At 71.5% G+C, this 56,234-nt stretch carries 51 protein-coding genes, 2 pseudogenes and 1 riboswitch (1 of these 54 running past the window's edge); of the genes and pseudogenes, 21 read left to right on the top strand and 32 right to left on the bottom strand.

Annotation, left to right across the window (positions count from 1 at the left end; genetic code table 11):
• Both VXC91_RS10250 and VXC91_RS10245 read left to right on the top strand, forming a co-directional pair.
• Window positions 1-632, top strand: partial view of an alkaline phosphatase PhoX gene (locus tag VXC91_RS10250; protein ID WP_329506773.1) — the 3' end only. The gene continues 814 nt to the left of window position 1, outside the view; the window shows 632 of its 1,446 coding nt (coding positions 815-1,446); its start codon lies beyond the left edge, outside the window; it ends in the stop codon at window positions 630-632.
• A gap of 513 nt (window positions 633-1,145) precedes the next feature.
• Window positions 1,146-2,729 (top strand): TROVE domain-containing protein, encoded by a 1,584-nt coding sequence (locus VXC91_RS10245; RefSeq protein WP_329506772.1) that lies wholly within the window; start codon window positions 1,146-1,148, stop codon window positions 2,727-2,729.
• 149 nt (window positions 2,730-2,878) lie between these two features.
• On the opposite strand, the gene VXC91_RS10240 is transcribed toward VXC91_RS10245, so the two are convergent.
• The gene (locus VXC91_RS10240) at window positions 2,879-4,327 is read right to left on the bottom strand and encodes an MFS transporter (protein ID WP_329506771.1); all 1,449 of its coding nucleotides are present in this window, start codon (window positions 4,325-4,327) and stop codon (window positions 2,879-2,881) included.
• A 161-nt stretch (window positions 4,328-4,488) separates the two neighbouring features.
• On the opposite strand from VXC91_RS10240, the gene VXC91_RS10235 reads away from it, so the two are divergent.
• A complete protein-coding gene (locus VXC91_RS10235) occupies window positions 4,489-5,055 on the top strand; it encodes a TetR/AcrR family transcriptional regulator (protein WP_329506770.1) in 567 nt (188 codons plus the stop codon).
• Between the two features lie 65 nt (window positions 5,056-5,120).
• Here VXC91_RS10235 and VXC91_RS10230 read toward each other — a convergent pair whose 3' ends face one another.
• From VXC91_RS10230 to VXC91_RS10200, 7 genes are all read right to left on the bottom strand, one after another.
• Window positions 5,121-6,368: a TerD family protein gene (locus VXC91_RS10230; RefSeq protein WP_329506790.1), complete on the bottom strand. Its 1,248-nt coding sequence runs from the start codon at window positions 6,366-6,368 to the stop codon at window positions 5,121-5,123.
• 92 nt (window positions 6,369-6,460) lie between these two features.
• Window positions 6,461-7,450: a zinc-dependent alcohol dehydrogenase family protein gene (locus VXC91_RS10225; protein ID WP_329506769.1), complete on the bottom strand. Its 990-nt coding sequence runs from the start codon at window positions 7,448-7,450 to the stop codon at window positions 6,461-6,463.
• Window positions 7,447-8,319, bottom strand: coding sequence for a carbohydrate ABC transporter permease (locus tag VXC91_RS10220; RefSeq protein WP_329506768.1), 873 nt, complete (start codon window positions 8,317-8,319; stop codon window positions 7,447-7,449). The genes VXC91_RS10225 and VXC91_RS10220 overlap by 4 nt, the downstream gene beginning before the upstream one ends.
• Window positions 8,316-9,260 carry a carbohydrate ABC transporter permease gene (locus VXC91_RS10215; RefSeq protein WP_329506767.1) on the bottom strand — a complete coding sequence of 315 codons (945 nt, stop codon included), beginning with the start codon at window positions 9,258-9,260 and terminating at the stop codon, window positions 8,316-8,318. Before VXC91_RS10215 ends, VXC91_RS10220 begins: the two co-directional genes overlap by 4 nt.
• Window positions 9,257-10,627 carry an ABC transporter substrate-binding protein gene (locus tag VXC91_RS10210; RefSeq protein WP_329506765.1) on the bottom strand — a complete coding sequence of 457 codons (1,371 nt, stop codon included), beginning with the start codon at window positions 10,625-10,627 and terminating at the stop codon, window positions 9,257-9,259. Before VXC91_RS10210 ends, VXC91_RS10215 begins: the two co-directional genes overlap by 4 nt.
• A gap of 156 nt (window positions 10,628-10,783) precedes the next feature.
• A complete protein-coding gene (locus VXC91_RS10205; protein WP_329506764.1) occupies window positions 10,784-11,554 on the bottom strand; it encodes a DeoR/GlpR family DNA-binding transcription regulator in 771 nt (256 codons plus the stop codon).
• 263 nt (window positions 11,555-11,817) lie between these two features.
• Window positions 11,818-12,627, bottom strand: coding sequence for an NAD-dependent epimerase/dehydratase family protein (locus VXC91_RS10200; protein WP_329506789.1), 810 nt, complete (start codon window positions 12,625-12,627; stop codon window positions 11,818-11,820).
• 310 nt (window positions 12,628-12,937) lie between these two features.
• Here VXC91_RS10200 and VXC91_RS10195 point away from each other — a divergent pair, with 310 nt between their 5' ends.
• Window positions 12,938-13,879: a 5-dehydro-4-deoxyglucarate dehydratase gene (locus tag VXC91_RS10195; protein WP_329506763.1), complete on the top strand. Its 942-nt coding sequence runs from the start codon at window positions 12,938-12,940 to the stop codon at window positions 13,877-13,879.
• Complete coding sequence (locus tag VXC91_RS10190) at window positions 13,876-15,039, top strand: hypothetical protein (RefSeq protein ID WP_329506762.1); 1,164 nt, start codon at window positions 13,876-13,878, stop codon at window positions 15,037-15,039. The genes VXC91_RS10195 and VXC91_RS10190 overlap by 4 nt, the downstream gene beginning before the upstream one ends.
• Here VXC91_RS10190 and VXC91_RS10185 read toward each other — a convergent pair.
• Window positions 14,976-16,208, bottom strand: a pseudogene (locus VXC91_RS10185) (MFS transporter). The gene VXC91_RS10190 and the pseudogene VXC91_RS10185 sit on opposite strands and share 64 nt — an antisense overlap.
• Window positions 16,209-16,410: 202 nt before the next feature.
• On the opposite strand from VXC91_RS10185, the gene VXC91_RS10180 reads away from it, so the two are divergent.
• The 6 genes from VXC91_RS10180 to VXC91_RS10155 all read left to right on the top strand — a co-directional run bounded on the left by VXC91_RS10180 (window position 16,411) and on the right by VXC91_RS10155 (window position 22,561).
• Window positions 16,411-16,830 carry a DUF6010 family protein gene (locus tag VXC91_RS10180; RefSeq protein ID WP_329506761.1) on the top strand — a complete coding sequence of 140 codons (420 nt, stop codon included), beginning with the start codon at window positions 16,411-16,413 and terminating at the stop codon, window positions 16,828-16,830.
• Between the two features lie 77 nt (window positions 16,831-16,907).
• Window positions 16,908-17,495 (top strand): TIGR03086 family metal-binding protein, encoded by a 588-nt coding sequence (locus VXC91_RS10175; protein WP_329506760.1) that lies wholly within the window; start codon window positions 16,908-16,910, stop codon window positions 17,493-17,495.
• 173 nt (window positions 17,496-17,668) lie between these two features.
• Window positions 17,669-18,325, top strand: coding sequence for a GntR family transcriptional regulator (locus VXC91_RS10170; RefSeq protein ID WP_329506759.1), 657 nt, complete (start codon window positions 17,669-17,671; stop codon window positions 18,323-18,325).
• A complete protein-coding gene (locus tag VXC91_RS10165; RefSeq protein WP_329506758.1) occupies window positions 18,322-19,233 on the top strand; it encodes a dihydrodipicolinate synthase family protein in 912 nt (303 codons plus the stop codon). Before VXC91_RS10170 ends, VXC91_RS10165 begins: the two co-directional genes overlap by 4 nt.
• Entirely contained in the window at window positions 19,221-20,951 is a 1,731-nt protein-coding gene (gene araD, locus VXC91_RS10160; RefSeq protein ID WP_329506757.1) for an L-arabinonate dehydratase, read from the top strand. The genes VXC91_RS10165 and araD overlap by 13 nt, the downstream gene beginning before the upstream one ends.
• Window positions 20,952-21,109: 158 nt before the next feature.
• Window positions 21,110-22,561, top strand: coding sequence for an NCS2 family permease (locus VXC91_RS10155; RefSeq protein ID WP_329506756.1), 1,452 nt, complete (start codon window positions 21,110-21,112; stop codon window positions 22,559-22,561).
• 237 nt (window positions 22,562-22,798) lie between these two features.
• On the opposite strand, the gene VXC91_RS10150 is transcribed toward VXC91_RS10155, so the two are convergent.
• Window positions 22,799-23,272, bottom strand: a complete 474-nt coding sequence (locus VXC91_RS10150; protein ID WP_329506755.1) for a GNAT family N-acetyltransferase — start codon at window positions 23,270-23,272, stop codon at window positions 22,799-22,801.
• Between the two features lies 1 nt (window position 23,273).
• Entirely contained in the window at window positions 23,274-24,047 is a 774-nt protein-coding gene (locus VXC91_RS10145; RefSeq protein WP_329506754.1) for an IclR family transcriptional regulator, read from the bottom strand.
• 133 nt (window positions 24,048-24,180) lie between these two features.
• On the opposite strand from VXC91_RS10145, the gene VXC91_RS10140 reads away from it, so the two are divergent.
• From VXC91_RS10140 to VXC91_RS10120, 5 genes are all read left to right on the top strand, one after another.
• Window positions 24,181-25,710, top strand: coding sequence for an aldehyde dehydrogenase (NADP(+)) (locus VXC91_RS10140; protein WP_329506753.1), 1,530 nt, complete (start codon window positions 24,181-24,183; stop codon window positions 25,708-25,710).
• Between the two features lie 114 nt (window positions 25,711-25,824).
• Window positions 25,825-26,433 carry a DUF1349 domain-containing protein gene (locus tag VXC91_RS10135; protein ID WP_329506752.1) on the top strand — a complete coding sequence of 203 codons (609 nt, stop codon included), beginning with the start codon at window positions 25,825-25,827 and terminating at the stop codon, window positions 26,431-26,433.
• Window positions 26,434-26,491: 58 nt separating this feature from the next.
• Window positions 26,492-26,995: a GNAT family N-acetyltransferase gene (locus VXC91_RS10130; protein WP_329506750.1), complete on the top strand. Its 504-nt coding sequence runs from the start codon at window positions 26,492-26,494 to the stop codon at window positions 26,993-26,995.
• Between the two features lie 74 nt (window positions 26,996-27,069).
• Window positions 27,070-27,786, top strand: a complete 717-nt coding sequence (locus VXC91_RS10125; protein WP_329506748.1) for a DsbA family oxidoreductase — start codon at window positions 27,070-27,072, stop codon at window positions 27,784-27,786.
• A 61-nt stretch (window positions 27,787-27,847) separates the two neighbouring features.
• Complete coding sequence (locus tag VXC91_RS10120) at window positions 27,848-28,933, top strand: aminotransferase class V-fold PLP-dependent enzyme (RefSeq protein WP_329506747.1); 1,086 nt, start codon at window positions 27,848-27,850, stop codon at window positions 28,931-28,933.
• 59 nt (window positions 28,934-28,992) lie between these two features.
• On the opposite strand, the gene thpD is transcribed toward VXC91_RS10120, so the two are convergent.
• The 6 genes and pseudogenes from thpD to VXC91_RS10090 all read right to left on the bottom strand — a co-directional run bounded on the left by thpD (window position 28,993) and on the right by VXC91_RS10090 (window position 32,939).
• Window positions 28,993-29,883, bottom strand: a complete 891-nt coding sequence (gene thpD, locus VXC91_RS10115; RefSeq protein ID WP_408057360.1) for an ectoine hydroxylase — start codon at window positions 29,881-29,883, stop codon at window positions 28,993-28,995.
• A 5-nt stretch (window positions 29,884-29,888) separates the two neighbouring features.
• Window positions 29,889-30,287 (bottom strand): ectoine synthase, encoded by a 399-nt coding sequence (locus VXC91_RS10110; protein ID WP_329506745.1) that lies wholly within the window; start codon window positions 30,285-30,287, stop codon window positions 29,889-29,891.
• 30 nt (window positions 30,288-30,317) lie between these two features.
• Entirely contained in the window at window positions 30,318-31,589 is a 1,272-nt protein-coding gene (ectB, locus tag VXC91_RS10105; protein ID WP_329506743.1) for a diaminobutyrate--2-oxoglutarate transaminase, read from the bottom strand.
• 48 nt (window positions 31,590-31,637) lie between these two features.
• Window positions 31,638-32,180, bottom strand: a complete 543-nt coding sequence (ectA, locus tag VXC91_RS10100) for a diaminobutyrate acetyltransferase (protein WP_329506741.1) — start codon at window positions 32,178-32,180, stop codon at window positions 31,638-31,640.
• A 328-nt stretch (window positions 32,181-32,508) separates the two neighbouring features.
• Window positions 32,509-32,736, bottom strand: a pseudogene (locus tag VXC91_RS10095) (hypothetical protein); the annotation flags it as partial.
• A gap of 8 nt (window positions 32,737-32,744) precedes the next feature.
• Window positions 32,745-32,939 (bottom strand): hypothetical protein, encoded by a 195-nt coding sequence (locus VXC91_RS10090; RefSeq protein ID WP_329506792.1) that lies wholly within the window; start codon window positions 32,937-32,939, stop codon window positions 32,745-32,747.
• A 100-nt stretch (window positions 32,940-33,039) separates the two neighbouring features.
• Between VXC91_RS10090 and VXC91_RS10080 the strand changes: the two genes are divergently transcribed.
• On the top strand, window positions 33,040-34,131 hold the full coding sequence (locus VXC91_RS10080; RefSeq protein ID WP_329506740.1) for an amidohydrolase family protein: 1,092 nt from the start codon (window positions 33,040-33,042) through the stop codon (window positions 34,129-34,131).
• A gap of 199 nt (window positions 34,132-34,330) precedes the next feature.
• The gene (locus VXC91_RS10075) at window positions 34,331-35,260 is read left to right on the top strand and encodes an SCO1860 family LAETG-anchored protein (protein WP_329506739.1); all 930 of its coding nucleotides are present in this window, start codon (window positions 34,331-34,333) and stop codon (window positions 35,258-35,260) included.
• 54 nt (window positions 35,261-35,314) lie between these two features.
• Here the strand turns inward: VXC91_RS10075 and cobC are convergent, their stop codons facing one another.
• The 6 genes from cobC to cobM are packed head-to-tail and all read right to left on the bottom strand — an operon-like array spanning window position 35,315 to window position 41,635.
• On the bottom strand, window positions 35,315-36,388 hold the full coding sequence (gene cobC / locus VXC91_RS10070; RefSeq protein WP_329506738.1) for an Rv2231c family pyridoxal phosphate-dependent protein CobC: 1,074 nt from the start codon (window positions 36,386-36,388) through the stop codon (window positions 35,315-35,317).
• Complete coding sequence (locus VXC91_RS10065) at window positions 36,378-37,310, bottom strand: sirohydrochlorin chelatase (RefSeq protein ID WP_329506736.1); 933 nt, start codon at window positions 37,308-37,310, stop codon at window positions 36,378-36,380. The genes cobC and VXC91_RS10065 overlap by 11 nt, the downstream gene beginning before the upstream one ends.
• A complete protein-coding gene (locus VXC91_RS10060) occupies window positions 37,307-37,891 on the bottom strand; it encodes a precorrin-8X methylmutase (RefSeq protein WP_329506735.1) in 585 nt (194 codons plus the stop codon). The genes VXC91_RS10065 and VXC91_RS10060 overlap by 4 nt, the downstream gene beginning before the upstream one ends.
• Complete coding sequence (cobJ, locus tag VXC91_RS10055; RefSeq protein WP_329506734.1) at window positions 37,888-39,582, bottom strand: precorrin-3B C(17)-methyltransferase; 1,695 nt, start codon at window positions 39,580-39,582, stop codon at window positions 37,888-37,890. Before cobJ ends, VXC91_RS10060 begins: the two co-directional genes overlap by 4 nt.
• Entirely contained in the window at window positions 39,579-40,820 is a 1,242-nt protein-coding gene (gene cbiE / locus VXC91_RS10050; RefSeq protein WP_329506733.1) for a precorrin-6y C5,15-methyltransferase (decarboxylating) subunit CbiE, read from the bottom strand. Before cbiE ends, cobJ begins: the two co-directional genes overlap by 4 nt.
• On the bottom strand, window positions 40,817-41,635 hold the full coding sequence (cobM, locus tag VXC91_RS10045) for a precorrin-4 C(11)-methyltransferase (RefSeq protein WP_329506731.1): 819 nt from the start codon (window positions 41,633-41,635) through the stop codon (window positions 40,817-40,819). The genes cbiE and cobM overlap by 4 nt, the downstream gene beginning before the upstream one ends.
• A 103-nt stretch (window positions 41,636-41,738) precedes the next feature.
• On the opposite strand from cobM, the gene VXC91_RS10040 reads away from it, so the two are divergent.
• Window positions 41,739-42,467 (top strand): ZIP family metal transporter, encoded by a 729-nt coding sequence (locus tag VXC91_RS10040; RefSeq protein WP_329506729.1) that lies wholly within the window; start codon window positions 41,739-41,741, stop codon window positions 42,465-42,467.
• A gap of 11 nt (window positions 42,468-42,478) precedes the next feature.
• Here the strand turns inward: VXC91_RS10040 and cobI are convergent, their stop codons facing one another.
• The 7 genes from cobI to VXC91_RS10005 are packed head-to-tail and all read right to left on the bottom strand — an operon-like array spanning window position 42,479 to window position 53,317.
• Entirely contained in the window at window positions 42,479-43,210 is a 732-nt protein-coding gene (cobI, locus tag VXC91_RS10035; RefSeq protein WP_329506727.1) for a precorrin-2 C(20)-methyltransferase, read from the bottom strand.
• The gene (locus VXC91_RS10030; protein ID WP_329506725.1) at window positions 43,207-44,559 is read right to left on the bottom strand and encodes a cobyrinate a,c-diamide synthase; all 1,353 of its coding nucleotides are present in this window, start codon (window positions 44,557-44,559) and stop codon (window positions 43,207-43,209) included. The genes cobI and VXC91_RS10030 overlap by 4 nt, the downstream gene beginning before the upstream one ends.
• A complete protein-coding gene (gene cobO / locus VXC91_RS10025; protein WP_329506723.1) occupies window positions 44,559-45,158 on the bottom strand; it encodes a cob(I)yrinic acid a,c-diamide adenosyltransferase in 600 nt (199 codons plus the stop codon). The genes VXC91_RS10030 and cobO overlap by 1 nt, the downstream gene beginning before the upstream one ends.
• The gene (locus tag VXC91_RS10020) at window positions 45,158-47,155 is read right to left on the bottom strand and encodes a putative cobaltochelatase (RefSeq protein ID WP_329506721.1); all 1,998 of its coding nucleotides are present in this window, start codon (window positions 47,153-47,155) and stop codon (window positions 45,158-45,160) included. Before VXC91_RS10020 ends, cobO begins: the two co-directional genes overlap by 1 nt.
• Window positions 47,152-50,859 (bottom strand): cobaltochelatase subunit CobN, encoded by a 3,708-nt coding sequence (gene cobN, locus VXC91_RS10015; protein WP_329506719.1) that lies wholly within the window; start codon window positions 50,857-50,859, stop codon window positions 47,152-47,154. The genes VXC91_RS10020 and cobN overlap by 4 nt, the downstream gene beginning before the upstream one ends.
• Entirely contained in the window at window positions 50,856-52,364 is a 1,509-nt protein-coding gene (locus VXC91_RS10010; protein WP_329506717.1) for a cobyric acid synthase, read from the bottom strand. The genes cobN and VXC91_RS10010 overlap by 4 nt, the downstream gene beginning before the upstream one ends.
• On the bottom strand, window positions 52,361-53,317 hold the full coding sequence (locus VXC91_RS10005) for a cobalamin biosynthesis protein (protein WP_329506715.1): 957 nt from the start codon (window positions 53,315-53,317) through the stop codon (window positions 52,361-52,363). Before VXC91_RS10005 ends, VXC91_RS10010 begins: the two co-directional genes overlap by 4 nt.
• Window positions 53,318-53,418: 101 nt before the next feature.
• Window positions 53,419-53,558: riboswitch (cobalamin riboswitch) on the bottom strand.
• 416 nt (window positions 53,559-53,974) lie between these two features.
• Between VXC91_RS10005 and VXC91_RS10000 the strand changes: the two genes are divergently transcribed.
• The gene (locus VXC91_RS10000) at window positions 53,975-54,211 is read left to right on the top strand and encodes a DUF397 domain-containing protein (RefSeq protein ID WP_329506713.1); all 237 of its coding nucleotides are present in this window, start codon (window positions 53,975-53,977) and stop codon (window positions 54,209-54,211) included.
• Window positions 54,112-54,420 carry a hypothetical protein gene (locus VXC91_RS09995; RefSeq protein ID WP_329506712.1) on the top strand — a complete coding sequence of 103 codons (309 nt, stop codon included), beginning with the start codon at window positions 54,112-54,114 and terminating at the stop codon, window positions 54,418-54,420. Before VXC91_RS10000 ends, VXC91_RS09995 begins: the two co-directional genes overlap by 100 nt.
• Before the next feature lie 122 nt (window positions 54,421-54,542).
• Here VXC91_RS09995 and VXC91_RS09990 read toward each other — a convergent pair whose 3' ends face one another.
• The gene (locus VXC91_RS09990) at window positions 54,543-54,758 is read right to left on the bottom strand and encodes a hypothetical protein (protein ID WP_059128708.1); all 216 of its coding nucleotides are present in this window, start codon (window positions 54,756-54,758) and stop codon (window positions 54,543-54,545) included.
• Window positions 54,759-54,770: 12 nt separating this feature from the next.
• Window positions 54,771-56,039: an inorganic phosphate transporter gene (locus VXC91_RS09985; RefSeq protein ID WP_329506709.1), complete on the bottom strand. Its 1,269-nt coding sequence runs from the start codon at window positions 56,037-56,039 to the stop codon at window positions 54,771-54,773.
• Window positions 56,040-56,234 lie beyond the last annotated feature (195 nt).

Below are 56,234 nucleotides of genomic sequence, written 5' to 3'. Positions count from 1 at the left end.
CGGGCAGCCTCCAGGCATTCAAGTGCTTCGACTCCGGCGGCCGGTACGTCGACGACCTCTCCCGCGCCACGAAGATCGGCACGGTGTACGGCGTCGACTGGGTCGACGTCCCGGACCGCGACGCGAAAACGGTCTCCGTCCGCAAGCAGTTCGCCGCCGGTGCGGTCACCCGGGCGCGCAAGCTGGAGGGCATGTGGTGGAGCGACGGCGGTGTGTACATCGTCTCCTCGTACGCCCGCGAGGAAAGCCCCGTCCAGCATGACGGCCAGGTCTGGTTCTACGACCCCCGGCGCCGGACCCTGACGCTGAAGGTCCTGCTCGGTGTGAACCCCGACCCGGCCGAGGACGGTGCCTTCGACGGCCCCGACAACATCACCGTCTCCCCGCACGGCGGCCTGGTCATCGCCGAGGACGGCGAGGGCGTCCAGCATCTGTTCGGTGCCACCGACAGCGGCCGTACCTACCCGATCGCCCGCAACGAACTGAACATCGGCACCGAAGAGGAGCCGGAGTACAGCGAGTTCACCGGCGTCACGTTCTCGCCCGACGGGAAGACCCTGTTCGCCAACATCCAGGACCCCGGCATCATGGTCGCCATCACCGGGCCCTGGAAGCGCCAGAAGCGCGGCTGAACTCCTGGCAATTCCCGCCGACTCCGTTGGCAATCAATTCGTTCGCCCGGCCCGCGGCCCATCTCCTAGAGTGATGCACGTCCAGGTGCGAAGGCAGGACCTACTTCCACTCATAATGGGGCGGCCGCGGGTTCGAGTCCCGCCACCGGTACCACGAGCCGGTGTAGCTCAGGGGTCAGAGCACCTTGTCGGTTCCGCCGGCCTCGATCTCTGGACACCACAACTTCATGCACCTCCCGGTGCGCGGGCTGCGGCTGCTTCTTCTGCAAAAGGAATCCACGCCGCCGCCGACTTGATCTCGGGAGGCGCAGCACAAGATGGGTGCCCGGTGCGCAGGCAACGGTTACTTCATGGGATCAGAAGGTTGCGGGTTCGAATCCCGTCGTCGGCTTCCGGCCGGTGTAGCGCAACGGACAGCGCATCTGACTGAAGTCCGTCGCCACTCCTGAACTCGGGCATTCGTCCTTTGCCGTGCCTCCCTCCGGAACGGAATGGAATTCGGGGGAATTCAGCATGGCGCGATTCAACATCAGGGCCGCCAGGGCGCAGCCGACTTCGAGGATCACCTCGACGGGGCGTGTGCTGCGCACCTACGAGGGTGGCCGCGGCCATGAGCGGGACCCGCGCTCGGAGCTCTTCCTGCTCGCCGTCTCGAACTTCGTCTCGCAGCGCACCTTCTACGAGACAGGCGCCGATCGTGACGACCGGTTCGCCGCGCTCGTGCGCGAGCTCGCCGTCACCGACCCGTCCTGGACTGCCGGCCTGCTCGGCTGGCTGCGCGGCGAGGGGAACCTGCGGACAGCCTCGATCGTGGGCGCCGTCGAGTACGTGAAGGCTCGGCTCGACGCCGGCGTGACCGACGGCCCGGCGAACCGGCAGGTCGTGTCCTCGGTGCTGCAGCGGCCCGACGAGCCCGGTGAGTTGCTCGCGTACTGGACCTCGGCGTACGGCCGAAGCGTGCCCAAGCCGGTCAAGCGTGGCCTCGCCGACGCCGTACGGCGTCTGTACCACGGCAAGGCGCTGCTGAAGTACGACACGGCCTCCAGGGGCTACCGCTTCGGCGACCTCCTCAACCTGGTGCACGCGGCACCCCACCCGGACAAGCCGTGGCAGGGCGACTTGTTCCAGTACGCCCTCGACCGCCGGCACAATCCGGACACCGCCGTGCCGCCCGCCTCGAATTCCGTGCTCATGGCGCACCGTGAGCTGATGGTGCTCCCGGTGGAGCAGAGGCGCGCGGTCGTCACGGCGCCCGGCGGCGGCGAGCGGCTCGCCGCGGCCGGCATGACCTGGGAGGCGCTGGCGGGCTGGCTGCAGGGTCCGATGGACAAGGCGGCCTGGGAGGCCGTGATTCCGTCCATGGGTGCCATGGCACTCGTGCGGAACCTGCGGAACTTCGACGAGGCCGGGGTGTCCGACGAGGTGGCCGCGCAGGTCGCGGCGCGGATCAGCGACCCGGATCAGGTGGCGCGATCGCGGCAGTTCCCGTTCCGGTACCTCACCGCACACCAGCACGCTCCGTCGCTCCGCTGGTCGTACCCGCTGGAGCGGGCGCTCGGCCACTCGCTGGCCAATGTGCCCGCGCTGCCGGGCCGCACGCTGGTGCTCGTCGACCGCTCGGGCTCGATGTTCTACTCGCGGCTGTCGGACCGTTCGGAGCTGAACCGGGCCGACGCGGCGGCGGTCTTCGGAACGGCGCTCGCACTGCGGGCGGCGGACGCGGACCTCGTCGAGTTCGGAACCGGCAGCAACGAGGTGAGGTTCCGCACGGGCGAGTCGGTGCTGAAGGTCCTGGGCCGCTTCGGAGACCTGGGCGGCACCGACACCGCCGCGGCGGTCCTGCGCCACTACAGGAAGCACGACCGGGTGCTGATCGTCACCGACGAGCAGTACGTCCACAGCCACCACGGCGACCCGACCGAGCAGGTCCCGCCGCACGTGCCGGTCTACACCTGGAACCTCGCCGGGTACCGCGCGGGCCACAGCCCGTCGGGCAGGGGCAACAGGCACACCTTCGGAGGCCTGACCGACGCCGCGTTCCGAATGGTGTCGCTGCTCGAGCGGGGCGAGGACGGGCTGTGGCCATGGCTCGAGTGAGCGTGCGCGATTCGGTCGACACGGCCCGCCCACGATGACCGCAAGGACGTGGGCGGGCTTCGGCGCCGCCTGATCGGCATCGATGCGTCGGCGGGGCCCCGACCGCACCCGGGAAGGTGGCGCTCGCCGCACGTGTACGGCGCCCTCCTCTATGCGGCCGGGCGGGCCTTCGGCCTGGTGCCGGTGATGACGAACGCCGAGACCAGCAGCGCGGCCAGCGCGATCAGGGAGCCGACCCCGAACGCGCGGGCCGCGCCATGGGTGAGGATCTGAGCGGGGGAGCCGGTCGCGTGCTGGGTGGCCGTGCCGTAGACCGTGACCAGGACGGACAGGCCGAGGGTGCCGCCGAGCCACTGGAGGGTCTGGAGCAGACCCGAGGCGGCGCCCGCCTCGCGGGGCTCGATGCCGGCGAGGACGGTCGCGGTCAGGGGCATGAAACTCAGGCCGACGCCCAGCCCCATCAGCAGCAGCGGACCGAGCAGCCCGGTGGCGTAGCCGTCGCCGGGCCGCAGCCGCCACAGCCACCCGGCCGCCACGACGAGCAGGGTCATGCCGGTGAGCAGTACCGGCTTGACACCGAGGCGAGCGAGCAGCCGGGGCACCGTGCGCACGGTCGTGAACATCGCCAGGGTGAGCGGCAGGAAGGCGAACCCCGAGCGCAACGGGCTGTAGTCCAGGACCTGTTGGCGGATCAGGGTGAGGAAGTAGAACGCGCCGAACATGCCCGCGGGGAGCAGCAGCACTCCCGCGTAGCCGCCCGCGCGGTTGCGGCTCGCGAACAGGCGCAGCGGCAGGATCGGCTGCCCGGCCCGGGACTCGATCAGGGCGAACCCCATGAGCAGGGCCGCCGCCGCGCCGAACCCGGACAGTGCCCGGGGGTCGCTCCAGCCCTGTTCCGAGACGCGGATCAGCGCGTACACGAGGGAGGCGGTCCCGGCCGTCCCGGTGAGAGCGCCCGTCGTGTCGAACCGGCCCGTGTGGCGTGGGGTTTCCGCGACGAAGCGGGGCAGGGCCGAGGCGACCGCGATGCCGATGGGCACGTTGATCAGCAGAGCCCAGCGCCAGGACGCCCAGGAGGTGAGTATGCCGCCGAGGACCAGGCCGAGCGAGGCACCGATGCCGGCCATCGAGGAGTAGACGCTCAGGGCGTGGTGGCGGCGCGGGCCCTCCGGGAAGTTGGTGGTGATCAGGGCGAGGGTGCTGGGTGCGGTGAGGGCGGCGCCGATGCCCTGGAGTGCGCGGGCCACCAGCAGCCAGGAACTGCCGGTGGCGAGACCGCCGAGGAGTGAGGAGAGTGCGAAGAGGAGGACGCCCACGGTGAGGGTGCGGCGCCGGCCGGCGATGTCCCCGATGCGACCTCCGAGCAGCAGCAGTCCGCCGAAGGCGAGCGTGTAGGCGTTGAGCACCCAGGACAGGCCGGTGCGGCTGAAGTTCAGGTCCTGCTGGATGTCGGGCAGCGCGACATTGACGACGGTGGAGTCGACGCCGACCATCAGATAGGCGGTGACGACGATGAAGAGGACGGTGCCGGGTCTGGCGGCTGGTGGTGGTGCGGAGAGCGCGTCGACGGTCCTGGACGGTGCGGACGGGGTGGACATGGAGTTCTCCCGGTTCGGCGTCCCCGGACGGCATGGGTGCGGGCAGCACGGAGGAACGGTGCGCGGGCAGGGCGAACCGCTCGCGAAGGTAACCGGGGACTGTCTCCGTTTAGTGCTCGATAAGATACGGAGAGGGTCCCCGGTTCGCAAGGAGTATCTGGATGTCGCAGGTCAGGCCCATGCGCGCGGACGCGAGGCGCAACTACGAGCGGCTGCTGGCGGCGGCGGCGGTCGCGTTCGCCGAGTACGGGGAGAACGCGTCGCTCGATGACATCGCCAAGCGGGCAGGGGTCGGATCCGGCACGCTCTATCGGCACTTCCCGACGCGTCAGGCGCTGTTGGAGGCGGCCTATGTCGACCGGATCGAGGCCATCACCGCCCGGGCCGACGAGTTGGCCAGGGAACTGCCGCCGGGCGAGGCGCTGGTGGAGTGGCTCAACGAGCTCTGCGTCGGAACCATCCAGGTGCGCGGTCTGAAGGCCCTGCTCGGGTCCGCCGTCACGGACGGCAGTTCGGTGGCCGTCACTGCCTGCGGCACCTCCATGAAGGAGGCCGCGGGGCGCCTGGTCGAGGCGGCGCAGCGGGAGGGGACCCTGCGGGAGGACCTCGAGCCGATCGAGATACTGCGGCTGGCGCACGGGGTGGCGACGGCCTCGGAGCTGGCCAACGGCCAGGGCGAGCACATCCGCCGCTATCTGTCGCTGCTCACGGAGGGGCTGCGGCCGTAGGAGTCGGCCGCCCCGTCTGCGGGCCCCGGGGCGAAGCGGGACCGCAGACGTCGTACCGCGGTCGGCTACAGGGCCTGGGCTGCCGGCTTCACCATGTTCCGCACCGTGCGGGCCTTGACGAAGTCGCCCATCGCCGTCATCTCCCACTCACCGGAGAACTGCCGGATGAGCTTGGCCATCATGACGCCCGTCTGCGGCTCGGCGCTGGTGAGGTCGAAGCGGACCAGCTCCTGGTCGGTGGCGGCGTCCACCAGGCGGCAGTAGGCCTTGGCGACCTCCGTGAACTTCTGCCCGGAGAAGGAGTTCACGGTGAAGACCAGGCCGGTGACCTCCTGGGGCAGGCGGCCGAGGTCGACCGCGATGACCTCGTCGTCGCCCCCGCCCTCGCCCGTGAGGTTGTCGCCGGAGTGCTTGATCGCACCGTTCAGGATGGTCAGCTTGCCGAAGTAGCAGCTGTCGATGTGATTGCGCTGCGGGCCGTACACGATGACGGACGCGTCCAGGTCGATGTCCTTGCCCCGGTAGGCGGGTTCCCAGCCCAGCCCCATCTTGACCTGCGAGAGCAGCGGGCGGCCTCCCTTGACGAGGGAGACGGTCTGGTTCTTCTGCAGGCTGACCCGGCCCTTGTCCAGATTGATCTTTCCGGCCCCCGGAGCCGGGGCGGGCGGGGCCGGGGGAGCGGCGGGCGCCGGAGGTGCGGCCAGGGTCGGCGCCGGCGGGGCGACGGGCGCCGGAGGTGCGGCCGGGGTCGGTGCCGGCGGGGCGGCCGGTGGCTGCATCGCCGCCGCGGGCGGGGCGACGGGCTGGGCGGGCGCGGCGGGCTCCTCCACGGTGACGCCGAAGTCGGTGGCGATGCCCGCCAGGCCGTTCGCGTAGCCCTGGCCGACGGCGCGGGCTTTCCAGGCGCCGTTGCGGACGTAGACCTCCACCACGACCAGGGCCGTCTCCGTGCCGAGCTGGGGCGGGGTGAAGGTGGCGAGGACGGTGTTGTCGTCCGCGTTGCGCACGGTGGCCGTGGGCTTGATGCCCTGGAAGGTCTGACCCGCGGCGTCGGGGCTCGCCGTGACGACGATCTTCTCGATACCGGGGGGCACGGAGGCGGTGTCGACCATGATGGCGTCAGGGTTCGTGCCACCGCCCGAGCGGTAGGTGACGCCCGGGCCCGCAGGCTGGTTGTAGAAGATGAAGTCGTCGTCGGAGCGCACCTTGCCATCGGCGGTGAGCAGCAGGGCCGACACGTCGAGCCGCACCGGGGCGGCGACGTCGACCGTCACGCGAGTGGCTCCGAGCGGGATGTTCGAGCCGGGGGTCATAGCTGTCATGACCTGTGAACGAGTGGGACCGCTTTACCGTTCCCTTACTCAGGGGGCCGAACGGCTGACGCGCCGACCCCCGGCCCGAGCCGCTACGGCACCACCACGATCTTGCGTCCCACTCCCGCCGCGAACTGCTCCAGCGCCTGCGGGTAGCGCTCCAGCGGGATCCGGTCGCTGATGAACACCTCCGGATCGAGCACGCCGCCCGCGAACAGCTCCGCCGCCCGCTCGAAGCTGTGCAGCACCGCCATGGAACCGGTGATCGTGATCTCCTGGTTGTAGATCCGGTACGGGTCGATCTCGACCCGTGTCGCATAGTCCGCCACCCCGAACTGAAGGAAGGTGCCGGCCTTCGCCACCCGTCCCAGGCCGTCCTGGATCGCCGCCGTGTTGCCCGTGGCGTCCACGACCAGGTCCCAGCCCTGCGGACGCTCCAGTTCGTCCGGGCTTGCCGCGGACGCCGTGACGCCCAACTGTCGTGCGGTCTCCAGGCGTGCCGGGTTCACATCGACCATGTCCACGGTCGCGGCGCCCGTCCGCTTTGCCAGCTCCAGCATCATCAGGCCCATCGTCCCGGATCCGTAGATGAGGACGTGTGCGCCGAGGCGGGACTGCAGGACGTCGTAACCGCGCACCGCACAGGACAGCGGCTCGATCAGCGCCGCGTCCTGGGTACGCACGTTCTCGGGGAGCTTCACGCAGTTGGCCACGGGGGCCACCGCGTACTGCGCCGCCCCGCCCGCCGTCGTCACGCCGATGGCCGCCCACCGCTCACAGAGGTTGTTGTGGCCCGTACGGCAGTACCGGCACTCGTAGCAGTACAGGGACGGGTCAACAGCCACTCGGTCGCCGACCGACACCTCGGTGACCTGGGTCCCCACCCCGACCACCTCGCCCGCGAACTCGTGTCCCGGCACGATCGGCAGCTTGGGCGCGAACTCGCCCTGGAGGATGTGCAGATCCGTACCGCACAGACCGCAGGCCGCGACCTCGACGACGACCTCGCGGGGCCCTGGCGTCGGGTCCGGGACCTCGGAGACGACGGCGCGGCCCACGGACTCGATGACGGCGGCCTTCATTTCACGGCTCCCAACGACAGACCCTGGACCAGCTTGTCCTGGGCGGCGAACCCCGCGGCGAGCACCGGCAGGGAGATGACGAGCGACGCGGCGCACACCTTCGCCAGGAACAGGCCCTGGCTGGTGATGAAGCCGGTCAGGAAGACGGGGGCGGTCTCGGCGACCACGCCCGTGAGCACCCGGGCGAAGAGCAGTTCGTTCCAGCTGAAGATGAAGCAGATCAGGGCGGTGGCGGCGATGCCGGGCAGCGCGATGGGGGCCACCACCCGCGTGAGGACCGTGGGCAGGCGGGCGCCGTCGATCTGCGCGGCCTCGATGATGGCGACCGGTACCTCGGAGAGGAAGGACTGCATCATCCACACGGCGATCGGCAGATTCATCGCGGTGTAGATGATCACCAGTGCCCAGATGTTGTCGAGCATGCCGGTGTTCTTGGCGAAGAGGTAGACGGGCAGCAGACCTGCCACGGCGGGCAGCATCTTGGTCGACAGGAAGAAGAACAGGACGTCGGTCCACTTCTTCACCGGACGGATCGACAGGGCGTAGGCCGCCGGTAGCGCCAGCAGCAGCACGCACACGGTGGAGGCCACCGAGGCGGTGGTCGAGTTGATCAGCGAGGGCCAGGGGCTCGCGCCACCGTCCAGACCGAAGAACTCCCGGTAGCTGTCGAAGGTGAGCGAGGCGGCCACCGACGGCGGATTGGTGGCCGCGTCCGCCTCGGAGTGGAGAGAGGTCAGGGCCATCCAGAGGATAGGCAGGGCGAACAGGACGCCCGCCAGCCAGGCGACCACGCCGAGCGCGGCCCCCTTGGCGGAACGCCTGCCCCGGGTGCGTGCGTGCGACGGGGCGCCGGTCACTGCGGTGGTCATGCGCGGGACGCCTCCTCCCGGAAGAGCGACGACACGACGCGCAGCGCGAAGGTCGCGAGGATGATCGAGCCGATGACCACGAGCACACCGGCCGCCGAGGCCAGGCCGTTCTCGTGCGCCTGGTAGAAGGTCTGGTAGACGGTGTACGGGAGGTTCGCGGTGCCGAGGCCGCCGGCGGTGATCGTGAACACCGCATCGAAGTTCTGCACGATGTAGATCGATCCCAGCAGCACGCCCAGTTCCAGATAGCGGCGCAGGTGCGGCAGGGTGATGTGGACGAACACCTGCCAGTTGCCCGCGCCGTCCATGCGTGCCGCCTCGACCAGCTCGGGGTCACGGCTCTGCAGCCCGGCGAGCAGGATCAGCATCATGAACGGGGTCCACTGCCAGATCAGTGAAGCCTCGACCGCCGACAGCGGCATGTCCGAGATCCAGTCGGGCTGTGGTGCGCCGCCGCCGCCGATCCAGTGCAGCAGGCCGTTGAACAGGCCGTACTCGGGGTTGTACAGGACGTGCTTCCACAACAGGGCGGCCGCGATGGGGACCACCAGGAACGGCGCGATGAGCATGGTGCGCACCGCTCCCCGGCCCGGGAACCTGCGGTCCAGCAGCAGCGCGAGCAGCAGGCCGAGCACCAGACTGATCAACACCACGATGACGGTGAGCAGCACGGTCGTCCACACCGATTTGCGCAGCTCTGGAGTGGTGAGGACGTCGGAGTAGTTGCTGAGCCCGGTGAAGTGACGGTCCTTCGGGTACAGGGCGTTCCAGTCGAAGAACGAGATCACCAGAGTCGCCACGAACGGCAGCTGGGTCACGATGATCATGAAGATCAGGGCGGGCAGCAGCGGGGCGCGCGTGGCCCAGGCTCGCAGTCGGTTCGACGGCCGGGCCGTCCGCGGCTGAGCCGCGGCGACCCGGGCGGTAGTGGTGGCCATCATTTCTGATACTTCTTCGCGACCGTCTCGGCGAGCGACTGGGACTTCCTCAGGGCGCTGTCGACGGACTCCCGTCCGGCGACGGCCGAGCTGATCTCCTGGGAGACCTTGGTCCCCAGATCGGTGAACTCGGGGATGCCGACGAACTGGATGCCGGGCGCGGGCCGCGGCTGGACTCCCGGGTTGTCCGGCTGCGCCGAGGCGATGGCGTCCCGGGTGACGTCCGCGAAGGCCGCGGCCTCCTCGCGGTACTCCGGGATGTCATAGGTGGAGGTGCGCTTGCCCGCCGGGACGTTGGCCCAGCCGTCGGTCTTGCCGACCAGCTGCTCGTAGTCCTTGCTGGACGCCCAGGAGATGAACTTCCATGCGTCGCCGGGATTCTTGGAGGCCTTCTGGACGCCCCAGGCCCAGGTGTACAGCCACCCGGAGCTCTTCGTCTTCTCCACCGGGGCCGGAACATAGCCGATCTTGCCCTTGACCGGCGAGCCGGCCGCCTCCAGTGAGCCGGCACCGGAGGTCGCGTCGTACCACATCGCGGACTTGCCCTGCGTCATGTTGTTGAGGCATTCCGCGAAACCGGACTGGGCGGCGCCCGACTCACCGTGCTTGCGCACCAGGTCGACGTAGAACTGTGTCGCCTGCTTGAACTCCTTCGAGTCGAGGCGCGGCGTCCAGTCCTTGTCGAACCAGGTGCCGCCGAAGGTGTTGACCACAGTGGTCAGTGGAGCCAGCATCTCGCCCCACCCCGGCAGACCGCGCAGGCAGATGCCCTTCATACCGGGCTCGGCGCCGTCCGCCTTGGCCGCGAGATCCGCCACCTGCTGCCAGGTGGGTTGCTCGGGCATGGTGAGCCCCTTCTTCTGGAAGACGTCCTTGCGGTACATCAGGAACGACGACTCCCCGTAGAAGGGCTCCCCGTAGAGCTTGCCGTCCGCCGCGGTGAGGGACGTCCGCATCGGCGCCAGGATGTCCTGCTGGTCGAAGCCCTTGTCGCCGGCGACGTACGAGTCCAGCGAGTGCAGCCAGTTGTTCTTGGCGTAGATCGGTATCTCGTAGTTGCTCAGGGTGGCGACGTCGTACTGGCCCGCCTGGTTGGCGAAGTCCTGGCTGATCTTGTCTCTGACGTCGTTCTCCGGCAGGACGGTGAAGTTGACCTTGATGCCGGTGTCCTTGGTGAAGTGGCCGGCGGTGAGTTTCTGCAGCTCCACCATCTGCGGGTTGTTCACCATCAGGACGTTGATGGAGTGGGCGGAGGATCCGCCCCCGGCGCCGCCGGCTCCCGAGCAGCCGGCGAGCAGGGGGGTGATCAGCGTTCCTACGGCGGCCACGGCAAACACGGTGCGGGGCGTTCGTCGGCTCTGGGTCGGCATGGGTCTGCTCCTGATCCCTTGTAGGTCATTGAGGCGGAAGTCGACTGCTGAACGGCGTGGGGATGTGCGTGGTCCGCCGTGCGGCGCACCGGGTGAACGGCGGACGGACGTTTACCGAAGGGGTGTGCGGTTGTGCGTGGGACGGCTGCGGATCGGTCAGACCCGGATGACCTGAGGGCCGAGCAACGAGTAGCGGTGTGCCTCGGACGTCGGCAGCAGGGTGCTCGTGACGATCGCCTCCAGGGCGCCGACCTCCGCGAACCGGCAGAAGCTCACCGCCCCGAACTTGGTGTGCACGCCCGCGAAGACCGTGCGGCGCGAGGCGCGGATGGCCTGGGCCTTGACCTCACTGACCGCGGGGTCGGGTGTGGTCAGCCCGTTTTCGCGGGAGATGCCGTTGGCGCCGATGAACGCCAGGTCGACGACGAAACCGGCCAGCATCTTCGTCGTCCAGTGGTCCACGGTGGCGAGTGTGCCGGGGCGCACCCGGCCGCCCAGCAGCAGGACGGTCGTTTTCTCGGCCTCCGCGAGCGCGCCCGCGGTGGCCAGGGACGCGGTGACCACCGTCAGCGGCCGGTCCCGGGGCAGCGCCTCGGCAATGAGCTGCGGGGTGAAGCCCTCGTCCACGAAGACGGTCTCGGCATCCCCCAGTAGCTCGGCCGCGGCGGCCGCGATCCGGCGCTTCTCCGGCACATGGCTGGTGGCGCGGAAGGCGAGGGTCGTCTCGAAGCCCGCGCTCTCCACGGGATAGGCGCCGCCGTGGGTGCGGCGGACGAGCCCGTGGTCCTCCAGGGCGCGCAGATCGCGACGTACGGTCTCTTTGGCGACGCCCAGCTCTGCTGCGAGCTGGGTGACGTCGACCGAACCCGTCCGGCGGGCGGCTTTGACGATCTCGCGTTGACGTTCCTCCGCTGTCTTCGCCGTCATCGTCCGCACCCGCCTTCCGTCGTGCTGCGTGCTGTGCCCGTTCGGGCCTCGCGGGGCCCTTGGGGGATGTTCTACAGCCGGTGTGCGACGGTGACCAGGTCTGTTGCGCGCCCGAGTGTGCCCGATCCCGCCCGAACGGCTCATCGCGTGCCCGTCACGGACCTGCGACGGAGCGGGGCGGCGGGTGAGATCGGGCAGCATTGGTGCCCGAAAAGCGGAGCGAGCGGGCCCGTTTTGTGCCCGCCCGCTCTCGGTGTCCTCGGTCAGTACGGCCAGATCGGCGGGTCCGTGACGAAGTGGCCGCCCAGATGTGCGTGGGCGGGATTGCCCTGCTCGAGCTCACCCTGTGCGGCGACGAGCTTCTCGGCGTAGGGCTCGGAGTCGTCCTGTGGCTCGTAGCCGAGTGCGCGGGCGGTGGTCAGATCCCACCACAGGCGGGTGTTCGCGGACGATCCGTAGACGACGGTGTGCCCCACGCGCTCGGCGGTCAGGGCCGCGTGGAAGAGACGGGCGCCGTCCTCGGGGCTCATCCAGACCGAGAGCATCCGGACGCTGGTCGGTTCCGGGAAGCAGGAGCCGATGCGTACGGAGACCGTCTCCAGGCCGTGCTTGTCCCAGTAGAGCTGGGCCAGGTCCTCGCCGAAGGACTTGGACAGGCCGTATAAGGTGTCCGGCCGGCGTGGGGTGTCGATCGGGATCAGCGGGTCGTCGCCCTGGGGGCGCGGGGTGAAGCCGACAGCGTGGTTGGAGGAGGCGAACACGATCCGACGCACGCCCTCCTCGCGCGCCGCCTCGTAGAGGTTGTAGGTGCCCTTGATGTTCTCCTTGAGGATCTTCTCGAACGTGGACTCCAGGGAGATGCCCGCGAGGTGCATGATCGCGTCGACGCCGCGCACCGCCACGCGCAGGGCCTCCCGGTCGGCGAGGTCGGCGGTGATCGCGTCCGGCTCGCCCTCGATCGGCCGGAGGTCGAGGAGCCGCAGCTCGTAGCCGTACCGGGGCAGCAGGCCCCGCATCAGGGTGGCGAGTCCGCCGGCGGCGCCGGTCAGCAGAACGGTGCGGGGAGCGGGCATCATCGGGTCTCCTTGTTCTCGGCTTCTCGGCTCGTGCGCCTCCGGGGCACCCCCGGGTTCACTCGTGGAGTCAGCGGCCACATTCGTGCATAGCATTCACATTCATGGACGTGCTACGGGGCGTTCGCGTGGTCCGTCCAGTGTCGCGCGACGGGGCGAAATCCGCCGCCGAGTCGCCCGTTTGTGCGCTTGACCTGCCGCAAGGTGGCCCCGTAGCGTGGGCGCGTTCAGAGACATGGACATGGATCAGACACGTGCACTGGGTACGAGGTTCAATCCATATTATGAGCGCCTGTTCAAGGGAGAGCCCGTGTCGCCAGCCCCTCTTGCCGCTCGCCTCAGCAGCCCCAGCGGGCCGCTGTTCTTCCCCGTGACGGCGTACGGACCCGACGGCTCCGTCGCCCTCGACGTCTACCGCGCGCATGTGCGCGCGGGTGTCGAGGCGGGCGCCGCCGCTGTCTTCGCGTGCTGCGGCACGGGTGAGTTCCACGCGCTGACGCCCGAGGAGTTCCAGGCGTGCGTTCGGGCGGCCGTCGAGGCGGCGGAAGGACGGGTGCCGGTCGTAGCGGGCGCGGGGTACGGGACCGCGCTCGCCGTGCGCTACGCGAAGCTGGCCGAGGCGGCCGGAGCCGACGGGCTGCTCGCCATGCCCCCCTACCTTGTGCAGGCCGGGCAGGAGGGACTGCTGCGGCACTACCGGGAGCTGGCTGCCGCGACCTCGTTGCCGACCATCGTCTACCAGCGCGACAACGCCGTGTTCACGCCCCGGACGGTGGTCGAACTGGCCCGCACGGAGGGTGTCATCGGCTTCAAGGACGGGATCGGCGACCTGGACCTGATGCAGCGCATCGTGAGCGCCGTGCGGACCGAGGGACCGGGCGACTTCCTCTACTTCAACGGCCTGCCGACCGCCGAGCAGACCCAGCTCGCATACCGCGGCATCGGGATCACCCTGTACTCGTCCGCCGTGTTCTGCTTCGTCCCCGAGATCGCCCTCGCCTTCCACAAGGCGCTGGCCTCAGGTGACGTCACCACCGTCCACCGGCTCCTCGACGGTTTCTACCGCCCGTTCGTCGAACTGCGCGCTCAGGGTCGCGGCTACGCCGTCTCGCTCGTCAAGGCCGGAGTGCGCCTGCGCGGCCTCGACGTCGGCGAGGTGCGGCCGCCGCTGCACGAACCGTCCGAGGGCCACGTCAAGCAACTCGCCGAACTGATCGACCGCGGCTACGAGCTGCTGCGGGAGGACGCGTGAAGGTGTCGGCGTTCCTCTACCCCTGGGACGTCAACGGAGACCCTCGGGCCGCGGAGCGCGTGGCCGCCCTGGGGGTTCGGCAGGCGACACTGGCGTCCGCGTACCACTCCACCCGTGCGCTCACTCCCCGGCATCCGCGCCATCGCATCGTGACGGCCCGCCACGCGGCCGTGCTCTACCCGCCGGACGCGCGCTGGGAGGGCCGGGTACTGCGTCCTCACCCGGCCGGGGACTGGGCCCCGGGCGACGCGTTCGGGGAGGCCGCCGAGGCGCTCGCCGGCGCCGGTCTCGAGGTGCACACGTGGGTCGTGCTGGCGCACAACTCCCGCCTCGGGGAGGAACATCCGCGGACCTCGGTGGTCAACGCCTACGGGGACCGGTACCCGTGGGCGCCGTGCATCGCCCAGCCGGACACGCGCGCGTACCTCGTCGACCTCGCCGCCGAGGCGGCCGTGCGGCCGGGTGCGCACGGCACCGAGCTGGAGTCGCTCGGCTGGTACGGACTGGCCCATCTGCACGCCCACGACAAGATCGGCGGGGTGGCGCTCGGGGACGCCGGGCAGTACCTCATGTCGCTGTGTTTCTGCGCAAGCTGCCGTGAGGGGTACGGGGCGCAGGGCGCGGACGCCGGAGTACTGGCCGCGGCGGTACGCGCCGCGCTGGAGCCGGTGTGGCGCGGCGCTCCCTCCGACGGAGGCTGGGCGGGCGTCGAGAAGCTCCTCGGCGAGTCGGAGACGGCCGCCACGCGCGCGTGGCGTGCGGAGGTGGCCCGCTCGCTCCAGGAGGAGGCGGTGGCGGCGGTCCGCGCGGCCGCGCCCGACGGGTTCCAGGTGCTGCTGCACGCGGACCCGGTGTGGTACCACTGCGGGGCCAACGCGGGCGTCGACCCCGCACACATCCTGTCCGTCGCGGACGGGGTGGTGGTGCCCTGCAGCGGTGGCGCGGGCCTGCTCGTGCCGTTCGCGGAGCAGGGCGGGGAAGGATCCGTCGTCGCGGCCAACTTCACCGTGGTCTCCGGTATGGGTGGCGGTCCGCGGACGCTGGAGCGGGACGCGCGAGGGGCGGCGGAGCTGGGCGCGACGGAACTGCGGCTCTATCACGCGGGGTTGGCGTCCGACGGTGACCTGGAGGCCGTGCGGGAGGTCCTCGCCGGGCTCTGAAACAGCAGCCCGGCCGTGACCAGCAGTGCCAGACCCAGCGCCACCAGCAGCGGCCGGTAGTCCACCAGCTCGACCAGCGCCGCTCCGGCGGCCAGCCCGATCACGTTCGGCGCGAAGACCAGGGTGTTGGCCGTGGCCGTCGCTCGGCCCAGCAGCGCACCCGGCGTCTCGCGCTGCACGGCGGTGAGCGCGGCGATCAGCACACAGGGCAGCCCCGCACCGTTCGCCAGCCTGCACGCCACGGCCACCGCGTCGGAGGGGACCGCCCGTGCGGCCACGGCGACGGCCGTGAGGGCGATCCCGCAGGCCCCGAAGCGATGGGCGCCCAGCAGCCGCAACGCGGGTCCGGACACCAGCCCGATCGCCACCGAGCCGACGCCCTGGACGGCGTAGAGCACCCCCGCGTACGCCGGGGAGTGCCCGAGGCCCGCAACAATGGCGTAGACGAGGGCTCCGCAGACACCCGTGAACAGCATGGTGCCGCCGCCGGCCAGCACCAGGGGCCGCAGTCGCGGATGTGCCCACAGGTGGCGGGCGCCCTCGGCGGCCTGCGCGCGCCAGTCGCCCGAAGCCTGCCGCGGCCGGTCCTCGTGGACGCGGAGCAGCACGCACAGACCGGTGGCGAGCACGAAGGTGACCGCGTCCAGGAGCGCGACGCCCGGGCCGCCGTACACCGCGTAGAGGCCCGCTCCGGCCAGCGGGGCCACGAGCTTCATGCCCTCGTTGGCCGTCATCCGCAGCCCGTTGAAGTCGCCCAGCAGCGAGGGGTCGACGGCGGCGGTGACGAGCGTCGACTCCGCCGCGTCCTGGACGACGCCCGCGGCGCCGTAGACGAGCAGGACCGCGAACAGCAGCTACAGGCGATCCGGGGAGTCGACGGTGACGAGGGCGAGCACCAGGGCGGCCAGGAGCAGGTTCACACCGATCAGCAGCGGCTTGCGCCGGATGCGGTCGGCCACCGTGCCGAGCAGCGGTCCGACCAGGGTCGGAGCCCACAGGGCGAAGATGCAGAGCGCCGCCAGACCGTTCGAGCCCGTGAGGTCCTTGACCCACACCCCGGACACCAGCCACAGCGCCGACGTGCCGAAGCCGGAGACCACCACCTGGGTCAGATACAGCCTTGCGTTGCGGTCGCGCAGCAGGCGCGCCCCGGACCATGTCGTCGTCATGCCTGGTCATCGTGGTTCTAAGGAGGTGCCTACGGGATGGGGCAGGTGCCCTAAAGACAGGTCGGCGGGCGGCCCGCGGACGGAAATCCGTCGGTAGCTGTCACTAATTCCCCTGGGGAGCCCGGGTGCGCGGACCTAGCGTGGTGAACCGTCCCCGCGCCGGCCGGCCGCGTCACCCGTACGACCCCGGAAAGGCAGTCCCGTGCAGTACCTCGCGCCCGTAGCCATCGGCGTCCTCTATACGGTCCTCATGTCCCTCCTGCGCGAACCGCACCGGCGGCGCGTCAACGCGGTCATGCTCGCCGGAGCGGGCGCCGCCTATCTCCGCGGCGGCGGTCTCGGCGGCTGGGAGTTCGCGTTCACCGCCCTCGTCACCTATGTCGCCTACCGGGGCCTGGAGTCATGGACGTTCATCGGCGTCGGCTGGCTGCTGCACACCGGGTGGGACGTCGTGCACCATCTCAAGGGCAACCCCATCGTCCCCTTCGAGCACGGCTCCTCGCTGGGCTGCGCGATCTGCGACCCGGTGATCGCGCTGTTGTGCCTGCGCGGCGGGCCCTCGGTCCGTGATCTGCTGCGCGGCAGGCGGCGTGTGGCCGTCAGGGAACACACGGCTCCCTGAAACGGAGGGCCCGGGAGCGATGAGTTCGGCGGTCCACGTCGGTCAACCTCTCGAGTGAAGAGGACTCGGAGGACAGAATGACCGACACGATCGTCGATCTCGGAGCGCAGACGCGCATCGTTGCCCGGCTCGCCGCCGGGGTGCGCGACGAGCAACTCCTGGACGCCACGCCCTGCCCCGGCTTCACGGTGCGCACGCTGCTGGGCCATCTGCTGGGGCTGGCCGTCGCGTTCCGGGACGCCGGGCGCAAGGATCTCGGCGCCACCACGGACACCGGTCCGGACGCCACCGAACCGGACATCGGGCCGGGCTGGCGCGAGGAACTGCCGCTGGCGCTCGACCAGATGGCCGAGGCCTGGCGTGACCCCGCGGCCTGGGCGGGTGAGACCCGCGCCGGTGGAGTGGCTCTGCCGGGCCGGGTCGCGGGCGCCGTCGCGGCCGACGAACTGGTGATCCACGGCTGGGACCTGGCCAGGGCCACCGGCCAGGAGTACGAACCGGACCCGGGGGCGCTCATGGCCTCGTACGGCTTCCTGGCCGCCGCGGCCGACGACCCGGACCGCGGTGGCGGCCTGTTCGGTCCGGTCGTGTCCGTTCCGGCCGATGCCCCACTGCTCGACCGGGCGATCGGCCTCAGCGGACGGGACCCCGACTGGAAGTCGTGAGCGGCTGATTCCCTGCCGCACGGTGGGCAACCGTGGTGCGGGGCACGAGGGTTCCCGGGTCCCGACTTCTCTGGTCCTGAGCGTTGACGGACTTCCCGCACGCGCCTAGGTTCATCGCGTCGTACTTCATACGTCATATATGAGACGCGATATACGAGACCCGAGAGGCGTGTATGACCTCTGTGCCCACACCGATCCCCTCCCGCACGCAGTTCGTGCTGGAGGGGATCAAGCACCGCATCCTCACCGGGCAGCTCGTGCCCGGTCGGCCCCTGGTCGAGACCGAACTCGCCGCGCAGTACGGGGTGTCGAAGACGCCCGTGCGTGAGGCGCTCAAGACCCTCGCGGGGACCGGGCTCGTCGTGATGAGCCAGTACAAGGGCGTCACGGTGCGCACGGTGGATGCGGACATGGCACGGGAGGTCTACGACGTCCGGCTGCTCCTCGAGCCGGAGGCACTGCGCCGCTCGGTGCGGCGCCGGGCCGTGCTCGACGCCGCGAGTGACGCGCTGGACCGGGCCGACGCGGCGACGGACACCGCCGAACGCTCGCTGGCCAACCGGGAGTTCCACCGCGCCCTGTATATGCCCTCCGGCAACCCGCTGCTCGGCCGGATGCTCGACGAGGTCCGCGACCAGGCCGCCCTGGTCTCCGCCGTCGCATGGGCCGTTGATCCCTGCTGGGCGGCGGAGGCCGCCGAGCACCGGGAGATCCTGCGGCTCGCCCGGCTGGGCGACGCGGACGGCGCCGCGAGCGCTCTGCACGACCACATCGCGTCGTTCGTCCACCGGGCGTTCCCCGGTACGCGGGAAGAGGAGGGCCGGCGATGAGCGGCGTCGCGTTCGACACCCAGCGGGCGGCCCTTGCCGATGTGGTGGCGATCCCGGTGACCCCGTTCGCCGAGGACGGCACCATCGACCGGGACGTCCACCGGGCGCTGCTGCAGCGGCTGCTGGACGGCGGTGTCAGGACCCTGACCCCGGGCGGCAACACCGGTGAGTTCTACGCCCTCACGCCCGAGGAACGGCGATCGGTGACCGAACTGACCCTCGAGGAGGCGGGGGAGTCCGCCACCGTGCTCGTCGGTGTCGGGCACGATGTGCCCACCGCCGTCGCCACCGCCCGCCACGCCGCCGAGCGGGGCGCCGCAATGGTGATGGTCCATCAGCCCGCGCATCCCTACGTCTCTCCCGCCGGGTGGGTCGACTACCACCGGGCCATCGCCGAGGCGGTGCCCGGCCTCGGGGTGGTCCCCTATGTCCGCGACGCCCGGCTGCACGGTTCCCGGCTCGCCGAACTGGCCGACCACTGCCCGAACGTCATCGGTGTGAAGTACGCCGTCCCGGACGCCGCCCGGTTCGCCGCCTTCGCGCGGGACGCCGGCCTGGACCGCTTCGTGTGGGTGGCCGGCCTCGCCGAGCCGTACGCCCCCTCCTACTTCTCGGCGGGCGCCACCGGCTTCACCTCCGGGCTGGTGAACGTCGCCCCGGCGATGTCGCTGAACATGATCACGGCGCTGCGGTCCGGCGACTACCGGGCCGCCATGAAGGTCTGGGAGCAGATCCGCCGCTTCGAGGAGCTGCGCGCGGCGAACGGTTCCGCCGACAACGTCGCCGTGGTCAAGGAAGCCCTCGCCTCGCTCGGCTTGTGCGGCCGCACCGTGCGCCCGCCGAGCAGGACGCTGTCCGAGGAGGCGCGCGCCGAGGTCTCCGGCATCGTCGCCGGGTGGTGCCTGTGAAGAAGCCCGAAGAACTCCGCAGTCACCAGTGGTACGGCACCGACGGGCTGCGCTCCTTCAGCCACCGGGCCCGCACCCGCCAGCTCGGCTACCTCCCCGAGGAGCACCTGGGCAAGCCCGTCATCGCGATCCTGAACACCTGGTCGGACATCAACCCCTGCCACGTCCATCTACGGGACCGGGCCCAGGCGGTCAAGCGGGGCGTGTGGCAGGCCGGCGGCTTCCCGCTGGAGTTCCCGGTCTCCACGCTCAGCGAGACCTTCCAGAAGCCGACCCCCATGCTCTACCGCAACCTCCTCTCGCTGGAGACCGAGGAACTGCTGCGCTCCTATCCGGTCGACGGGGCCGTGCTGATGGGCGGCTGCGACAAGTCCACGCCCGCGCTCCTCATGGGTGCCGCCTCCGCCGACCTGCCGGCCGTGTTCGTGCCCGCCGGTCCCATGCTGCCGGGCCACTGGCGCAGTGAGGTCCTCGGCTCGGGCACCGACATGTGGAAGTACTGGGATGACAAGCGTGTCGGGCTCATCGGCGACTGCGAGATGTCGGAGCTGGAGAGCGGGCTCGCCCGCTCGCCCGGGCACTGCATGACCATGGGCACGGCGTCCACGCTCACCGCTGCCGCCGAGGCCCTCGGGGTGACCGTGCCCGGTGCGTCGAGCATCCCGGCCGTCGACTCCGGGCACGAGCGCATGGCAGCCGCGTCCGGACGCCGGATCGTGGAACTCGTGCTCCAGGACCGCAGGCCGAGCCACATCCTCACGCGCGAGGCCTTCGAGGACGCGGTGACCACGGTCCTGGGGCTCGGCGGTTCCACCAACGCCGTCATCCATCTGATCGCCATGGCCGGCCGGGCCGGAGTCCCGCTCACCCTCGACGACTTCGACCGCATCGCGCGGACGACGCCCGTGCTCGCCAACGTCCGGCCCGGCGGCGAGCGGTACCTCATGGAGGACTTCCACTTCGCGGGCGGCCTGCCCGCCTTCCTGTCCCGGATCCCGGACCTGCTGCACCTGGACCGGCCGACGGTCTGCCACGACACCCTGCGCGAGCAGATCGCGGGAGCCCGGGTGCACGACGACGACGTCATCCGGCCCCGCGACAACCCGGTCGCGCAGGAGGGCGGGGTCGCCGTGCTGCGCGGCAACCTGTGCCCGGACGGTGCCGTCATCAAGCACATCGCCGCGGAGCCGCACCTGCTCGCGCACACCGGGCCCGCGGTCGTCTTCGACGACTACAGGACGATGCAGCGGACCATCGACGACCCGGCCCTCGGCATCACCGCGGACAGCGTGCTGGTTCTGCGCAACGCCGGTCCGAAGGGCGGACCCGGGATGCCCGAGTACGGGATGCTGCCCATCCCCGGCCATCTGCTGAAGCAGGGCGTACGGGACATGGTCCGGATCTCCGACTCCCGGATGAGCGGCACGAGTTACGGCGCATGCGTGCTGCATGTGACGCCGGAGTCGTATGTCGGCGGCCCACTGGCGCTCGTACGCACCGGCGACAGCATCACGCTCGACGTCGAGGCGCGCACCCTCCGGCTCGAGGTGGACGACGACGAACTGGAGCGTCGCCGGACACGATGGACCCCGCCGCCGGCGCGGTACGACCGCGGCTACGGAGTGCTCTACAACGGACAGATCACCCAGGCGAACACCGGCTGCGACTTCGAGTTCCTGGCCCGGCCGGGGAAGGTGCCGGATCCGTATGCGGGTTGAGGGCGCGCGGTGCCCCTGCTGCTCCTGCGGAGTCACCGGATCCACTGCGGGAGGCGGAACTTGATTCCGTGACACGGAGAAGACCTGAAACCGGTTCACCGGGGGAACAATGCAGCGAGATTCCCACACCGGCTCACCAGGCAACGAGGAGCACCGCCATGTCCGAAACGCAGAAGGCGGCCGACCGGTCGAGTTCCGCACCCCCCGAGGCGAACGGCATCGACCGGTTCTTCAAGATCTCCGAACGGGGCTCCAGCTTCGGCCGCGAGATACGCGGCGGCTTCGCCACGTTCTTCACCATGGCCTACATCCTGGTCCTCAATCCGATCATCCTGGGCAGCGCCAAGGACAAGTTCGGCCACCAGCTGGACACGGGCCAACTGGTCACCGCCACCGCCCTGGTGGCGTGCGTCATGACCGTCATCATGGGCGTCGGCGGCAATCTGCCGCTCGCCATCGCCGCCGGGCTCGGCCTCAACGCCGTCGTCGCCTTCCAGCTCGCCCCGTTGATGAGCTGGGCCGACGCCATGGGCCTCGTCGTCCTCGAGGGCGTCCTCATCTGCGTCCTGGTCCTCACCGGGCTACGGGAAGCGATCATGAACGCCATCCCGCAGCAGCTGAAACAGGCGATCGGCGTCGGCATCGGGCTCTTCATCGCCTTCATCGGCTTCGTCGACGCCGGGTTCGTCAGCCGTATCCCGGACGTCGCGAACACCACCGTGCCGGTGCAGCTCGGTGCCGTGGGCCGGCTGACGGGCTGGCCCGTGCTCGTGTTCTGTCTCGGTGTGCTGCTGACCATCGCGTTGCTCGCACGCAAGGTGAAGGGCGCGATCCTGATCAGCATCGTGGCCATGACGGTGGTCGCGATCGTCATCGACGCCGTGGCGGACATCACGAGCTGGGGCCTGACCACCCCCAAGGTCCCCGACAAGATCGTGGCGAGCCCGGACTTCGGGCTCGTCGGCCATTTCAGCCTGTTCGGCGGCTTCGGGAAGGCCGGTGTGCTCACCGCCGTCCTGCTGGTCTTCACCCTGATCCTGTCGGACTTCTTCGACGCCATGGGCACCATCGTCGGCATCAGCGCGGAAGCGGGACTGCTCGACGAGAACGGCAAGGTGCCGGGAATCGGGCGCGTCCTGTTCATCGACGGCGCCGCCGCGGTGGCCGGCGGTGTCGCCTCCGGCTCGTCCAACACCGCCTACATCGAGTCCGCGGCCGGCGTCGGCGAGGGCGCGCGCACCGGATTCGCCAACCTGGTCACCGGCGGCCTCTTCGGCCTCGCGCTCTTCCTCACCCCGCTGCTGACCATCGTTCCGCTCCAGGCCGCGGCACCCGCCCTGATAGCGGTCGGCTTCCTGATGATGACGCATGTCAAGCACATCGACTGGGACCGGTACGAGATCGCCATCCCGGCGTTCCTGACCATCGCCGCGATGCCGTTCACCTACTCGATCACCGACGGCATCGGAGCCGGCTTCGTGTCGTACGTCGTCATCAAGACCGTCCTCGGCAAGGCCAAGGAGGTCCACTGGCTGCTGTGGGGTGTGTCGGCGCTGTTCCTGGTGTACTTCGCGATCGATCCGGTGGAGCAGATCCTGGGCGTGAAGTGAGGGCCGGGGACGACCCCGCCGGGGTCGTCCCCACCAGCCCTGGTGCTGCGACCGGACAGGTTCACCGGCAAACCTTTCGGGGCCGAACTTCTCGGCCATCGCCCCGACCTTGTCCTGGCCGAGGTCGACGGCCATCTTGCCGAAGACGTTGTTGCAGGAGCAGCGCAGCAGGCGGGACGGGCCGGGGCGGCGGTCCGGGCTCGTCGCCGTGTCGTGACGGACAGGACGGTCAAGCGTTCAGGCCATCAGGACGAGAACGACCTCGTCGATCTCCTCGCCCCGGGCGTGGGCGAAGCCCCTCGCCCGGGCCGTCTGGTCGAATCCGCACTTCTCGAGCACGCGGCGCGAGCCCGCGTTGTCCGCGGCGGCCCGGGCGTACAACGGGCGCTCCGGGATCTCCTCCAGCAGGATCCGCAGTGCGGCCGTCGCAATGCCCCGGCCCCAGTAGGCGCGGTCGATCCAGTACGTGACCTCGCGTTCGCCCGGCTCGCCGTACACCGCGGCGCTGCCCACCACGTCGCCGTCCACCAGCACGGTGCGGGCGTCGACCCCGGGCGAGGCGCGCAGCCGTGCCCAGCGGGCGTCGAAGCCGGCCCGGTCGGCCGGGTCCTCGGGGGTGAACGCGGCCATCCGCAGTGCCACGGGGTCGTTCATGTGACGGAAGAAGACGGGCAGGTCGCTGTCGTGGACCTCGCGCAGGACGACCTCCACGTCACAGCCTCCGGGTCGCGAGGGTCAGCCGGTCCCGCGCGTCGAACAGCGCGTCCTTGATCATCTGCTCGTGCGCCGGGGTCAGCCGGGCGACCGGGACCGAGCAGCTGATCGCGTCACGGGCCGGGGTGCGGTACGGGATGGCGATCCCGAAGCAGCGCAGGCCGAGTGTGTTCTCCTCGCGGTCGACGGCGAAGCCCTGCTCGCGGACCTGGTGCAGCTCCTCGATGAGCTTCTCCCGGTCGGTGATGGTGTGCTCCGTCAGCGCCGGCAGCGTCTCGGGCAGCATCTTGCGGACCTGCTCGTCGGTGTACGTGCTCAGCAGCGCCTTGCCGAGCGATGTGGAATGCGCGGGCAGCCGGCGGCCGACGCGGGTGAACGGCCGCAGGTAGTGCTGCGACTGGCGGGTCGCGAGGTAGACGACGTTCGTGCCGTCCAGGCGCGCCAGGTGGATCGTCTCCGTCGTGTCGTCCGACAGCCGGTCCAGGGTGGGGCGGGCCGCCGCCACCACCTCGTCGCCGTCGATGTACGAGGTGCCGACCAGCAGTGCCCGCACCCCGATGCCGTACCGCGTGCCCGTCGCGTCGGTCTCCACCCAGCCCAGCTCCACGAGCGTGCGCAGCAGCATGTAGAGACTGGACTTGGGGTAGCCCACCTCCTCCTGCACGGCGGCCAGGGAGTGCATACCGGGGCGGCCGGCGAAATACTCGAGCAGCTCAACGGTCCGCACCGCGGACTTGACCTGCGCCCCGCCGCCTGTCTCGCCTGCCGACATCGCCCTTGACCCCTTCGTTCGACGGGAAATAGTCTCCGAGCAGCTTATTCATCATCAGAGACAGTGTTCAGTATATCGAACATCCCTGGTCGATGAGGTACGAACTGCGGCAAGACATCTGGAGGGACCCGCGGTGGCAGCAGCACCAGTCTGGAGTGTCGACCCCCGAACCGGGAAGCAGCGCGAACAGGTTGCGGTGGAGGCCACGGCCCAGGAGGTGGACTCCGCCGTCCGCGCGGCCCACTCCGCCCGCGGATCCCTCGCCGACCGCACGGTCCGCTCGGCCTTCCTGCGCACCGCCGCCGATCAGTTGGCGGCCGCCGGGGAGCAGCTCGTCGAGGCGGCCGACGCGGAGACCGCGCTCGGCCCGGTCCGGCTCATGGGCGAACTCGCCCGGACCTGCTACCAGCTGCGCGCCTTCGCGGACATCGTCGACGAGGGCGCGTTCCTCGACGTCGTGATCAACCATCCGGACGACACCGCGACCCCGCCGATCCCGGACCTGCGCCGCTACAAGATCCCGCTCGGCGTCGTCGCCGTGTACTCGGCCTCCAACTTCCCCTTCGCCTTCTCGGTGGCGGGCGGCGACACCGCGAGCGCGCTCGCCGCGGGCTGCCCCGTCGTCGTCAAGGCCCACCCCGACCACCCGGCGCTCTCCGAACTGGTGGCGGCGACGCTGCGCCGGGCCGCCGGGTTGCACGACATCCCCAAGGGCGTCATCGGCCTCGTGCACGGCTTCGAGGCGGGCATCGAGCTGATCAAGCACCCGCTGGTCGCAGCTGCCGGGTTCACCGGCTCCGTACGTGGCGGCCGCGCGCTCTTCGACGCGGCGGCGGCCCGTTCCGTGCCGATCCCCTTCCACGGCGAACTGGGCTCGCTCAACCCGGTGGTCGTCACCGAGGCCGCCGCCGCCGAGCGTGCCGAGGCGATCGGAGCCGGGCTCGCGGGCTCCATGACGCTGGGCGTGGGCCAGTTCTGCGTCAAGCCGGGTTTTGTCCTGGCGCCCGCGGGCGCGGCCGGTGACCGCCTGGTGAAGTCCCTGACCGACGCCGTCAGCGACACCGAGGCGGGGGTCCTGCTCGACCACCGCATGCGCGAGAACTTCATCGCCGGAGTGGCCGAGCGCGCCGCCCTCCCCGACGTGGAGTCACCGGTCACGGCCGGCGCGTGCGGTGAGCACACCGTCAGCGGCGGCTTCCTCACCGTCCCGGCCGAGCGGCTCACCGGCGAGGGGCAGTACGACCTCCTGCTGGAGGAGTGCTTCGGCCCGCTCACGGTCGTCGCACGGTACGAGGACGAGGACCAGGTCAAGCGCGTCCTTGACCGGCTTCCCGGCAACCTCACCGCGACGGTGCACCTGTCGACGGAGGAGGCGGCGGGCGAGGGCCGCGGCCCGGAGATCCTCGCGGAGCTGACCCCGCTCGCCGGACGCGTCCTCGTCAACGGCTGGCCGACGGGTGTGGCGGTGGCGCCCGCGCAGCACCACGGCGGCCCCTACCCGGCGACGACGTCCACCTCCACGTCGGTCGGCGGGACGGCCATCGAACGCTGGCTGCGGCCCGTGGTGTACCAGGGCGCTCCCGAGGCGCTCCTCCCGCCGGAGTTGCGGGACGACAACCCGCTCGGGCTGCCGCGGCGCTTCGACGGGCGCCTGGAGAGGTGACCGTCCCGCGGGCCGCGGCGCAGCACGCCCGCTGCGTTGCGGCCCGCGGGTGCTTTTGTGAGGGATCGTATGGTTCCCCGCGCCCCGTCGGATCGTGCCTGAGAGACTTCGTCAATGGACGTTGAACTTCCCGAACTCCCGTTCTCCCTGCGTACGTACGGGCCCGACGGCCATTGGTCGTACGAGGACGGGGTGCTCACCGGCTGGGCGGGTGCCCGGCAGGATCGATTCGTTCCGCCCGCCGGCGAGGCTCTGGAGCCGGCCTCGGACGCGCCCCGGCTGCTCGGCGCGCCCGAGGGCGACTTCCAGCTGATCGCCCGGGTCACCGTCGGCTTCAACGCGTCCTTCGACGCCGGCGTGCTCTACGTCCATGTCGGCGAACGGGCCTGGGCCAAGCTCTGCCTGGAGTACTCGCCGGACGTGCCCACCGTCTGCACCGTGGTTACGCATGGCCACTCCGACGACGCGAACTCCTTCACCGTGGAGGGAAGTTCGGTGTGGCTCCGGGTCAGTCGAACGGGCCGGGCCTTCGCCTTCCACGCCTCCCGCGACGGCAAGCGCTGGACGTTCGTGCGCCTGTTCACCCTGGGCGACGAGAAGGAGACGGGGGCGGCGCTGGTGGGCTTCATGACCCAGTCGCCCCTGGGGGAGGGGTGCGTGGTGACGTACGACGGCATCGAATACCGTCCGCAGTGGCCGCAGGACCTGAGGGACGGCAGATGAACCGGGCCGTCGTCGGCCGTCGCGGAACCGGCCCGGACGCGTCCACGTCCCTGGTTGCATGATCAGAGACCGTGTGGCCGGGAACCGGGTGATCCGAACCGCTCTGCCCGCCGAGGTGCGAGCCGTCGCCGATCTGCACGCCCGGGCCCGGGCGACCTACTACCCCGATGGGCCGCCGCAGGAAGGCACCGACTGGCTCGCCGCCTGGCGCAGCGCCCTCGAGCGGCCCGACGGGCAGGTGATGTGCGCCGTCGAACAGGGCGTCATCGTCGCCATCGCCTCCTTCCGTACACCGCCCGGCGCATCCGCCGACACGGTGAAGCTCTTCCAGTTCCACGTCGACCCCGCGCACTGGCGCCGGGGTACCGGCTCGGCGCTGCACGCGGCCTGTGTCGAGGAGTGGCAGGCCGACGGCATCCGGGCGGCCGTCCTCGACGTGCACGCGGACAACCGGCGAGCCCAGGCCTTCTATGCCCGCCTCGGATGGGTCCCGGGCCCGGAGAACCGGCCCGCCGAAGGGGACCATCACCTCTTCCTCCGGTACGCGGTTCCCGGGGAATGAAGGGCATCGCTTGAACGTTCGCACCGGTCACGGAGGGGATCTCCGTACCGTACGAGCTGGAGAGAAGCGAAGACATGCGCGTGGAGATCTGGAGCGACATCGCCTGTCCCTGGTGCTACGTGGGCAAGGCCCGCTTCGAGAAGGCGCTCGAGGCCTTTCCGCACCGCGACCAGGTCGAGGTGGTGCACCGCTCCTTCGAGCTGGACCCGCACCGCGCCAAGGACGACGTCCAGCCGGTTCTCACGATGCTCACCAAGAAGTACGGGCTGAGCGAGGCGCAGGCGCAGGCCGGCGAGCACAACCTGGGCGCGCAGGCCGCCGCCGAGGGCCTGGACTACCGCACCTCGGGCCGCGACTCCGGCAACACCTTTGACATGCACCGTCTGCTCCACTTCGCCAAGGAGCAGGGCAGGCAGGACGAGTTGATCCAGATCCTGTACCGGGCGAACTTCGCCGAGGAGCGGTCCCTCTTCGCCGAGGGCGACGAGCGGCTCGTGGAGCTGGCCGTGGAGGCCGGACTCGACGCCGAGGCCACCCGCGCGGTGCTCACCGACCCGGGCGCGTACGCCGACGCCGTGCGCGCGGACGAGCGGGAGGCCGCCGAACTTGGCGCGAACGGGGTGCCGTTCTTCGTTCTGGACCGGAAGTACGGCGTCTCCGGCGCCCAGCCCGCCGGGGTCTTCACGCAGACGCTGACCCAGGCGTGGGGAGAGCGGCCGGCCCTGAAGCTGATCGAGGAGGGCGGCGCGGAAGCCTGTGGCCCGGACGGGTGCGCGGTCCCGCAGCACTGAGAAGCGGCAGCTCGGGGCGGATGTATAAGCGTTCCTTGACGACACCACGTACAAATTGTCGATGGACCATGACTTCATCGGGCCGCACAGTGGTCCCATGGAGACCTTCGAGAGCCTCGTCCGTGCCGAGTTCGCCCCCAGGAACACGTATCTGAACACGGCGGCCATGGGCCTGCTGCCCTCCCGCACTGTGCAGGCACTGCGTACGGCCGTGGAGTCGGTCGCCGCCGGGCAGCCCACCGACATGTTCGCCGACGTGGAAGCCGCTCGCGCCTCGTTCGCCCGGCTGACCCATGTCCCCACCCAGCGGGTGGCGGCCGGGGCCTCGGTCGCCGTCTACAGCGGCCTGATCGCCGCCTCGTTGCCCCAGGGTGCCGAGGTTCTCACCGCCGAGGCCGACTTCAGCTCCGTGGTGAATCCCTTTCATATCCGCGGGGACCTGAAGGTGCGGGCCGTGCCGCTGGAACGCCTCGCCGATTCGGTGCGGCCCGGTACCGCGCTCGTGGCGTTCAGCGCCGCCCAGTCCGCCGACGGACGCGTGGCCGACCTGCCCGCGATCCGGGCCGCCGCGCAGGAGCACGGGGCGCGCACGTACGTGGACGCCTCGCAGGCCGCCGGCTGGCTGGACCTCGACGCGGACGCCCACGACTACGTCGCGGCCGTCGCCTTCAAGTGGCTGTTCTGCCCGCGGGGTGTGGCGTTCCTGGTCGTCCCGGAGGACCTCGGCGGCATCCCCCCGCTGTTCGCCGGCTGGGTCGCGGGGGAACGGCCCTGGGACAGCTGCTACGGCCTCGTCGAGGAACTCGCCCATTCGGCTCGGCGATTCGACGAGAGCCCCGCCCTGCTCTCGTACGCGGGCGCCTGCCGGTCCCTGGAACTGCTCGAGGAACTCGGCGTGGACGCCGTCCGCACACACGACCTCGCCCTCGCCGACCGCTTCCGTGCGGGGCTTCACTCCCTCGGTCACGAGCCGGTCCCTGCGCCGGGTTCGCCGATCGTGTCCGTTCCCGGACTCGGCCACCGGCAGGGCGAGTTGAGCGGCGCGGGGCTCGAGGTCTCCGACCGGGCGGGCAACCTGAGGGCCGCCTTCCACCTGTACAACACGCCCTCGGACGTCGATCGCCTGCTGGACGCGCTGTCCGGGTGAGCGAACCGGGCCGGGGCCTGCTGTTCCGCGCGAGGCCCCGGCCGACGGTCACGGTGCGGTCATCGCACGGGGGTGAAGTTCCGCGCCCCGATGAACTCCGGACGCCGGACCGGCGCCGCGAACGGCTCCACCGCCGCGTTCTCCACGCTGTTGAACACGATGAAGACATTGCTGCGCGGGAACGGCGTGATGTTGTCGCCGGAGCCGTGCATGCAGTTGCAGTCGAACCAGGTCGCGGAGCCGGCCCTGCCGGTGAACAGCCGGATGCCGTACTCGCTCGCCATCGCGGTCAGCGCCTCGTCCGACGGCGTGCCCGCGTCCTGCATCTGCAGCGATTTCTTGTAGTTGTCCTCGGGCGTGGCCCCGGCGCAGCCGAGGAACGTCCGGTGCGACCCCGGCATGATCATGAGGCCGCCGTTGGTGTCGCGGTTCTCGGTCAGCGCGATCGAGACGGACACCGTCCGCATGTTCGGCAGACCGTCCTCGGCGTGCCATGTCTCGAAGTCGGAGTGCCAGTAGAAGCCACTGGCCCCGAACCCCGGCTTGACGTTGATCCGCGACTGGTGGACGTACACGTCCGAGCCGAGGATCTGACGCGCCCGCCCGACGACGCGCTCGTCGCGGACGAGCCCCGCGAACACCTCGCTGATCTTGTGGACCTCGAAGACGGACCGGATCTCCTGGGACTTCGGCTCGACGATCGAGCGTTCGTCGGCGCGGATCTCCGGGGCGGCGACGAGCCGATCCAACTCCCGGCGGTAGACGTCGACCTCGTCCCCGCCCATCAGCTGGTCGATGGCGAGGAAGCCGTCCCGTTCATATGCCTGGAGATCGGCCACGGAGATCGGCCCGGGCGTCCCGGGAGCGCCCCAGACGACCGGGTCCTGACGGGGGACGGACACCTCGGTGGTGCCGCGGCTGGGGTACAGATCGGTGACGGTGGTGGTCACGAGATTCACACCTCCTCGGTGAGCAGCGGGTAGACGCCGTTCTCGTCGTGGTCCTCACGGCCGGTCACGGGCGGGTTGAAGACGCAGATGCAGCGGAAGTCCTCCTTCACCCGCAGCGTGTGCCGCTCGTGCCCGTCCAGGAGGTACATGGTCCCGGGCGTGATGGTGTACGTCTTCCCGCTCTCCTGGTCGGTCAGTTCGGCCGCGCCCTCGACGCAGACGACGGCCTCGATGTGGTTCGCGTACCACATCGACGTCTCCGTGCCTGCGTACAGGATGGTCTCGTGGAGGGAGAAGCCGACCTTTTCCCTGGCCAGGACGATGCGCTTGCTCTCCCAGGTGCCGGACGCCGCCTTGATGTGCCGGTCGGTGCCTTCGATGTCCTTGAACGAACGAACGATCACGGTGGTGCGTGCCTCCTTCTCGGGGTTGTGTCAGACGGTCTCGCGGACGGCGCGGGCGAGGGTGCTGAGGCCCTCGTCCAGCTCGTCGGGGGTGATGGTGAGAGCGGGGAGCAGTTTGACGACCTCGCTCTCGGGGCCCGAGGTCTCCACCAGCAGCCCGAGCTCGAAGGCGCGGCGGGCGACATGTCCGGCGCGTGCCTTGTCGTGGAACTCCAGGCCCCAGACCAGCCCGCGGCCGCGGTACTCCCTGACGTCGGAGAGATTCTCCTCGGTCATCGAGATCAGCTCCTGCTCGATCTGCTCACCGCGCGCCCGGGTCTGCTTCTCCATGGCGGACCCGTCGGTCCAGTAGGTCTCCAGGGCGGCGGTGGCCGTGACGAAGGCCGGGTTGTTGCCCCGGAAGGTGCCGTTGTGCTCGCCCGGCTCCCAGATGTCCAGCTCGGGCTTGAACAGGCACAGCGACATGGGGAGTCCGTAGCCGCTGATGGACTTGGACACGGTGACGATGTCCGGCACGATCCCGGCCTCCTCGAACGAGAAGAAAGCGCCGGTACGGCCGCAGCCCATCTGGATGTCGTCGACGATCAGCAGCATGTCGCGGCGCGCGCACAGATCGGCAAGGCCCCGCAGCCACTTGGCCCGGGCGACGTTGATGCCGCCTTCGCCCTGCACGGTCTCGACGATGACGGCGGCGGGCCGGTTGAGCCCGGATCCCTGGTCCTCCAGGAGCCGCTCGAACCACAGGAAGTCCGGGACCTGGCCGTCCAGGTAGTGATCGAAGGGCATGGGCGTCCCGTGGACGAGCGGTATCCCGGCGCCGGCGCGCTTGAAGGCGTTGCCGGTGACGGCGAGGGAGCCCAGGGACATCCCGTGGAAGGCGTTGGTGAAGGACACGATGGCCTCGCGGCCCTTCACCTTGCGGGCCAGCTTGAGGGCCGACTCGACGGCGTTGGTGCCGGTGGGGCCGGGGAACATCACCTTGTACGGCAGATCCCGCGGTCGCAGGACGAGGTCCTGGAACGTCCGGAGGAAGGAGCGCTTGGCGGTGGTCGACATGTCGAGCCCGTGGGTGACGCCGTCCCGCTCCAGGTAGTCGATCAACGCCCGTTTCAGTACGGGGTTGTTGTGGCCGTAGTTGAGGGAACCGGCGCCGGCGAAGAAGTCGAGGTACTCGTGGCCGTCCTCGTCGTACATGCGGCTGCCCTGCGCGCGGTCGAACACGGTGGGCCAGCCGCGGCAGTAACTGCGCACCTCCGACTCCAGGGTCTCGAAGACGCTGAGGTCGGGCTGGGTGATGGTCACGGCGAAAACGCTCCTCGATGCATGGGTGAGGGGAGAAGTGCGTGGCGGTCAGAAGGCGAGGGGGCCGATGCGGTAGAGAACCTCGGGGTCGTGCGGCCCGTCCGGGAACTGACGGGACTCGAAGAGGACTTCACGCTCCACGCCCGCGCCGTGGCGCCGTGCGTACGACGTGAACAGGCGCTCGGAGGCGGTGTTGCCGGGGGTGATGGTCGTCTCGACCGCGGTCACGGCGTGCTCCTCGGCGGCCCGTGCCGTGACCGAGTCGAGCAGTCGCGCAGCAAGGCCCTGCCCGCGGTGGGCGGAGTCCACGGCCACCTGCCACACCAGGAGGGTGTGCCGGCGGTCGGGCCGGAGGTACGCGGTGACGAACCCGACGGGCCGTCCGTCGGACGCGGTGCGCACCACCGCCGAGGTACCGGCGAAGTCACGGCACCACAGCAGATAGCTGTAGGAGGAGTTCAGGTCGAGGGTTCCGGAGTCCTTGGCGATGCGCCAGAGTGCGGCTCCGTCCGCCACCTCCGGACGGTCGATCCGCAGTCCCTCCGGCATTTCCAGGAATTCCGCTTGCAGGTCTGCTTGTGCGGCGGTCATGCCGATGGAATTTACCCAGGGAAATTTAAAATTGCATCGCCCGAAGGGGTTACAGAAGGATGCCCCATGTGTTATCGCGCGGGCGCGAGAGTTCGGGCGAAAGTCCCGAATACTGTCCGGCTATGCACGAAAAATACCGGACGAAGTGGGTGCGATGTGGAGTCGGTCACATCGCTGCAACCCTCACGAGATCTGCCCGGATTACGCCGGTTGGTGTTCGCGAAATCTTTGCGTTTAGGTCAGGGGAAAGCGGGCAGACGAATATGGGCAGCTGCCCTGAAGGGAATTCGATAATTACGCGGAAGGGGCCCGGAAGGCAATGCCGATTTCAGGCGCCGGTCATCCCGCCGTGGCCTCCGCGACGCGTTCCTGCCTGTCCCCACGCCTGTGTGGCCGCCTGCCGGGCGGCCTCGATGTCCACGGTGGCCCCGAACCCGCCGAGCGCGGCTCCCAGGGCGGCCAGGCTCGCCCGGACGACCTCCACGGTCGCGTCGGCCCCGTAGTGGTTGACCCGGATCATCTCCTTCGCCAGTGCGCCCCCGCCCGCGGTCAACGGGGCGCCGATCACGCACAGGTCCGCGCCCCACGCGTCCGGCAGCACCGGCTCGGCGCCGATCGAGGCGACGGCGTCCAGATGATCACGACGTCCTGCTCGGTGGACAGCAGCCGTGCCACCCGGTCCTCGATCGAGGCGAAGCGGTCGGTGCTCTGCGGGGCGAGATCCAGGAAGGCGCCCCGCGGCACGAGCGGACCCGCCACTTCCGCTCCCGGCTCCCCGACCCCGCGATGGCCGAGGCGGAGGAAGGGAGCTCCGACCGGGTGGGTGGGACCCGGTAGCGGGCGAACTAAGGTGCAGTACATGAGCGATCACGCGGTACTGCACGTGAAGGGTCGGGTGCTCGTCGGATCCGAGGAGATCCGCGACGAGGTGTGGGTGGTCGGCGGCCGGATCTCCTACGACCGCCCCGAGGGCGCCCGTGACATCCGCACCGTCGAGGGCTGGGCCCTGCCCGGCCTCGTCGACGCACACTGCCACGTGGGCCTCGACGCCCACGGCCCGGTGCCCGATGACGTCTCCGAGAAGCAGGCGCTGACCGACCGGGAGACCGGCACCCTGCTGATCCGCGACGCGGGCTCGCCGTCGGACACCCGCTGGATCGACGACCGCGACGACCTCCCGAAGATCATCCGGGCGGGGCGGCACATCGCGCGCACCCGCCGCTACATCCGCAACTACGCCTGGGAGATCGAGCCGGAGGACCTCGTCGCCCTCGTCGCCCAGGAGGCCCGGCGCGGCGACGGCTGGGTCAAGCTGGTCGGCGACTGGATCGACCGGGAGGCCGGGGACCTGACCGTGTGCTGGCCGCGCGAGGCGGTCCAGGCGGCGATCGCGGAGGCGCACCGCCTGGGTGCACGCGTCACCGCGCACTGCTTCGCGGAGGACTCGCTGCGGGACCTGGTCGAGGCGGGCATCGACTGCATCGAGCACGCGACGGGCCTGACCGAGGAGACGATCCCGCTGTTCGCGAAGCGGGGTGTCGCGATCGTGCCCACCCTCGTGAACATCGCGACCTTCCCTAAGCTCGCGGACGGTGGCGAGGCGAAGTTCCCGCGCTGGTCGGATCACATGCGTCGGCTCTACGAGCGGCGCTACGACACCGTGCGATCCGCGTACGACGCCGGCGTCCCGGTGTACGTCGGCACCGACGCGGGCGGCGGGCTCCCGCACGGACTGGTCGCGGCGGAGGTGGCGGAACTGGTGACCGCCGGGATCCCGCCGACGCAGGCGCTGTCGGCGGCCACGTGGGGTGCCCGGCGGTGGCTGGGCCGGCCCGGCCTGGAGGAGGGTGCCGCCGCGGACCTCGTGGTGTACGAGACGGATCCGCGGGCGGACGTACGGGTGCTGGCGGCGCCGCGGCGGGTGGTGCTGAACGGACGCGTGGTCGGGTAGACACCGTCTCCGCGCTCCGGTCACGCCCCCGGTGTGGGGGATGCGGAGGTGGCCCTGGGGAACAGGCGTGCCGCAAGTTTCGAAGATCTTTGCGAGCACGCCACGATGGGGTGAAGTCGCGCAGTGTCGCTGACGCCTCACTCCCGGTGCGAAATTCTTTCCGGGTCCCGAGCTTGTCTCCTGTGGGGGTCCCACCACCATGAACGGCACCACCTTCCGCATGCCCGCACGCCGTCTGGCCACCGTCGCGGTGGCCACCGCACTGGCCGCGGGTCCCACTGCGCTGGCGGGCGCCGGTTCCGCCGGCGCGACCGAGGACCACGGGCGCGCGAGCGCCGTCGTGCTGCGGACCGGACTGGATGTGTCCCTGCTCAACAAGACGGTGAACGTCCCGCTCACGGTCTCCCTCAACGAGGTGCAGGCGCCGAGGAGCGCCGAGCGGACCGCGCTGTCGGCCCGTCTGGAGGGAGTTGCCGGCGGGCGCCCCTTCGACGTCGTGCGGGCGGACGCCGCCACGGCGCGAGCGACGGTGTCCGCGACGGGCGCTGAGGCCTCCACGAACCTCACCCACGCGCGGGTCCATGTGCCCGGGCTGCCGATGCTGTCCCTGATCGAGGTCGACGGCGTCACGTCCAAGGCGGTGTGCGCGGCCGGGAGGAAGCCCGTCGCCACATCGAACCTGCTGGGCGCGGTGACCGTGCTCGGGAGGAAGGTCACGGTGTCGTCGGCCGGACCGACACGCGTGAAGGCGCCCGGAGTCGGCGAGGTACGGCTGGACGTGTCGCCGACCCGGACGACGTCCCGGACGGCGGCGGCGTCGGCGCTGGTGCTCACGGTGTCCGTGAACCCGCTCAACCTGAACGTGGCGGAAGTGACGGGCACGGTGACGCTGGGGAGCGCGACGTGCGAGACACCGGCCCTCGCGGCACACGCCTCCGACGCCCCGGTGGCGTCGGCCACCCCCGCAACGCCACCTGCCGGGGACGTGAAACCGCAGGGCGAGCCGGCGAAGGCCGACCTGGCGGAGACCGGGGGGAGCTCGGCCACGCCCTACGTCGTGGGCGGGGCGGTCGTGCTGCTGGTGACGGGCGCGGTAGCGGTGGGGCTGGCGCGCCGCCGTCGCGGCTGAGGCCCGGGGCGCAATCCCGGGCAGGGCGGTGACGTCGGCGGGACGGTGATCCATTCACCCCGCCGCCAGCGTCACCGCCCGGTCCAGAGCCTGCAGAAAGCGGTTCACCGTCACCCTGTCCCGCACCGCCAGCCGGAGCCACTCCTTTCCCAGTCCGGGGAACGTGTCCCCGCGCCGCACCGCGAACCCAAGGTCACGCAGGTGACGGCGCACGGCCGGCGCCCGCTCCAGGCGGACCAGGACGAACGGTCCCTCCGCGGGCTCGGCGACGTACAGCCCGTCGGGCCCGAACTCCCGCAGCCCCGCCACGAGGTGCGCCCGGTCCGACGCGACCCGGTGGGCCGCGTGTGCGGCCTCCGCCAGCGCCCGCGGCGCCGCGCAGGCCTCGGCGGCCACCAGCGCGGGCATGGACACCGGCCACAGGGGCTGCGCCCGCTCCAGCTCGGCGATCGTCCCAGGGTCGGCCAGGACGTAACCGATGCGCAGACCCGCCAGGCCCCAGGTCTTGGTCAGGCTGCGCAGGACCACGAGCCCGGGCACGTCCGTCCGGCCCGCCAGCGCCTCCCTTTCCCCGGGCACCGCGTCCATGAACGCCTCGTCGACCACCAAGGTCCGCCCACGGCGGGCGAGTTCGGTGATCAAGGCCGCCGGGTGCAGCACCGACGTCGGGTTCGTGGGGTTCCCGATCACCACCAGGTCCGCGTCCTCGGGGACCAGCGCGGGGTCGAGGCGGAAGCCGTCCCGCTGCCGCAGCAGCACCCGGTCCACCACGTGCCCGGCATCCTGCAACGCGGCCTCGGGCTCCGTGAACTGCGGGTGCACGACCACCGGGTGACGCGCCCTCAGGGCCCGCGCGAGCAGGACGAAGGCCTCGGCCGCACCCGCCGTGAGCAGCACGCGCTCGGTCGGCAGCCCGTGGCGTCCTGCCACCGCTGCTCGGGCGGCCCGCCCGTCGGGATACGCCGCGAGCCCGCCCAGTGACCCCGCGATCACCTCGAGCAGCCATGGCGGAGGCGTGTCCGCGCGCACGTTCACCGCGAGGTCCGTCAGTGCGGCACCGTCGTCACGGACCTCGGCGTCCCCGTGGTGCCGCAGGTCGTGCTGCCCGCCGTCGTGTTCAGTGCGCATGGGAGTGTGCGTGTCCGCCATGGTGGTGGCCGTGACCGTGGTGGTGGCCGTCGTCGTCCGGGTGGAAGTGCGGCTGCTGCGGCAGGCCCGCCTTGTCCTCGAAGCCGGGCAGTGCGATTCGGTACACGCATGAGTCGCAGTTCATCCGCAGATCACCCTTCACGGCCTCCTCGTACCGCTCCATCACCAGGTCGAGCAGCTCCGGCTCGGGCCCGATGACGTCCGCCGTGCGCACCTCGGTCTCCGGATGCGCCTCCGCCCAGCCCTCGGCCTGCTGCCGCACCCGGTCCGGCAGGACGCCCGTGAAGAGGAAGTAGGGCAGGACGACCATCCGACGCGCGCCCAGCTTCGCGCATCTGTCGAGGCCGCTCGGGACGTCCGGCGCCGCCAGCGACACGAACGCCGTCTCGACCCCGGCATATCCGCGCCCTTCCCACAGCAGCCGCGCGGCCTTGTGCACCTCGGCGTTGGCGTCCGGGTCCGTCGAACCGCGGCCGACCAGCAGCACGGTCACATCGGACCGGTCCGCGGGCGTGCGGGCGGTGCCCCCCAGCGCTTCGTCGAGGCGCCGCTCCAGAACCTCCAGCAGCGCCGGGTGCGGGCCCAGCGGGCGGCCGTAGGTGTACGAGATCCCCGGGTGCCGCTCCTTCTCCCGGGCCAGCGCCGCCGGGATGTCCCCCTTCGCGTGCCCGGCGGACACCAGCATCAGCGGCACCGCGGCGAAACGGCGGACCCCGCGCGCCACCAACTCGCCCACCGCCTCGCCCAGCGGCGGCGCCGACAGCTCGATGAAGCCGCCCGCGACGGGCACTTCGGGGTGCCGGCGCCCCAGCTCCCGCACGAAGGCGCGGAACGCCTCGGCTCCGGCCTCGTCCCGGGTGCCATGGCCGGCGATGAGCAGGGCGGGCGGCGGGGTGGTCACAGGGTCTCCTTCGAAGTGGGGTGATACAGCAGAGCGTTCAGCGCGGCGGCGGCGACCGCCGAACCGCCCTTCTCGGACACGTTGCTCACGGCGGGCAGCCCGCTCTCGCGCAATGCGGCCTTGGACTCGGCGGCGCCGACGAAACCGACGGGCAGGCCGATCACGAGCGCGGGCGAGGCATCCAGTTTCAGCAGCTCCTCCAGAGCGGTCGGGGCGCAGCCGATCACCCAGAGCGCTCCGGGGCCGACATCCTCGTACGCGAGCCGGATCGCATGCGCCGAACGCGTCAGCCCGGGGCCGGATCCGGCGTCCTTCAGCCGGCAGACCGTCGTCCTGCGGGTGATTCCGGCCGCGACCATCTCGACGTCCACGACCACCGGCGCCCCGTCGTGCAGCGCGGCGTGTGCCGGCACCAGGTCGCCCTCGTTCATGACGAGGTCGTCCGCGTAGCCGAGGTCGGCGGCGGAGTGGACGACCCGCTCCACCACGGCCCGGGTCAGCGGCGCGAAGTGCGAGGTGTCCAGGCGGGCGCGCAGCCGCCGGAAGGACTCCTGCTCGATCGGGTGGACCACACGGTTCATCGGGCGTCCTCCTGCCGGTCGTCCTGCCAGCGGTAGCCACGCGGCGTCACCATGCGTCCCGCGATCTCACGGGTCGCCGTGTTGCCCACGGTCACGACAGTCATCATGTCGACCGTCGCCGGGTCGAGCGAGGCCAGTGTCGTCAGACGGCTGGACTCGTCCGGTCGCGACGCGTTCCGTACGACACCGACCGGCGTCGTCGGCGCCCGGTGTCCGCCGAGGATCGCGAGCGCCATCGGCAACTGCCGGTCACGGCCCCGGCTGCGCGGGTTGTAGAAGGTCACGACGAGGTCCGCCTCGGCCGCCGCCCGCACCCGGCGCTCGATGACGTCCCAGGGGGTGTGCAGGTCGGAGAGGCTGATCGACACATGGTCGTGGCCCAGAGGTGCGCCGAGGATCGCGCCGGCCGCGAGCGCGGCCGTCACGCCGGGGACCCCGACCACGTCGATGTCGTCGGACGCCTCGGCCAGCGCGGGCGACGCCATCGCGTACACACCGGCGTCCCCGCTGCCGACCAGCGCGACGGCGTGCCCCTTCCGCGCCTCGCCGACCGCCGTGCGTGCCCGTGCCTCCTCGGCGCCGAGGCCCGACTGAAGGACCCGGGTGCCGGGGCGCAGCAGATCGCGGATCCGGTCGACGTACTGGTCGAGGCCGACCACGACCGACGCGCGCCCCAGCTCCGCCTTCGCACGCGGAGTCAGCAGGTCCCGGGCACCCGGCCCGAGTCCGACGACGGCCAGTCGCCCGCGCCCCGGGCGGCGGACGACGGCACAGGTCGCCGTCGCGGGACGGGCGGCCGACTTCCGCTTGGGCACGAGGAGTTCACCGCCCTGCACGAGCGCCGCCGCCTCCGCCACCGAGGGCGTGCCGACGGCGGCGAGCGGCGCGTCGGAGGGGTTGGGCACGTCCACCTCCGCCAACACGTCGGCGGGGTAGGTCACCAAGGGCACCCCGAGCCGCCGTGCCGCCTCGACGATGCCCGGTTCGTCCGCCTTGGCGTCGACGGTGGCCAGCTCGGCGAGCGACGCCGCGCAGAGCCCGGCGTCCCGCAGCGTGCCCTCGATCAGTTCGACGATCTCCTCGACGGGGGCGCCCCTGGAGGCACCGACGCCGACCACGAGGGTCGGCGGCCGCAGCACGACCTCCCGCTCGGCAGGCCCGAGGACCGCATCGGTGACACGGATCGTGTAAGCGCCCTCGGCGGCGACCGGCAGCGGGGGCAGCGGCCAGTTCACCTCCGCCTTCAGGGCGACCGGTTCGCCGTCCAGCAGCGCTCGTGAGACCCCGGCGACATCGCCCTCCACCGGGAACCCGAGCGTGTCGAGGCCCGGCAGACCCACGGAGTCCGTCGCCGTCGTCACCACGGGGAGCGCCCCCAGCGACTCGGCCACCTCATGGGCGAGTGCGTTGGCCCCGCCCGCGTGCCCGCCCACGAGGGACACCGCGAATCGCCCGCCCTCGTCGATGCACACCACCCCCGGGTCGGAGGTCTTGTCCCCCAGCAGCGGCGCCAGCAACCGCACGACGGCCCCCGTGGCCAGGAAGCAGACGAGCTGCTCGCACTCCGCGAAGGCGGCCCGCACGGCGTCCCCGACGGGCCCGTCGTACACCCTCGTGCGATCCGGCCACATCGCGGCCAGCCGGTCCCGTGCCGCCGTCCCCGCCGCGGTGGCGGAAATGAGGCCGATCACTGAGCAACTCCTTCGGTCCGCGCCGGAGGCCGCGTGCCCCACAGCAGAAAAACAGGGTTGGTCGCCGCGAGCCGGGTCACGTCCCCCGGCAGCGGCGCGAGCCGCGACGACTGCAGCAGCACACCGTCGCAGGAGAACCCCGCCGCGACGAGAGCCTCGCGCGCCGCCGGCACGCGGTCCAGGGAGGCCATGGCGATCACCACGGTCCGCCGGGCACGCGCCGCGCACGCGGTCACGATCGCGGGCAGCTCGCGTCCGCCGCCGCCGACGAACACCGCGTCGGGGTCGGCGAGACCCTCGAGCGCCGTCGGCGCCGTCCCGTGCACCACGTGGACGTCCACGTGATGCGCCGTCGCGTTGGCCCGGATCCGCTCCACCCCGTCGGACGTCCTCTCGACCGCGGTGACGGCGGCACCCAGCCGGGCGCACTCGACGGCGACCGACCCGGAGCCGGCACCGACGTCCCAGACCAGATCGCCCAGACGCGGACCCAGCCGGGCCAGCGCCAGGGCGCGCACCTCGAACTTGGTGATCATCGAGTCGCGGTGCGCGAACCCGCCCTCGTCCAGGGCCCACCCGGACGGGCCGGGCGGCGGTCCGGCGACCGTGCCCATGGGACCCGGCGCCCGCGACGGGTCGAGGCACAGCACCACGCTCACTGCTGCGCCCCAGTCGCGTGCCGCCGCCTCCGCGGGCGTCACCCGCTCCACCCGCTCGTGCTCCGGGTCGCCGAGCGCGCTCGCCACCACCAGCACGCGCTCGCCGCAGCCATGGGCGAGGGCCGCTCCCAGCTCGGCGGGACCGGCACCGGGGCCCGTGAGGACGGCGACCTTCGCACGTGCCCTGCACACGTTCACCGCCGTGCGCAGCTCACGCCCGTGTGCGCTGACCACCACCGCGTCGTCCCACGGCAGTCCGAGCCGCGCGAAGGCGGTCGCCACGGAGGACACACCCGGCCGCACATCGAGCCGCTCGGGACCGAACCGCTCGGCCAGCACCCGGACGATCCCGAAGAAGCCGGGGTCGCCTGAGGCGAGGACCACGACCCGCCGCCCCTGGTCGAGATGCTGCTCGACCACGTCGAGAGCGGGGGCCGGCGGCCCGAGCACGATCCGCTCCGCCTCCCGCGGCTCCAGAGCCGCCTCCAGATGCCGCCGTGCGCCCACCACGAGGTCCGCACCGGCCGTCACGCCGGCGGGAAGCGGTGCCCCCGTGCCCGTACCGACCACCGTGATCATGTGCTCGCACCCCGTGCGCGCAGGGCCTTGCGGGCCTCGGGGTCGGCCTTGCGGTAGCCGTGGAAGTGGCCGGGGTGGTAGAGGTGCGAGCGCGTGCCGTGCGCGTCGAGTGCCGGCCCGACCAGGAACAGCGTGTGCTTCCAGAGCCTGTGTTCCTTGACCGTCTCCTCCAGCGTGCCGATGGTGCACTTCACGACGAGCTCCTCGGGCCAGGTCGCCTGATGGGCCACGACGACCGGGGTGGTGGTCGGGTAGCCGCCCTCCAGCAGCTCCCGGACGAGCTGGCCGCTGCGCGCCGCCGACAGGAAGATCGCCATGGTGGTGCCGTGCCGCGCGAACTCGCGCACTTCCTCACCGGGCGGCATCGGCGTCCTGCCGCCGCCGAGCCGGGTGAGGACGACGGACTGCGCCACCTCGGGGATCGTCAGCTCACGCCGGGCGAGCGCGGCGACGGCGGAGAAGGACGAGACACCCGGCACGACCTCCGTCTCGATGCCGAGTGCGGCACACCGGTCGAGCTGCTCCTGCGTGCCGCCCCACAGGGCCGGGTCGCCGGAGTGGATACGGGCGACGCGCAGGCCCTCTTCACGAGCACGCCGGTAGACGGCGACGACGCCCTCCAGGGACATGGTCGCCGAGTCGAGGATCTCGGCGCCCTCGCGCGCGTGTTCAAGGATCTCCGCCTGCACCAGGCTGGCCGCCCAGATCACGATGTCCGCCTCGGCGATGGCCCGCGCGGCACGGAACGTCAGCAGGTCGGCGGCGCCCGGGCCGGCACCGACGAAGGTCACCTTGCCGGTGGGGGCATCGGCCATGGGAATGTTTCCTCTCCTACGAAAGTTCGAGCAGTGCGGAACACCGGTGCGCGCAGGGCCGCCGGTCCCCTGCACACCGGGATCGATTGGATAGCAAGGTCATATGGCGGTCTTCGTCGCGCTCGGCGCGTTCTTGATGACGCTGGCGGGCGGCTGGACGGCGCAACGCGTGACCGACCGCCGTCATCTCGTCCTCGGTCTGGCCGGCGGACTGATGCTCGGGGTGGTGGGTCTGGACCTGCTGCCGGAGGCGCTGCATGCGGCGGGCGGCGAGGTGTTCGGCGTACCGGCCGCGTTGCTGCTGTTCGTGGCCGGCTTTCTGCTGGCCCACCTGGTGGAGCGGCTGCTGGCCGCGCGCCGTGCCGCACACGGGGCGGACGAGCACAACCACCGTGCGCCCGAGGTGGGCCTGACGGCGGCCGCTGCCATGGTCGGGCACAGCGCCATGGACGGCGTCGCGATCGGTGCCGCGTTCCAGGTGGGCGGCGGCATGGGCGCGGCGGTCGCGCTGGCGGTCGTCGCGCACGACTTCGCGGACGGCTTCAACACCTACACGATCACCAGCCTGTACGGGAACGCGCGCCGCAGGGCGGTGACGATGCTGCTGGCGGACGCGGTGGCGCCGGTCGTCGGAGCCGCGTCCACCCTGGCCTTCGCGATCCCGGAGCGGCTGCTCGGCGGGTATCTCGGTCTCTTCGGCGGAGCGCTGCTCTACCTGGCCGCCGCCGAGATCCTTCCCGAGGCGCACCACGTCCACCCCGCCCGTTCGACCCTGCTGTGCACGATCGCGGGCGCCGCTTTCATCTGGCTGGTGGTCGGCCTCGCGGGCTGATCTGCCGCCGGTCACAGCTTGCCGCCCCGGGTGCCGTAGCGCCGGGCGGGAGCGATGAGGGTGGACAGGTAGGGCAGCGGACCGTCCTCGAGGTCGGCGGCCGGCCGGACGGACTCCTCCGGCAGCCCGAGTGCGGACCCCCACACCGCATCATCGAGGCGGCCGGTCTCCCGCAGCGCCCGGGCGACTTCGTGCGCCTGCCGCCCGAACTTGTACGCGACGACCGTGCCGGGCCCGCCGAGGGCGTCCTTGAGCACGGCGGCGCCCGCGGTCACGGGAACCAGCGTGAGCGGTTCGGTGCCCTCGGTCAGGACGGCCCCCGACCGCGCGGCGAGGTCCTGCATGGCGGTGATGCCGGGCACCGTCTCGACGACGGTCCCCGGCACCAGGGCCTGGACCGTGTGTGCGAGATAGGTGAAGGTCGAGTACACGTTGGGATCGCCGATGGTGGCGAAGGCGACGGCGGGGTGCCGCCCGAGGAGCCCGGCCACGCGCTCCCCGGCGGCGTCCCAGGCCGCCTCGCGCCGCGCGCGGTCGGTGCGCTCGTTGAGCGCGAACACCACACGTACGACCTTCTCCTCGGGCACGTAGTGCAGCACGGTCGCCTCGGCGCGCCCGCGCTCGAGTGTGTCCATCACGGGTACGACGACGACGTCGGCGGCACGCAGAGCGTTGACGCCCTTGACGGTCACCAGCTCGGGGTCGCCGGGGCCCACCCCGACTCCGATCAGCCTGCTGCTCATGACGTCCGGCACCTCTCCACGAACCGACCGGCCACGCCGGGCCCGGCGGCCCAGTGCGTGTGCAGATAACTCGCGTGCACACCCTGTTGCACAAAACCTTCGACGCGCCGAAGGGCGCGCACCCCCCAGGCGGGAGCCGCCCCCGCACCGGGCTCGACGACCGTGCGGTGGAACTCGTGGCCGCGCATCCGCGTGCCGGCCGCCGCGAGGACGCTGTCGCCGACGGCCACCGCGTCCCGGTAGCCGAGGGTGAGCCGTTCGTTCATGTGGGCGGCCGCGTCGAGCACCCCGCACATCGGCCGGCCGTCCAGCTCGCGGCACAGGTACAGCAGCCCGGCGCACTCGGCGGCGACCGGTGCGCCGCCGAGCGCAAGAGCGGCGACGGCCTCGCGGAGGGGTTCGTTGGCGGAGAGTTCGGGGGCGTACACCTCCGGGAACCCGCCGCCGATCACCAACCCGCCGGTGCCGTCGGGCAGTCGCTCGTCACGGAGGGGGTCGAAGGTGACCACCTCGGCTCCGGCGGCGGCGAGCAGTTCGGCGTGCTCGGCGTAGGAGAAGGTGAAGGCCGGGCCACCGGCCACGGCGACCACCGCGCGTTCGCCGGTGCCGGTGACGGGCGGCTCCCAGGTCGGGCCGGACAACGCCCCCGCGCTTCGCGCCAGCCCGAGCAACGCCTCGAGATCGCACCCCTCGCGTACCTGCGCGGCCATGGCGGCGACGGCCTCCACCGCCTCCGCCTGCCGTTCGGCGACCGGTACCAGCCCGAGGTGACGCGACGGCGTGTCCACCTGGGGCGCCCGCCGCAGCATGCCCAGCACCGGCATCCCGGCCGAGTCCAACGCCTCGCGCAGCAACTCCTCGTGCCGGTCCGATGAGACCTTGTTCAAGATCACGCCCCCGACCCGGACCTCCGGATCCCAGGAGGCGAACCCGTGCACCAGCGCGGCCACCGACCGCGACTGCGACGAGGCGTCGACCACGAGCACCACCGGCGCCCGCAGCAGCTTCGCCACATGCGCGGTGGATGCCAGTTCACCCTCGCCCGCGGCCCCGTCGAACATCCCCATCACGCCCTCGACGACGGCGAGGTCGCAGGCGCGTGCCCCGTGCAGGAAGAGCGGTGCGATCAGCTCCGGTCCGCACAGGTAGGCGTCGAGGTTCCGCCCCACGCGCCCGGTGGCGAGCGTATGGTACCCGGGATCGATGTAGTCGGGTCCCACCTTGTGCGGGGACACGGCGAGCCCCCGTCCGGCGAAGGCCGCCATCAACCCCGTGGCCACGGTGGTCTTACCGCTGCCCGAGGAGGGCGCGGCGATGACCAGCCGGGGGACGGACGACGGGGAGGACATCACCACTCGATGCCCTTCTGGCCCTTCTGCCCGACGTCCATCGGGTGCTTGACCTTGGACATGTCCGTCACGAGGTCGGCGAGGTCGACGAGTTCCTCGGGCGCGTTCCGCCCGGTGATCACGACATGCTGGGTGCCCGGCCGGTCCCGCAGGACGTCCACGACCTCGTCGGTGTCGACCCAGCCCCAGTGCAGCGGGTAGGCGAACTCGTCGAGCACGTACAGCCGGTACGTCTCTGCGGCCAGGTCACGCTTGACCTGCTCCCAGCCCTCGCGGGCCCTCTCCTCGTTGTCCATCTGATCGTCGCGCTGCACCCACGACCAGCCCTCGCCCATCTTGTGCCAGTCGACGGTGCCGCCCTGTCCCGAGGCGCCGAGGACCCGCAGCGCGTTCTCCTCGCCGACCTTCCACTTGGCCGACTTGACGAACTGGAACACCCCGATCGGCCAGCCCTGGTTCCAGGCGCGCAGCGCGAGCCCGAAGGCCGCGGTCGACTTGCCCTTGCCGACGCCCGTGTGCACGACGACGAGCGGTCGGTTGCGGCGCTGACGGGTCGTCAGGCCGTCCTTCGGCACGACACTCGGCTGTCCCTGCGGCATCAGGCGGCCCTCCTCGCGGTCCTCTGCGACTCCTGCACGTTCCGTACAAGGCCGGTGATGCTGTCCGCCCGCAACCCGTCCAGCGTCACCGCCGTACCGCCCAGCTCCCCGGCGAGCCGCCCGGCCAGGCCCAGGCGCACCGGCCCCGACTCGCAGTCCACGACCACGGACGCGACACCCTCGGCGGCCAGCAGGGCCGCGGCCCGCCCCGCCAGCGCCACCGGTTCGGCGCCCCCCGTGGCCCGCCCGTCGGTCACCACCACGACCAGGGCCCGCCGCGCGGGGTCCCGCAGTCGCTCGACCCGCAGCACGTCATGGGCCTTGAGCAGCCCGGCGGCCAGCGGCGTCCTGCCTCCCGTCGGCAACGACTTCAGCCGGGCCGCCGCGGCGTCCACCGACGAGGTCGGCGGCAGCGCGACGTCGGCCGCCGAACCCCGGAAGGTCACCAGCCCCACCTTGTCCCGTCGCTGATAGGCATCGAGCAGCAGGGACAGCACGGCGCCCTTGACGGCGCCCATCCGCTGCCGGGCCGCCATGGACCCGGAGGCGTCGACCACGAACAGCACGAGGTTCCCCTCGCGTCCCTCCCGCGTCGCCTGGCGCAGATCGTCCCGTCGCACCACGAGTCCGGGGCCCGACCGACCGCGCGCCCGCTGGTGCGGAGCCGCCGCCCGCACGGTCGCCGCCAGGTGCAGTTCGGTGAGCGCCCCCCGGGGCCGCCGAGCCCCGGTGGTCCGCCCGTGTTCGGTGCGCGCCCGGGACCGCCGCCCCGCCGCACCGTCGCCGAGCCCCGGCACGGTCAGCACCTTCGTGCGGAACGGCTGTGAGGCCCGAACGGCCTGCTGCTCCCCGGCGCCGGAGGCCCCCGGCTGCCCGCTCTCCCCGGCCTCGGGCCGCGCGGCGGTGTCACCGCCCTGTGGGGCGTCGTCCGGAGACGGTCGCCCGCCGCCGGGCCCGCCGGGATCCGGATCCGGGTCGTCGTCCGGGCCGCCGAACTCCTCCAGCGTCTCGTCGAGCCTGTCCTCGTCGAGTCCCGGCGCGTCGAAGGGGTTGCGCCGCCGCCGGTGCGGCAGGGCGAGCAGCGCGGCCTGCCGCACGTCCTCCGCGTGCACGTCGGTGCGCCCGGCCCAGGCGGCCAGCGCGGTGGCCGTGCGGGCCATCACGATGTCGGCCCGCATGCCGTCCACCTCGAACGCGGCGCAGGTCGCCGCGATCTGCCGGAGCGCCCCGTCCCCGAGCCGCACCGAGGGCAGCAGCTCGCGCGCGGCCACGATCCTGGCCCGGACCGCCGCCTCCTCCTCGGCCCAGCGCGCCGCGAAAACCTCGGGGTCGTCGTCGTGGGCGAGCCGCCGCCGGACGACCTCCACGCGCTGGTCGGGCTCGCGCGAGGCGGACACCTCGACCGTCAGCCCGAACCGGTCGAGCAGCTGCGGCCGCAGCTCGCCCTCCTCGGGGTTCATGGTGCCGACGAGCAGGAAGCGGGCGGCGTGGCGTACGGAGACGCCCTCGCGCTCGACGTACGAGGCACCCATCGCGGCCGCGTCCAGCAGCAGGTCGACGAGGTGGTCGTGGAGGAGGTTGACCTCGTCGACGTACAGGATCCCGCGGTGCGCGTCGGCGAGCAGGCCGGGTTCGAAGGCCTTCACGCCCTCGGCCAGTGCCCGTTCGATGTCGAGGGCACCCACGAGCCGGTCCTCGGAGGCGCCGACCGGCAACTCCACCATGCGGGCGGGCCGTTTCGTGCCGGCCGCCGTCTTGTGGGGCCCGTCCGGGCAGTTCGGGTCCGGCGCCGCGGGGGCGCAGGAGAAACGGCACCCGGGGACCACGTCCACCGCCGGCAGCAGCGCCGAAAGGGCGCGTACGGCCGTGGATTTGGCGGTGCCCTTCTCGCCGCGCACCAGCACACCGCCGACCGCCGGGGACACGGCGTTCAGCAGCAGCGCGAGCCGCAGGTCGTCCTGGCCGACGACGGCCGTGAACGGAAACGGGGTACTCACTTCTCGTCGCCCTCCAAGTCGCCCTCCAGCTCCAGGTAGGTGGCGCGCAGCCGCTCCAGCGTGTCCGCGTCCGGCTCGGCCCACAGGCCGCGCTCGGCCGCCTCCAGCAGCCGCTCGGTGATGCCGCGCAGCGCCCAGGGGTTGGACTTCTTCATGAAGTCCCGGTTCTCGGCGTCGAAGACGTACTCGGCGCTGAGCTTCTCGTACATCCAGTCGTCGACCACGCCGGCCGTGGCGTCGTACCCGAAGAGGTAGTCCACGGTCGCCGCCATCTCGAAGGCGCCCTTGTAGCCGTGGCGCCGCATGGCCGCCATCCAGCGCGGATTGACGACACGGGCGCGGAAGACCCGGCGGGTCTCCTCGCCCAGCGTGCGGGTCTTGACCTGGTCGGGCACGGCGGAGTCGCCGACATACGCCTCGGGGGACGCGCCGGTCAGATGCCTGACCATCGCGACCATTCCGCCGTGGTACTGGAAGTAGTCGTCCGCGTCGACGAGGTCGTGCTCGCGGGTGTCGACGTTCTTGGCGGCGACGGCGATCCGCCGGAACGCGGTCTCCATGTCCCCGCGTGCCGCCCGCCCGTCGAGCCCGCGCCCGTATGCGTAGCCGCCCCACACCGCGTACACCTCGGCGAGGTCCGCGTCGCTGCGCCAGTTGCGGGCGTCGATCAGCGGCAGCAGGCCGGCGCCGTACGCGCCCGGCTTGGACCCGAAGATGCGGGCCGTCGCGCGCCGCCGGTCGCCGTGCTCGGCGGTGTCCTCGTCGGCGTGGGCGCGGACGAAGTTCTGCTCGGCGGGCTCGTCCAGCTCGGCGACGGCTCGTACGGCGTCGTCGATGAGCCCGACGACATGCGGGAACGCGTCGCGGAAGAAGCCCGAGATGCGGACCGTGACGTCGATGCGCGGGCGGCCGAGTTCGGCCAGGGGCACGATCGTGAAACCGGTCACGCGCCGGGAGGCGTCGTCCCAGACCGGGCGGCAGCCGAGCAGTGCGAGGATCTCGGCGATGTCGTCGCCCTGGGTACGCATGGCCGATGTGCCCCAGACGGTCAGGCCGACCGACTCCGGGTACGCGCCGGTGTCGCTCAGATACCGCGCGACCAGCGAGTCCGCGAGCGACTGCCCGACCTCCCAGCTCAGCTTCGACGGAATGGCCTTGGGGTCGACGGAGTAGAAGTTTCGGCCGGTCGGCAGGACGTTGACGAGACCGCGGGTCGGAGAGCCGGAGGGACCGGCCGGGACGTAACCGCCGTCGAGGGCCTTGAGGATGTGGCCGATCTCGTCGGTGGTCCGGGCGAGCCGGGGCACGACCTCCGTACAGGCGAACTCCAGGACGGCCACGGCAGCGGGCAGTTCGGTGCCGAGGACGTCCCGTACCAGGACGGGGACGGCGGCCGTGTCCCAGGCACGCTCCTCCATGCCTTCCGCGATCCGCCGGCACAACTGCTCCAGCAGGTCGACGGCGTCCGCGGCGCTCCGTGCGGGACCGTCCGCCCGATCCGTCAGCTCCACCGGCACCTTCACCGGCGCGCCCGGCTCGGCGAGCAGCTCCTTCTCGACCAGGCCGAAGTGCTCGGCCAGCGACGCCCTCAGACCCGGGAGCGCGTTCGCCTGCCCGCCCCACACCTGCGCGGAGCGCAGCACGGCGAGTACGAGGTTCACGCGCGGCTCGCCGACCGGGCCACCGCCCAGGATGTGCAGACCGTCCCTGATCTGGACGTCCTTGATCTCGCACAGATATCCGTCGATGTGCATGACGAAGGCGTCGAACGCCTCGTCGTCCGGCTGCTCGCCCACCTGCAGGTCATGCTGCAGCTCAGCGGCCTTGACGAGGGTCCAGATCTGCGCGCGCACCGCGGGCGCCTTGGCCGGGTCCAGGTCGGAGACGAGTGCGTACTCGTCGAGAAGCTGCTCCAGCTTCGCCAGGTCGCCGTAGATGTCGGCGCGCGCCATCGGCGGTACGAGGTGGTCGACGACCGTGGCGTGCCCGCGCCGCTTGGCCTGGGTGCCCTCGCCGGGGTCGTTGACGATGAAGGGGTAGACCAGCGGGAGGTCGGCGAGGACGGCGTCCGGCGCGCAGCCCCGGCTCAGGCCGAGTCCCTTGCCCGGCAGCCACTCCATCGTGCCGTGCTTGCCCATGTGCACGATCGCATCGGCCCGGAAGGTGTTCTCCAGCCAGCGGTAGGCCGCCATGTAGTGGTGCGAGGGCGGCATGTCGGGGTCGTGGTAGATCGCGACGGGGTTCTCGCCGAAGCCGCGTGGTGGCTGGATCATCACCACGACGTTGCCGAACCGGAGGGAGGCGAGAACGATGTCGTCCCCGTCGACGTACAGACCGCCCGGCGGCTCCCCCCACGCTTCCAGCATCGCGTCCCCGAGCTCCGGGTCCAGCGTGTCGAACCACGCCCGGTAGTCGGCGAGCGGCACCCGTGCGGGCGCGGCCGCCAACTGCTCCTCGGTCAGCCACTCGACGTCATGGCCCCCGGCCTCGATGAGCCGGTGGATCAGCTCGTCACCGCCCGAGGGGTACTCGGTCAGGCCGTACCCCGCGTCCCGGAGCGCGTCCAGCACCCGTATCGCCGAAGCGGGGGTGTCGAGCCCGACCGCGTTGCCGACCCGCGAGTGCTTGGTCGGGTAGGCGGTGAAGACGAGCGCGAGCCTCTTCTCCGCGTTCGGCTTGTGCTTCAGCAGGGCGTGGCGCACGGCGATCCCGGCGACGCGCGCGGACCGATCCGGGTCGGCCACGTACACCGGGACGTCGTCCGGGCCCTGCTCCTTGAAGGAGAACGGGACCGTGACGAGACGGCCGTCGAACTCCGGGATCGCGACCTGCATTGCCGCGTCCATGGGGGTCAGGGCCGCGTCGGACGCGTCCCACGCGGACCGCGTCGAGGTGAGGCAGAGGCCCTGCAGCACCGGGACGTTCAGGTCGGCGAGCGCGCCGATGTCCCAGGACTCCTCGCCCTCCCGTCTCCCGCCACCGCCCTCGACGGAGGCGCTTCGCACCACTGGGTCCGGTCCGCCCGCCGACGCCTGCGAGGCGTGCGTGCCGCCGGCGGCGAGCACCGTGGCGACGAGCGTGTCGGCCTTCGACAGCATCTCGTACAGCCGCGCGTCGGCGCCGCGCAGTGAACCGCAGTACACCGGGAGGGCGTTGGCGCCCCGTTCCTCGATCGCGTCACACAGGGTGTCCACGAAGGCGGTGTTGCCGCTGAGTTCGTGAGCCCGGTAGAACAGCACGCCCACGGTGGGGCGACCCTCGACGTAGGCGCGTGCTCCGTGGATGCCGTACTCGGGCATCTTCTGCGGTTCGGCGAACCCCTCGCCGGTCAGCAGCACGGTGTCGGAGAGGAAGCGGGCCAGCTCGGTGAGGTTGGCGGGACCGCCCTCGACCAGGTAGCGCAGGGCTTCTGCCACGACGCCCGCGGGCACGGACGACTCGGCCATCAACTCCGCGTCCGGGACCGCCTCGCCACCGAGCAGCACGGTCGGGATGCCGGAAGCCTTGAGGGCAGCGAGCCCGTCCTCCCAGGCGCGCTTGCCGCCCAGCAGCCGGACGACGGCGATGTCCGCGCCCTCCATCAGCCCCAAAAGCTCCTCCGTGACCTCCACGCGCGTCGGGTTGCCGATCCGGTAGGGCGCGCCGGAGGCACGGGCCGCCAGGAGATCGGTGTCGGCCGTCGACAACAACAACACAGTGCTCATGCGGGCGCTCCCGGGGGAAGGAAGGGCAGTCCTTGCGGCGCGCCCGACTCGATGAGCCGCCAGAGCGCGTCCGTGTCGGCGTGCTGTTCGATCAGATCGCCGAGCCGGTCGAGCTGTTCCTCGCGCAGCGCGGCGAACGACGTGCCGGGGGCCGGCACGAAGCGGCGGCCCGCGGCGGCCGCCACCTCGCGCAGGAAGGCCCGCCGGAAGCCGTCCGACTCGAGAGAGCCGTGCCAGTGGGTGCCCCACACCGCTCCCACCCGGCAGCCGTCCAGAAAGGGTTCCCCGCCGGTCACCTCGGCGACCCCGTGGTGGATCTCGTAGCCCTCGACATGCTCGCCGAGGGCCTGGCCGACCGGTCGGGTCAGGGTCTTCTCGCGGGCGAACCGCACCCGGACGGGAAGCACTCCGAGTCCGTCGACGCGGCCCCGGCGGCTTTCCACCTCGTCCTCGATGTGTTCGCCGAGGATCTGGAAACCACCGCAGATGCCGAGCGTCGGGCGTCCCTCGGCGGCCGTGCGGACAAGCGCGTCGGCGAGCCCGCGTGCGCGCAGCCACTCGAGGGCCCGAACGGTTCCCCGCGTGCCCGGGACCACCACCAGATCCGCGTCGGCGAGTTCCTCCGGCCGGTCCACGAACCGTACGACGACGCCGGGTTCGGCGGCGAGGGCGTCCACGTCCGTGAAGTTGGACATGAGGGGGAGGGCGCAGACGGCGACGCGCAGCACGTCCTCACCGACGGGGGCGGAGACCTCGGACTCGCGTCCGGCGCCCCGCAGGGACACCCTCAGCCCGTCCTCCTCGTCGATCCCGAGTCCGTGCCGGAAGGGGAGGACCCCGTACGTCCGGCGCCCGGTGAGGCCATGCAGCATGTCCAGCCCCGGCTCCAGCAGGGAGACGTCCCCGCGGAACTTGTTGACCAGGAAGCCGGCGACGAGCTCCTGGTCCTCGCGCGACAGCAGGGCGACCGTGCCGAAGAACGAGGCGAACACGCCCCCGCGGTCGATGTCGCCCACGATGAGCACGGGCAGGCGCGCGCCCCGCGCGATCCCCATGTTGACGATGTCGGTACGCCGCAGATTGATCTCGGCCGGACTGCCGGCCCCCTCACAGATCACCGCGTCATACGTGCCCCGCAACTCGGCGAGGCAGTCGAGTACGGTGCCGAGGAGCAGCTGCTGCCGCCCCCCGTGGTACCCGCGCGCGCTCAGCTCGCCGACGGGCTTCCCCAGCAGTACCACCTGACTGCTCTGCTCGCCCCCGGGCTTGAGCAGGACGGGGTTCATCAGTGCGGTCGGCTCGATGCGGCACGCCTGGGCCTGCATGGCCTGCGCCCGCCCGATCTCGGCACCCTCGCGGGTGACGAAGGAGTTGAGTGACATGTTCTGCGCCTTGAAGGGCGCCACCTTGACGCCCTGGCGTACGAGCCAACGGCAGATCCCCGCGGTGACGACGCTCTTGCCCGCGTCGGAGGTGGTGCCGGCGACGAGCAGTCCGCCGTTCATGACGTACGTCCCTTCGGGAGAAACCTTCGGCCGAGCAGCCGCCCGGCGACCGTGACGCCGAGCGCGAGCGTGGTGACGCGTCGGGAGAGCCGTACGGCCCGTTCGACGTCGTCGACGCGGACCGCGCGTCCCCCGCCGTTCAGCACCGGCCGGTGCTCGACCCGTCCCCCGTAGGACAGCGTCCCGCCCAGTCGCACCCCGAGGGCCCCCGCGAACGAGGCCTCCACAGGACCGGCGTTGGGGCTCGGGTGCTCGGCGGCGTCAGCGCGCCAGACACGGGCGGCTCCCCTCGGATCCGGACCCGATGCCGCCGCGAGGGCGGCGGTGAGGCGTGCGCCCGGCCATCCCGCGAGATCGTCGAGGCGGGCGGAGGCCCATCCGTAGCGCCGGTAACGAGGCGACGTGTGGCCGACCATGGCGTCGAGAGTGTTGACGGCCCGGAAGCCGACGAGTCCGGGCACCCCGCCCACCGCGCCCCACACCAGCGCGCCCACCACGGCGTCCGAGGTGTTCTCGGCGACGGACTCGACCACGGCCCGTGCGATCCCGTCGGCGTCCAGTGCCTGCGGATCACGCCCGCACAGGTGGGGCAGCCGTGCGCGGGCGGCCTCGACGTCGCCCGCTTCCAGCGCACGCCCGATCGTGCGGGCCTCCCGGGCGAGCGACGTCCCCCCGACGACGGCCCAGGTGGTGGCGGCGGTCAGGGCGACGGAGGCCGCGGGAGACGGACGTACGGCCGACGCGGTGAGGGCCGCGAGCGACACGGCACCACCCACGCACACGGCGGTGTGCAGCGCGCCCCACCCGCGGTGGTCCCGCCACAGCACCCGCTCCACGGCGCCCGCGGCCCGCCCGAACGCGGCGACCGGATGCCCGCGGCGCGGATCGCCGAACAGGTGGTCACCGAGGAGGCCGACGGCGGCGCCGTACGCGAAGAGGCGATCGGCACCCACCGGCTCAGCCGACCGCGGGGTAGGGCAGGACCCGGTTGCTGGACCTCGAACGGCAGCCGCTCATGGCGATATGTCCTCACTCAGGGTGTCCACGCCCTGGTTCGACGAGATCGGCGGTGAGAGTTCCTGGCTCCCGGGGGATTTCTTCCCCGGTGACAGTGGCGGGACCGCGCCGGACTCACACCGGCTTCCTCTCCTGCCGCCGTACTGGCCCCGGCAGTCCACCACGCCCCGGAACACCCGTCAACTTGCTCTTGACCTGCGAAGCTGCGGTGTGCTGAGGCCCACATCGCTGACCTGCCGTCAGCCAACCGAATCGACGCCTTCTGCGCTCTTTCCAGGCGGGGAACCTGGGAAGACCAGGGGACGGCAGTACAAGCGGAGACAAAGACGAAGAATGCGGAGAGCGCCGACGAGCGGCATTGGGTGATTCGTCGCGGGGAGGCGAACCTGGTGCGGCCGGGCCTCTGTTGCCTGCGGCAGCGGCGAAAACACGGCGCCCTGGGGCGTTGCGCTGAGGACGCCGGGTCGGTGCGCTGACGGTGAGACGGAGGTCGGTGTGATCGGCAGGGCGGCGCGAGTCCGGCTCAAGAGCAGTTACTCGGAAGCCGAAACCAACGACTGTGTCGAAGTCGCCCTGGAGGGGCGCACATTCTGGTGCGTGACTCGAAACGGCGCACCGGCCCGGTGCTCGTCTTTCGCCGCACCGCATGGTGTGGTTTGCTGACCGGACTCGAGAACCCCGGCAGTGGACGGTTTCTGAAGGTCCGTCCGAAGGACGGGAGGGGACCCACATGGGGGACAGGGCCAAGGATGTCTCGGCGCGCGCGGGAGGTCCCCGCGCTCCGCGTACCGCGCTGTCGTCGGCGGCCCCGCTGGCGCTCTTCTCCCTGACCACAGGGATGTTCGCGGTGGGCGTCGGCGCGCTCGCCGCACTGCTCGTCCCGGGGTCCCTGGCACGGGCCCTCGTCTGGTTGGTGGTGACGATCGCCGCGGCGTCCTGCGCGGGCCTGTGGTGGGGCCTCACCCCGGTCCCGGAGCGTCTCCGTGCTCTCGACCGGGCTGTGGCGACGGTCCGTCCACGGGGCTCGGGAACCCGCTGATCCCCCGGGGCCGTGCCGCTGCCGAGCGGCCGCGCAGGGCCCGGCCGACGTTCGCCGCGAGGGCGTTGACGACCGCCGCGCCGAGCTATGCGTGCCCGATCGGGCGGACGAGCCGTGGCGGGTCAGGAGACGATCAGAAAGATCCCGTACCCGACCGCCGCCGCGCACGCCGCGAAACAGGCGTACGCGCCGGTGACCGCGAGGGCGGCCGTACCGCCCCGGGCCGATTCCTTCTTCGTCAGGCTCACGACGCCCAGGGTGAACAGGCCCACCAGGGCCACGGTGACCACGAGGCTGACGCCGAAGACGGAGCCGAGGGCTGCCCAGTCGATGTTCATGAGGGTGCTTCCTTATACCGTCGCGGGGCTGGCCGGCTCCGCGGAGGGGCCTGAGTTCTGGGCCGGGATGGCGGCCGGCCGGCCGGCGGCGTCCGTCGTGGCGCCGGCCGACACGACCGGGCCCGCCGGCGGTGGGATCACCGCGGCGATCGCCGTCGTGACGACACCCGCGGAGTCGGTCTCGACGTCGTTGACGTTGTCGACCGTGACCGGCTTGCGGCGGGACAGCGTCCGGACGACGCCGGCGCCGGCCACCAGCAGCACGCCGGTGGCGACCGTGCCCCATGTGCCCTGCTTGGTGAGGAGTTCGGCGCCCGCGCCGACGAGGCCGGCGGCCGGGAGCGTCAGGCCCCAGGCGACGAACATCCGGGTCGCGGTGGACCAGCGGACCACGCCGCCCTTGCGGCCGAGGCCGGCCCCCATGACGGCGCCGGAGCAGACCTGGGTGGTGGAGAGTGAGAAGCCTATGTGCGAGGAGGCGAGGATCGCGGTCGCCGCGCTGGTCTGGGCGGCGAAGCCCTGCTGCGGCGCGAGGTCGGTCAGGCCCTTGCCCAGGGTGCGGATGATGCGCCAGCCGCCGAAATAGGTGCCGAGTGCGATGGCCAGGCCGGCCGAGACGATGACCCAGACGGGAGGGTTGGAGCCGGGGGCGATGACACCGCCGGTGACCAGCGCCAGGGTGATGATGCCCATCGTCTTCTGGGCGTCGTTGGTGCCGTGGGCCAGGGAGACCAGGGCGGACGAGGCGATCGATCCGGCGCGGTAGCCCTTCGCGGTGGCCTTGTCGTCGGTGCGGCTGCCGATGACGTACGACAGGCGCGTCGCGAGCATGGCGGCGAGGCCCGCCACGATCGGTGCGGCGACCGCGGGGATCAGGACCTTGGTGACGATCGTCGAGCCGTTCACCGCGGACCAGCCGGCCGAGGAGACGGCGGCGCCGATCAGACCGCCGAACAGGGCATGGGAGGAACTGGAGGGCAGGCCGAGGAGCCAGGTCAGCAGGTTCCACAGGATGGCGCCCACGAGCGCCGCGAAGATCACTTCGACGCGTATGCCCTGCTCGTTGATGATGCCGCCGGAGATGGTCTTGGCGACCTCGACGGAGAGGAAGGCGCCGACGAGGTTCAGCACGGCGGACATCGCCACGGCCGTCTTGGGTCTCAGGGCGCCGGTCGAGATGGTTGTCGCCATCGCGTTGGCGGTGTCGTGGAAACCGTTCGTGAAATCGAACACGAAAGCGGTGACGATCACGATTCCGAGGAGGAGCGTGATGTGTTCCATTTACCCAGGCTTCTGTGGGAGGTCATTGGCCCGTTGAACGTAGGAAACCTGGGTGAACGGAAGGTGAACTGAAGAGGTCTTGAGGGTGTATCAACCGGGGTGCCGCCGCCCCGTGCAGGGCGGGGCGGCGGCGGTTGCACGTTCGAACGAAAGCGGAATCCCGGACTCCGGATGGCCTTTCCCGGGTCCTCGCTG

The sequence above is a fragment of the Streptomyces chiangmaiensis genome (assembly GCF_036281785.1).
GTDB classification, from domain to species: Bacteria; Actinomycetota; Actinomycetes; order Streptomycetales; family Streptomycetaceae; genus Streptomyces; species Streptomyces chiangmaiensis.
This window is presented reverse-complemented; position numbering and strand designations above follow the sequence as displayed.

Coding starts and splice junctions, on each gene's coding strand:
- VXC91_RS10245 (WP_329506772.1), top strand. CDS start 1,146: ATGGCGCGATTCAACATCAGGGCCGCCAGGGCGCAGCCGACTTCGAGG.
- VXC91_RS10240 (WP_329506771.1), bottom strand. CDS start 4,327: ATGTCCACCCCGTCCGCACCGTCCAGGACCGTCGACGCGCTCTCCGCA.
- VXC91_RS10235 (WP_329506770.1), top strand. CDS start 4,489: ATGTCGCAGGTCAGGCCCATGCGCGCGGACGCGAGGCGCAACTACGAG.
- VXC91_RS10230 (WP_329506790.1), bottom strand. CDS start 6,368: ATGACCCCCGGCTCGAACATCCCGCTCGGAGCCACTCGCGTGACGGTC.
- VXC91_RS10225 (WP_329506769.1), bottom strand. CDS start 7,450: ATGAAGGCCGCCGTCATCGAGTCCGTGGGCCGCGCCGTCGTCTCCGAG.
- VXC91_RS10220 (WP_329506768.1), bottom strand. CDS start 8,319: ATGACCACCGCAGTGACCGGCGCCCCGTCGCACGCACGCACCCGGGGC.
- VXC91_RS10215 (WP_329506767.1), bottom strand. CDS start 9,260: ATGATGGCCACCACTACCGCCCGGGTCGCCGCGGCTCAGCCGCGGACG.
- VXC91_RS10210 (WP_329506765.1), bottom strand. CDS start 10,627: ATGCCGACCCAGAGCCGACGAACGCCCCGCACCGTGTTTGCCGTGGCC.
- VXC91_RS10205 (WP_329506764.1), bottom strand. CDS start 11,554: ATGACGGCGAAGACAGCGGAGGAACGTCAACGCGAGATCGTCAAAGCC.
- VXC91_RS10200 (WP_329506789.1), bottom strand. CDS start 12,627: ATGCCCGCTCCCCGCACCGTTCTGCTGACCGGCGCCGCCGGCGGACTC.
- VXC91_RS10175 (WP_329506760.1), top strand. CDS start 16,908: ATGACCGACACGATCGTCGATCTCGGAGCGCAGACGCGCATCGTTGCC.
- VXC91_RS10170 (WP_329506759.1), top strand. CDS start 17,669: ATGACCTCTGTGCCCACACCGATCCCCTCCCGCACGCAGTTCGTGCTG.
- VXC91_RS10165 (WP_329506758.1), top strand. CDS start 18,322: ATGAGCGGCGTCGCGTTCGACACCCAGCGGGCGGCCCTTGCCGATGTG.
- VXC91_RS10155 (WP_329506756.1), top strand. CDS start 21,110: ATGTCCGAAACGCAGAAGGCGGCCGACCGGTCGAGTTCCGCACCCCCC.
- VXC91_RS10145 (WP_329506754.1), bottom strand. CDS start 24,047: ATGTCGGCAGGCGAGACAGGCGGCGGGGCGCAGGTCAAGTCCGCGGTG.
- VXC91_RS10135 (WP_329506752.1), top strand. CDS start 25,825: ATGGACGTTGAACTTCCCGAACTCCCGTTCTCCCTGCGTACGTACGGG.
- VXC91_RS10130 (WP_329506750.1), top strand. CDS start 26,492: ATGATCAGAGACCGTGTGGCCGGGAACCGGGTGATCCGAACCGCTCTG.
- VXC91_RS10125 (WP_329506748.1), top strand. CDS start 27,070: ATGCGCGTGGAGATCTGGAGCGACATCGCCTGTCCCTGGTGCTACGTG.
- VXC91_RS10120 (WP_329506747.1), top strand. CDS start 27,848: ATGGACCATGACTTCATCGGGCCGCACAGTGGTCCCATGGAGACCTTC.
- ectA (WP_329506741.1), bottom strand. CDS start 32,180: ATGACCGCCGCACAAGCAGACCTGCAAGCGGAATTCCTGGAAATGCCG.
- VXC91_RS10080 (WP_329506740.1), top strand. CDS start 33,040: ATGAGCGATCACGCGGTACTGCACGTGAAGGGTCGGGTGCTCGTCGGA.
- VXC91_RS10075 (WP_329506739.1), top strand. CDS start 34,331: ATGAACGGCACCACCTTCCGCATGCCCGCACGCCGTCTGGCCACCGTC.
- cobC (WP_329506738.1), bottom strand. CDS start 36,388: ATGCGCACTGAACACGACGGCGGGCAGCACGACCTGCGGCACCACGGG.
- VXC91_RS10060 (WP_329506735.1), bottom strand. CDS start 37,891: ATGAACCGTGTGGTCCACCCGATCGAGCAGGAGTCCTTCCGGCGGCTG.
- cbiE (WP_329506733.1), bottom strand. CDS start 40,820: ATGATCACGGTGGTCGGTACGGGCACGGGGGCACCGCTTCCCGCCGGC.
- cobM (WP_329506731.1), bottom strand. CDS start 41,635: ATGGCCGATGCCCCCACCGGCAAGGTGACCTTCGTCGGTGCCGGCCCG.
- VXC91_RS10040 (WP_329506729.1), top strand. CDS start 41,739: ATGGCGGTCTTCGTCGCGCTCGGCGCGTTCTTGATGACGCTGGCGGGC.
- cobI (WP_329506727.1), bottom strand. CDS start 43,210: ATGAGCAGCAGGCTGATCGGAGTCGGGGTGGGCCCCGGCGACCCCGAG.
- VXC91_RS10030 (WP_329506725.1), bottom strand. CDS start 44,559: ATGTCCTCCCCGTCGTCCGTCCCCCGGCTGGTCATCGCCGCGCCCTCC.
- cobO (WP_329506723.1), bottom strand. CDS start 45,158: ATGCCGCAGGGACAGCCGAGTGTCGTGCCGAAGGACGGCCTGACGACC.
- cobN (WP_329506719.1), bottom strand. CDS start 50,859: ATGAGCACTGTGTTGTTGTTGTCGACGGCCGACACCGATCTCCTGGCG.
- VXC91_RS10010 (WP_329506717.1), bottom strand. CDS start 52,364: ATGAACGGCGGACTGCTCGTCGCCGGCACCACCTCCGACGCGGGCAAG.
- VXC91_RS09995 (WP_329506712.1), top strand. CDS start 54,112: ATGGGGGACAGGGCCAAGGATGTCTCGGCGCGCGCGGGAGGTCCCCGC.
- VXC91_RS09990 (WP_059128708.1), bottom strand. CDS start 54,758: ATGAACATCGACTGGGCAGCCCTCGGCTCCGTCTTCGGCGTCAGCCTC.
- VXC91_RS09985 (WP_329506709.1), bottom strand. CDS start 56,039: ATGGAACACATCACGCTCCTCCTCGGAATCGTGATCGTCACCGCTTTC.